The organism is Hydrogenophaga sp. FW305-3-2-15-A-LB1 (genome assembly GCF_058787875.1).
Genome location: NZ_JBYTAE010000054.1, coordinates 1 through 43,509, shown reverse-complemented (window position 1 = coordinate 43,509; position 43,509 = coordinate 1). Strand labels below are relative to the sequence as shown.

The 43,509-nt window shown below is 66.0% G+C and carries 47 protein-coding genes and 1 tRNA gene; 12 read left to right on the top strand and 36 right to left on the bottom strand.

Features of this window, described 5'->3' with window-relative positions; genetic code table 11:
- Both AC3WPZ_RS17235 and AC3WPZ_RS17230 read left to right on the top strand, forming a co-directional pair.
- Positions 1-558, top strand: a 558-nt coding sequence (locus tag AC3WPZ_RS17235; protein ID WP_492440730.1) for a DOMON-like domain-containing protein, incomplete at its 5' end; no start/stop codon positions are given.
- Between the two features lie 11 nt (positions 559-569).
- On the top strand, positions 570-1,772 hold the full coding sequence (locus AC3WPZ_RS17230; RefSeq protein ID WP_444686710.1) for an exo-beta-N-acetylmuramidase NamZ family protein: 1,203 nt from the start codon (positions 570-572) through the stop codon (positions 1,770-1,772).
- 4 nt (positions 1,773-1,776) lie between these two features.
- Here the strand turns inward: AC3WPZ_RS17230 and AC3WPZ_RS17225 are convergent, their stop codons facing one another.
- From AC3WPZ_RS17225 to AC3WPZ_RS17205, 5 genes are all read right to left on the bottom strand, one after another.
- Positions 1,777-2,268, bottom strand: coding sequence for a GNAT family N-acetyltransferase (locus tag AC3WPZ_RS17225; protein ID WP_382325195.1), 492 nt, complete (start codon positions 2,266-2,268; stop codon positions 1,777-1,779).
- Positions 2,265-3,608, bottom strand: coding sequence for a phosphoglucosamine mutase (gene glmM / locus AC3WPZ_RS17220; protein ID WP_382157372.1), 1,344 nt, complete (start codon positions 3,606-3,608; stop codon positions 2,265-2,267). Before glmM ends, AC3WPZ_RS17225 begins: the two co-directional genes overlap by 4 nt.
- Before the next feature lie 66 nt (positions 3,609-3,674).
- Positions 3,675-4,505, bottom strand: a complete 831-nt coding sequence (folP, locus tag AC3WPZ_RS17215) for a dihydropteroate synthase (RefSeq protein WP_444686711.1) — start codon at positions 4,503-4,505, stop codon at positions 3,675-3,677.
- Between the two features lie 71 nt (positions 4,506-4,576).
- Positions 4,577-6,496 (bottom strand): ATP-dependent zinc metalloprotease FtsH, encoded by a 1,920-nt coding sequence (gene ftsH / locus AC3WPZ_RS17210; protein ID WP_382157368.1) that lies wholly within the window; start codon positions 6,494-6,496, stop codon positions 4,577-4,579.
- 144 nt (positions 6,497-6,640) lie between these two features.
- Positions 6,641-7,312, bottom strand: coding sequence for an RlmE family RNA methyltransferase (locus tag AC3WPZ_RS17205; protein ID WP_444686712.1), 672 nt, complete (start codon positions 7,310-7,312; stop codon positions 6,641-6,643).
- Positions 7,313-7,356: 44 nt separating this feature from the next.
- Between AC3WPZ_RS17205 and AC3WPZ_RS17200 the strand changes: the two genes are divergently transcribed.
- The 3 genes from AC3WPZ_RS17200 (at position 7,357) to AC3WPZ_RS17190 (ending at position 10,682) form a co-directional block, all read left to right on the top strand.
- Entirely contained in the window at positions 7,357-7,833 is a 477-nt protein-coding gene (locus tag AC3WPZ_RS17200) for a YhbY family RNA-binding protein (protein WP_291112915.1), read from the top strand.
- A 76-nt stretch (positions 7,834-7,909) separates the two neighbouring features.
- Positions 7,910-9,991, top strand: a complete 2,082-nt coding sequence (locus AC3WPZ_RS17195; RefSeq protein ID WP_444686713.1) for a M3 family metallopeptidase — start codon at positions 7,910-7,912, stop codon at positions 9,989-9,991.
- A gap of 31 nt (positions 9,992-10,022) precedes the next feature.
- Positions 10,023-10,682 (top strand): glutaredoxin family protein, encoded by a 660-nt coding sequence (locus AC3WPZ_RS17190; RefSeq protein WP_444686714.1) that lies wholly within the window; start codon positions 10,023-10,025, stop codon positions 10,680-10,682.
- Positions 10,683-10,715: 33 nt separating this feature from the next.
- Here AC3WPZ_RS17190 and rpiA read toward each other — a convergent pair whose 3' ends face one another.
- Positions 10,716-11,387, bottom strand: a complete 672-nt coding sequence (rpiA, locus tag AC3WPZ_RS17185; protein ID WP_382325207.1) for a ribose-5-phosphate isomerase RpiA — start codon at positions 11,385-11,387, stop codon at positions 10,716-10,718.
- A 38-nt stretch (positions 11,388-11,425) separates the two neighbouring features.
- Between rpiA and AC3WPZ_RS17180 the strand changes: the two genes are divergently transcribed.
- Complete coding sequence (locus AC3WPZ_RS17180) at positions 11,426-12,511, top strand: quinone-dependent dihydroorotate dehydrogenase (protein WP_444686715.1); 1,086 nt, start codon at positions 11,426-11,428, stop codon at positions 12,509-12,511.
- Here AC3WPZ_RS17180 and AC3WPZ_RS17175 read toward each other — a convergent pair whose 3' ends face one another.
- From AC3WPZ_RS17175 to thrS, 15 genes are all read right to left on the bottom strand, one after another.
- On the bottom strand, positions 12,512-13,630 hold the full coding sequence (locus AC3WPZ_RS17175) for an NAD(P)/FAD-dependent oxidoreductase (protein WP_444686716.1): 1,119 nt from the start codon (positions 13,628-13,630) through the stop codon (positions 12,512-12,514).
- A 9-nt stretch (positions 13,631-13,639) separates the two neighbouring features.
- Entirely contained in the window at positions 13,640-14,365 is a 726-nt protein-coding gene (locus AC3WPZ_RS17170; RefSeq protein WP_382157355.1) for a S1C family serine protease, read from the bottom strand.
- Positions 14,366-14,397: 32 nt separating this feature from the next.
- Positions 14,398-15,504 carry a nucleotidyltransferase domain-containing protein gene (locus tag AC3WPZ_RS17165; RefSeq protein WP_444686717.1) on the bottom strand — a complete coding sequence of 369 codons (1,107 nt, stop codon included), beginning with the start codon at positions 15,502-15,504 and terminating at the stop codon, positions 14,398-14,400.
- Positions 15,501-16,433 carry an HprK-related kinase A gene (locus tag AC3WPZ_RS17160; RefSeq protein ID WP_444686718.1) on the bottom strand — a complete coding sequence of 311 codons (933 nt, stop codon included), beginning with the start codon at positions 16,431-16,433 and terminating at the stop codon, positions 15,501-15,503. Before AC3WPZ_RS17160 ends, AC3WPZ_RS17165 begins: the two co-directional genes overlap by 4 nt.
- A complete protein-coding gene (locus AC3WPZ_RS17155) occupies positions 16,418-16,711 on the bottom strand; it encodes an HPr-rel-A system PqqD family peptide chaperone (protein WP_291112898.1) in 294 nt (97 codons plus the stop codon). The genes AC3WPZ_RS17160 and AC3WPZ_RS17155 overlap by 16 nt, the downstream gene beginning before the upstream one ends.
- A complete protein-coding gene (locus AC3WPZ_RS17150) occupies positions 16,708-17,295 on the bottom strand; it encodes a hypothetical protein (RefSeq protein ID WP_291112896.1) in 588 nt (195 codons plus the stop codon). The genes AC3WPZ_RS17155 and AC3WPZ_RS17150 overlap by 4 nt, the downstream gene beginning before the upstream one ends.
- Before the next feature lie 304 nt (positions 17,296-17,599).
- A tRNA-Pro gene (locus tag AC3WPZ_RS17145) sits at positions 17,600-17,676 on the bottom strand.
- Positions 17,677-17,712: 36 nt separating this feature from the next.
- Positions 17,713-18,165 (bottom strand): MerR family transcriptional regulator, encoded by a 453-nt coding sequence (locus AC3WPZ_RS17140; RefSeq protein ID WP_291112894.1) that lies wholly within the window; start codon positions 18,163-18,165, stop codon positions 17,713-17,715.
- A gap of 191 nt (positions 18,166-18,356) precedes the next feature.
- Positions 18,357-18,683 carry an integration host factor subunit alpha gene (locus AC3WPZ_RS17135; protein WP_297402608.1) on the bottom strand — a complete coding sequence of 109 codons (327 nt, stop codon included), beginning with the start codon at positions 18,681-18,683 and terminating at the stop codon, positions 18,357-18,359.
- 25 nt (positions 18,684-18,708) lie between these two features.
- Entirely contained in the window at positions 18,709-21,144 is a 2,436-nt protein-coding gene (gene pheT / locus AC3WPZ_RS17130; protein ID WP_444686719.1) for a phenylalanine--tRNA ligase subunit beta, read from the bottom strand.
- Between the two features lie 9 nt (positions 21,145-21,153).
- Entirely contained in the window at positions 21,154-22,206 is a 1,053-nt protein-coding gene (pheS, locus tag AC3WPZ_RS17125) for a phenylalanine--tRNA ligase subunit alpha (RefSeq protein WP_444686720.1), read from the bottom strand.
- A 121-nt stretch (positions 22,207-22,327) separates the two neighbouring features.
- A complete protein-coding gene (rplT, locus tag AC3WPZ_RS17120; protein ID WP_086120609.1) occupies positions 22,328-22,687 on the bottom strand; it encodes a 50S ribosomal protein L20 in 360 nt (119 codons plus the stop codon).
- A gap of 25 nt (positions 22,688-22,712) precedes the next feature.
- Positions 22,713-22,916, bottom strand: a complete 204-nt coding sequence (rpmI, locus tag AC3WPZ_RS17115) for a 50S ribosomal protein L35 (protein ID WP_159596967.1) — start codon at positions 22,914-22,916, stop codon at positions 22,713-22,715.
- A 185-nt stretch (positions 22,917-23,101) separates the two neighbouring features.
- On the bottom strand, positions 23,102-23,758 hold the full coding sequence (infC, locus tag AC3WPZ_RS17110; protein ID WP_444691250.1) for a translation initiation factor IF-3: 657 nt from the start codon (positions 23,756-23,758) through the stop codon (positions 23,102-23,104).
- A 63-nt stretch (positions 23,759-23,821) separates the two neighbouring features.
- A complete protein-coding gene (thrS, locus tag AC3WPZ_RS17105; protein WP_444686721.1) occupies positions 23,822-25,729 on the bottom strand; it encodes a threonine--tRNA ligase in 1,908 nt (635 codons plus the stop codon).
- 425 nt (positions 25,730-26,154) lie between these two features.
- Here thrS and AC3WPZ_RS17100 point away from each other — a divergent pair, with 425 nt between their 5' ends.
- Positions 26,155-27,255 (top strand): alpha/beta hydrolase family protein, encoded by a 1,101-nt coding sequence (locus tag AC3WPZ_RS17100; RefSeq protein WP_444686722.1) that lies wholly within the window; start codon positions 26,155-26,157, stop codon positions 27,253-27,255.
- Between the two features lie 77 nt (positions 27,256-27,332).
- Here the strand turns inward: AC3WPZ_RS17100 and AC3WPZ_RS17095 are convergent, their stop codons facing one another.
- Positions 27,333-27,605, bottom strand: coding sequence for a hypothetical protein (locus AC3WPZ_RS17095; protein WP_444686723.1), 273 nt, complete (start codon positions 27,603-27,605; stop codon positions 27,333-27,335).
- A gap of 152 nt (positions 27,606-27,757) precedes the next feature.
- Between AC3WPZ_RS17095 and AC3WPZ_RS17090 the strand changes: the two genes are divergently transcribed.
- Together AC3WPZ_RS17090 and AC3WPZ_RS17085 are read left to right on the top strand one after the other, a co-directional pair.
- Positions 27,758-27,997, top strand: coding sequence for a helix-turn-helix domain-containing protein (locus tag AC3WPZ_RS17090; RefSeq protein WP_444686724.1), 240 nt, complete (start codon positions 27,758-27,760; stop codon positions 27,995-27,997).
- Between the two features lie 13 nt (positions 27,998-28,010).
- Positions 28,011-28,181, top strand: a complete 171-nt coding sequence (locus AC3WPZ_RS17085) for a helix-turn-helix domain-containing protein (protein ID WP_444686725.1) — start codon at positions 28,011-28,013, stop codon at positions 28,179-28,181.
- 18 nt (positions 28,182-28,199) lie between these two features.
- On the opposite strand, the gene AC3WPZ_RS17080 is transcribed toward AC3WPZ_RS17085, so the two are convergent.
- The 3 genes from AC3WPZ_RS17080 to aceA all read right to left on the bottom strand — a co-directional run bounded on the left by AC3WPZ_RS17080 (position 28,200) and on the right by aceA (position 30,843).
- Positions 28,200-28,748 carry a GNAT family N-acetyltransferase gene (locus tag AC3WPZ_RS17080; protein WP_444686726.1) on the bottom strand — a complete coding sequence of 183 codons (549 nt, stop codon included), beginning with the start codon at positions 28,746-28,748 and terminating at the stop codon, positions 28,200-28,202.
- Between the two features lie 25 nt (positions 28,749-28,773).
- Positions 28,774-29,373: a helix-turn-helix domain-containing protein gene (locus tag AC3WPZ_RS17075; protein WP_444686727.1), complete on the bottom strand. Its 600-nt coding sequence runs from the start codon at positions 29,371-29,373 to the stop codon at positions 28,774-28,776.
- A gap of 138 nt (positions 29,374-29,511) precedes the next feature.
- On the bottom strand, positions 29,512-30,843 hold the full coding sequence (aceA, locus tag AC3WPZ_RS17070) for an isocitrate lyase (RefSeq protein ID WP_382157324.1): 1,332 nt from the start codon (positions 30,841-30,843) through the stop codon (positions 29,512-29,514).
- Positions 30,844-31,159: 316 nt separating this feature from the next.
- On the opposite strand from aceA, the gene AC3WPZ_RS17065 reads away from it, so the two are divergent.
- Entirely contained in the window at positions 31,160-32,092 is a 933-nt protein-coding gene (locus AC3WPZ_RS17065) for a DMT family transporter (RefSeq protein WP_444686728.1), read from the top strand.
- A 7-nt stretch (positions 32,093-32,099) separates the two neighbouring features.
- Here the strand turns inward: AC3WPZ_RS17065 and AC3WPZ_RS17060 are convergent, their stop codons facing one another.
- Together AC3WPZ_RS17060 and hemN are read right to left on the bottom strand one after the other, a co-directional pair.
- Positions 32,100-32,771, bottom strand: a complete 672-nt coding sequence (locus tag AC3WPZ_RS17060; protein ID WP_444686729.1) for a sulfite exporter TauE/SafE family protein — start codon at positions 32,769-32,771, stop codon at positions 32,100-32,102.
- Between the two features lie 20 nt (positions 32,772-32,791).
- The gene (hemN, locus tag AC3WPZ_RS17055) at positions 32,792-34,171 is read right to left on the bottom strand and encodes an oxygen-independent coproporphyrinogen III oxidase (RefSeq protein WP_444686730.1); all 1,380 of its coding nucleotides are present in this window, start codon (positions 34,169-34,171) and stop codon (positions 32,792-32,794) included.
- Positions 34,172-34,323: 152 nt separating this feature from the next.
- On the opposite strand from hemN, the gene fnr reads away from it, so the two are divergent.
- Positions 34,324-35,043, top strand: coding sequence for a fumarate/nitrate reduction transcriptional regulator Fnr (gene fnr / locus AC3WPZ_RS17050; RefSeq protein WP_492440722.1), 720 nt, complete (start codon positions 34,324-34,326; stop codon positions 35,041-35,043).
- Here fnr and AC3WPZ_RS17045 read toward each other — a convergent pair.
- The 9 genes from AC3WPZ_RS17045 to AC3WPZ_RS17005 all read right to left on the bottom strand — a co-directional run bounded on the left by AC3WPZ_RS17045 (position 35,021) and on the right by AC3WPZ_RS17005 (position 42,850).
- Positions 35,021-35,233, bottom strand: coding sequence for a hypothetical protein (locus AC3WPZ_RS17045; protein ID WP_444687483.1), 213 nt, complete (start codon positions 35,231-35,233; stop codon positions 35,021-35,023). The genes fnr and AC3WPZ_RS17045 overlap by 23 nt on opposite strands.
- Positions 35,234-35,252: 19 nt before the next feature.
- Positions 35,253-35,555 (bottom strand): nitrogen fixation protein FixH, encoded by a 303-nt coding sequence (locus AC3WPZ_RS17040; RefSeq protein ID WP_291118207.1) that lies wholly within the window; start codon positions 35,553-35,555, stop codon positions 35,253-35,255.
- 30 nt (positions 35,556-35,585) lie between these two features.
- On the bottom strand, positions 35,586-36,959 hold the full coding sequence (gene ccoG / locus AC3WPZ_RS17035) for a cytochrome c oxidase accessory protein CcoG (RefSeq protein ID WP_444687484.1): 1,374 nt from the start codon (positions 36,957-36,959) through the stop codon (positions 35,586-35,588).
- 77 nt (positions 36,960-37,036) lie between these two features.
- A complete protein-coding gene (gene ccoP / locus AC3WPZ_RS17030; RefSeq protein WP_444686732.1) occupies positions 37,037-37,963 on the bottom strand; it encodes a cytochrome-c oxidase, cbb3-type subunit III in 927 nt (308 codons plus the stop codon).
- On the bottom strand, positions 37,960-38,127 hold the full coding sequence (locus tag AC3WPZ_RS17025; protein ID WP_444686733.1) for a cbb3-type cytochrome oxidase subunit 3: 168 nt from the start codon (positions 38,125-38,127) through the stop codon (positions 37,960-37,962). The genes ccoP and AC3WPZ_RS17025 overlap by 4 nt, the downstream gene beginning before the upstream one ends.
- A gap of 19 nt (positions 38,128-38,146) precedes the next feature.
- Entirely contained in the window at positions 38,147-38,773 is a 627-nt protein-coding gene (gene ccoO, locus AC3WPZ_RS17020) for a cytochrome-c oxidase, cbb3-type subunit II (protein ID WP_291118216.1), read from the bottom strand.
- A gap of 12 nt (positions 38,774-38,785) precedes the next feature.
- Positions 38,786-40,231 (bottom strand): cytochrome-c oxidase, cbb3-type subunit I, encoded by a 1,446-nt coding sequence (ccoN, locus tag AC3WPZ_RS17015; protein WP_492440720.1) that lies wholly within the window; start codon positions 40,229-40,231, stop codon positions 38,786-38,788.
- A gap of 81 nt (positions 40,232-40,312) precedes the next feature.
- Positions 40,313-40,450 carry a cbb3-type cytochrome oxidase assembly protein CcoS gene (ccoS, locus tag AC3WPZ_RS17010; RefSeq protein WP_204735344.1) on the bottom strand — a complete coding sequence of 46 codons (138 nt, stop codon included), beginning with the start codon at positions 40,448-40,450 and terminating at the stop codon, positions 40,313-40,315.
- A 9-nt stretch (positions 40,451-40,459) separates the two neighbouring features.
- The gene (locus AC3WPZ_RS17005) at positions 40,460-42,850 is read right to left on the bottom strand and encodes a heavy metal translocating P-type ATPase (RefSeq protein WP_492440718.1); all 2,391 of its coding nucleotides are present in this window, start codon (positions 42,848-42,850) and stop codon (positions 40,460-40,462) included.
- A 93-nt stretch (positions 42,851-42,943) separates the two neighbouring features.
- On the opposite strand from AC3WPZ_RS17005, the gene AC3WPZ_RS17000 reads away from it, so the two are divergent.
- On the top strand, positions 42,944-43,387 hold the full coding sequence (locus tag AC3WPZ_RS17000) for a universal stress protein (RefSeq protein ID WP_291118227.1): 444 nt from the start codon (positions 42,944-42,946) through the stop codon (positions 43,385-43,387).
- The last annotated feature ends 122 nt before the right edge of the window (positions 43,388-43,509 follow it).

Genomic DNA, 43,509 nt, shown 5'->3' with positions numbered 1-43,509 from the left:
GCCCCCCTCCGTGCGCAGCTGCGCTGTCACCCCGCCACGCCCAGTGGTGTGGTGCTGACGGTGTCGGTGGAGGTCCGCGTCCACGCCGATGGCTTGCGGCTGCGCTACGCGCTGCGGGGGGACACCACGGCGTTGCGCATCCCGGCACCAGCCGCGCCCGTGCCCACCGACGGCCTGTGGCGGCACACCTGCCTGGAGGCCTTCGTGGCCGCCGACGGCGAGGCCGCCTACCGCGAGTTCAATTTCTCGCCGTCGAGCGAGTGGGCCGCCTACCGGTTTTCATCCGAACGCCAGCGCGATGAGGCGGCCGAAGCCCGCGACCGCGCGTTGCTGCGCCCCCCCCTGGCCCACACCACGCCGCGCGCCCTCACGCTCACCGCGCGCCTGCCGGCCACCGCCCTGCCCCGCAGCCCTTCCGCGCTGTGCCTGGGCCTGTGCGCCGTGATCGAGGAGCGCAATGGCCATCTGAGCTACTGGGCGCTGCACCACCCGAACGAACGCCCCGACTTCCACCACCCCGACGGCCGCGCCCTGCGGCTGGCCGCACCCCTGCCCTGAACCAAGACCCCATGCAATTCGGCATCGAACGTTTCCTGCAAGACCCTGCCCTGCGCGCCCCCTTGAAAGACCGGCGCGTGGCCCTGCTCGCGCACCCGGCCTCGGTCACGCGCGACCTGACGCATTCGCTGGACGCCCTGGCCGCCCTGCCCGACGTCCGGCTCAGCGCCGCCTTCGGCCCGCAACACGGCCTGCGCGGCGACAAGCAGGACAACATGGTCGAGTCGCCCGACTTCAACGACCCCCGGCTGGGCATCCCGGTGTTCAGCCTCTACGGCACGGTGCGGCGGCCAACCGACGCCATGATGGACAACTTCGACGTGCTGCTGGTCGACCTGCAGGACCTCGGCTGCCGCATCTACACCTTCATCACCACGCTGCGCTATGTGCTGGAGGCCGCCGCGCGGCACGGCAAGGCGGTGTGGGTGCTCGACCGCCCCAACCCGGCGGGCCGCCCCATCGAAGGCCTCACGCTGCGCGAAGGCTGGGAAAGCTTCGTGGGCTCCGGTCCCATGCCCATGCGCCATGGCATGACCATGGGCGAGCTGGGCCACTGGTTCATCGCCACGCTCGGCCTGCAGCTGGAGTACCGCGTGATCACCATGGCCGGCTGGCAGCCCGAGGCGGCACCGGGGTTCGGCTGGCCCGAAGGCCGCACCTGGGTCAACCCCAGCCCGAACGCGGCCAACCTGTCGATGGCGCGCGCCTACGCCGGCACCGTGATGCTCGAAGGCACCACGCTCAGCGAGGGCCGGGGCACCACGCGACCCCTGGAGCTCTTCGGTGCGCCCGGCATCGACACCCGCCGCCTGGTCTCCGACATGCAGGGCCTGGCTCCGCAGTGGATCAGGGGCTGCGTCTTGCGCGAGTGTTTCTTCGAGCCCACCTTCCACAAGCACGTGGGCCAGCTGTGCGCGGGCGTGCAGATCCATGTGGAGGACCCGACTCACTACGACCACGCGGCCTTCAAGCCCTGGCGCCTGCAGGCGCTGGCGTTCCGGGCCTTGCGGCTGCAGGCGCCGGACTACCCGCTGTGGCGGGATTTCGCCTACGAGTACGAGCACGACCGGCTGGCGATCGACCTCATCAACGGCGGGCCGCTGTTGCGCGAGTGGGTGGACGATGTATCGGCAGCGCCCGATGTGCTGGACGCCACGGCGGCGGCCGACGAAGCCGCCTGGGCCGACGCGCGCCGGCCCCACCTGCTCTACTGAGCGCTCAGAGCCATTTCTGCAGGAACTGGGCGCTGCCCATGGCCGGGTCGAGCTGGTAACCGGCAAAACCGATGCGCTCGTAGAGCCGCATGGCGGGCTGGTTGCCGGACAGCACCTCCAGCGTGAGCTTCACCGCGCCGCGCTCGCGCGCGATCAACTCGGCCTGGGCCAGCATCTGCTCGGCAATGCCGCGACCCCGGTGGCTGGCCAGCACGGCCACGTCGTGCACGTTCACCAGCGGCTTGCAGGCGAAGGTGGAAAAGCCTTCGATGCAATTCACCAGGCCCACCGCTTGCCCGCCGTCAAAGGCCAGCACGCTGTAGGCCTGCGGCCGCGCCGCCAGGCTGGCCACCAGGTTCGCTTTGGCAAAGGCCGACAACCCCTGCCCACCACCCGCAGGATCGCTGGCGTAGGCATCGAGCAGCAGGACCAGCGCCGCCGCGTGCGCGGGGTTGGCGTAGTCGGCGCGCAGCGTGGTGATGTCGGCCGTGGTCACGCCGGCACCTGTGCCTGCACCGCGGCGGCCAGACGCTCCGCGCAGGCCTGGGCCTGCTTGGCGTCGCGCGCTTCCACCATCACGCGCAGCAGGGGCTCGGTGCCACTGGCGCGGATCAGCACGCGGCCGCTGTCGGCCAGTTCGGCCTCCACCGCGCGCGTCTCTTCGTCCAGGAAGGTGTTGGTCTTCCAGTCCTGACCGGGCTTGAGCCGCACGTTGATCAGGGTCTGCGGGAACAGCGTCACGTCGGCCAGCAACTGGGCCATGGTCTTGCCGCTGTCGACGCAGGCGTGCAGCACCTGCAGGGCCGACACCAGGCCGTCGCCGGTGGTGTGGCGGTCCAGCACCAGCAGGTGGCCGGATCCTTCGCCGCCCAGGATCCAGCCATGGCGCTCGAGTTCTTCCAGCACGTACCGGTCGCCCACCTTGGCGCGCACGAACTTCACGCCGCGCGACTTGAGCGCGACCTCCACCGCCATGTTGGTCATGAGCGTGCCCACCACACCCGGCACGTCTTCGTCGCGCGCGATGCGGTCCGCCACGATCAGGTACAGCAGTTCGTCGCCGTTGTAGAGGCGCCCCTGGGCATCGACCATCTGGATGCGGTCGGCATCGCCATCGAGCGCGATGCCGTAGTCGGCGCCGTGGGCCTTCACGGCCTCCAGCAAGGCCTGCGGGTGGGTGGCACCCACGTGGTGGTTGATGTTCAGGCCATCGGGCGAACAACCGATCTTGATGACCTCGGCACCCAGCTCGTGGAACACGGCGGGCGCGATCTGGTAAGCCGCCCCATTGGCGCCATCCACCACGATCTTCAGGCCCTTGAGCGTGAGGTGGTAGGCGCAGGTGCTCTTGCAGAATTCGATGTAGCGGCCGGCCGCGTCGTCCAGCCGGCGCGCCTTGCCCAGCAAGGCCGATTCCACCCACACGGGTGGCTCTTCCAGCGCGGCCTCGACCGCCAGCTCCCAGTCGTCCGGCAGCTTGGCGCCCTGGGCGCTGAAGAACTTGATGCCGTTGTCGGCAAACGGGTTGTGGCTGGCCGAAATGACCACCCCCAAGCTGGCGCGCTGCGCCCGCGTGAGGTAAGCCACCGCGGGCGTGGGCACCGGGCCGAGCAGCACCACGTCCACCCCCGCCGAGTTGAAACCCGATTCGAGCGCCGACTCCAGCATGTAGCCGGAAATGCGCGTGTCCTTGCCGATCAGCACGGTGGGATGTGCCTCGGTGCGCCGCAACACACGTCCCACGGCATGCGCCAGGCGCAACACAAAATCGGGGGTAATGGGGGCCTGCCCGACGGTGCCTCGGATGCCGTCGGTGCCAAAGTATTTGCGGGCCATGTTGCTCCTGTCCTCTCTCTTGTTGTGGGATTCGGGTCCCCGCATTATCGCGGGCGGCCCTGACGGTCAGCTGATTTGCAATGCCTGCCAGACCTTGAGCGCGTCCACCGTGTCACGCACGTCGTGCACACGCACCACGCGCGCACCGCGCTCCACCGCCAGCAAGGCCGCCGCCACACTGGCTGCCGCGCGGTCGGCGGGCCGCTCGTGGCCGGTGACCGCACCCAGTGTGGACTTGCGTGACCAGCCGGCCAACAGGGCATAGCCCAGGGGCAGCAACTCCGCCTGGCGGGCCAGCAGGCTCAGGTTCTGGGCCACGGTCTTGCCAAAACCGATGCCGGGGTCGAGCACGATGCGCTCGCGCGCCACGCCGTTCGCCATCAGCGCGCCGGCTCGTTCGGCCAGGAAGGCGAGCACGTCGGGCAACACGTCGCCGTCCATGGGGGCCACCTGCATGGTCTGGGGATCGCGGTGCATGTGCATCAGGCAAACGCCGCAGCGCGGGTGCGCCGCCACCGCCTGCAGCGCGTCACCGCGCCGCAGGGCCCAGATGTCGTTGACGATGTCAGCCCCCGCGTCGAGCACCGCCCGCATCACCTCGGGCTTGTAGGTGTCCACCGAGACCGGCACGTCCAGGCGCACCGCCTCCCGGACCACGGGCAGCACGCGCGCCAGTTCCTCCTCCAGCGGCACCGCCGGGCTGCCCGGGCGCGTCGATTCACCGCCGATGTCCAGGATGTGGGCGCCCTCCTTCAGCAACTGCTCGCAATGCCGCAGCGCAGCGGCTGTGCCGGCATGCAGCCCGCCATCGGAAAACGAATCGGGCGTGACGTTGACGATGCCCATGACGCGCGGGCTCGTGAGGTCGATATCGAAACGGGTGGTTTGCCAGCGCATGGGAAAACAAAAGAACGGTAGAAACGACAACGGGGCCGAAGCCCCGTATGTGCATGAAGAATCCGCGCCGCTCAGGCGGCCGAGGGTGTGGGGTCGGTGGTCACCGCCGGGGTGCCTCCGCTGCCACCACCACCACCCACCGAGGGGTTGCGCGGCGTCCAGTCCTTCGGCGGGCGCGGTGGCTTGCCGGCCATGATGTCGTCGATCTGGTCGGCGTCGATGGTTTCCCATTCCAGCAGCGCGGTGGCCATGGCGTGCATCTTGTCGCTGTGCTGCTCGATCAGGTCGCGCGCCAGCTTGTACTGGGCGTCGATGATGCGGCGCACCTCGGCGTCCACCTTCTGCATGGTGGACTCGCTCATGTTGGTGGTCTTGGTCACCGAACGGCCCAGGAACACTTCGCCTTCGTTCTCGGCGTAGACCATCGGGCCCAGCGCGTCGGTCATGCCGTAGCGCATCACCATGTCGCGGGCGATGGTGGTCGCGCGCTCGAAGTCGTTCGAAGCGCCGGTGGTCATCTGGTTCATGAACACTTCTTCGGCGATGCGGCCACCGAACAGCATGCTGATCTGGTTCAGCATGTAGTCCTTGTCGTAGCTGTAGCGGTCCTGCGCGGGCAGGCTCATGGTCACGCCCAGCGCGCGGCCGCGCGGGATGATGGTGACCTTGTGCACCGGGTCGCACTTGGGCAGCAGCTTGCCGATCAGCGCGTGGCCCGACTCGTGGTACGCCGTGTTGCGGCGCTCTTCCTCGGGCATGACCATGCTCTTGCGCTCGGGGCCCATGAAGATCTTGTCCTTGGCCTTCTCGAAGTCCTGCATCTCCACCACGCGCGCGTTGCGGCGCGCGGCCATCAGGGCGGCTTCGTTGCAGAGATTGGCCAGATCGGCACCGCTCATGCCCGGCGTGCCACGCGCGATCACGCTGGCGTTCACGTCGGTGCCCAGCGGCACCTTGCGCATGTGCACGTTCAGGATCTGCTCGCGGCCGCGGATGTCGGGCAGCGTCACATAGACCTGGCGGTCGAAGCGGCCCGGGCGCAGCAAGGCGGCGTCCAGAATGTCCGGGCGGTTGGTCGCGGCGACCACGATCACGCCCAGGTTGGTCTCGAAACCGTCCATCTCCACCAGCATCTGGTTGAGGGTCTGTTCGCGTTCGTCGTTGCCACCGCCCAGGCCCGCGCCACGCTGGCGGCCCACGGCGTCGATTTCATCGATGAAGATGATGCAGGGCGCGTTCTTCTTGGCGTTCTCGAACATGTCGCGCACGCGGGCCGCGCCCACGCCGACGAACATTTCCACGAAGTCGGAACCCGAGATGCTGAAGAACGGCACCTTGGCTTCACCGGCAATGCCCTTGGCCAGCAGCGTCTTGCCGGTGCCCGGCGGGCCGACCAGCAACAGACCACGCGGAATGCGCCCACCCAGCTTCTGGAACTTGGCCGGGTCTTTCAGGAAGTCCACGACTTCCTTGACTTCTTCCTTGGCCTCGTCGCAACCCGCCACGTCGGCGAAGGTCACGGTGTTGTTGTTCTCGTCGAGCATGCGGGCCTTGCTCTTGCCGAAGCTGAACGCCCCGCCCTTGCCGCCGCCCTGCATCTGTCGCATGAAGTAGATCCAGACGCCGATCAGCAGCAGCATCGGTCCCCAGCTGACCAGCAGGGTCATGAGCAGCGAACTCTCTTCGCGCGGACGCACGTCGAACTTGACGTTGTTGTTGATCAGGTCGCCCACCAGGCCGCGGTCGAGGTAGGTGGCGGTGGTGCGCACGCGACGGTCGTCCTGCGTGATGGCCACGATTTCGGTGCCGCCCTGGCCTTCCTGGATGGTGGCGCTCTTGATGCGCTGGGCTTTGACCTCGTCGAGGAACTCGGAATACCCCATGTAACCCGAACCCGCCGCGGAGCGCGTGTCGAACTGCTTGAAGACGGTGAAAAGCACCATGGCGATGACCATCCACACGGCGATTTTCGAAAACCACTGGTTGTTCAAGTGCAGCTCCTGGAGACGATAGTGACTGACAAGCTCATATGTTTCCCATTCTAGGACTTTCAAGCCCCCATGCCCCTGGGGCATGACGTGGCAATGTCAATCAAAGGGTTGGCATTTTTCAATGGCGCCAGGGCGTCAAGCCCCTCAACCGACCTTTTTGAGACCCAGTCCCACCAGGAAGGTTTCCGAGGATTTGTCCCGGGAGGCCTTGGGTTTGACCGCCTTGACCGTGCGAAAGGTCTCGCGAAACAGCGCCACCATGGGGTCATAGGCCCCGCCATGGAACAGTTTGACCACCAGCGCACCGTCGGGTTTGAGGTGATGAACGGCAAAATCCACCGCGAGTTCGACCAGATCGGAGATCCGGGCGGCGTCGGTCATGCCGATGCCCGAGAGGTTGGGCGCCATGTCCGACACCACCAGATCGACCTGCTGCACACCCCGGTCCACCAGGGACTGCTCCAGCTCAGCCAGCACCGCCGCCTCGCGAAAATCGCCCTGGATGAAGTGCACGCCTTCCACCGCCTCCATGGGCAGCATGTCCAGCGCGACGATGGTGCCGTGCAATTCGCCCACGGCCGCCCCGTTCGGGCTGAGCCGGCGGCGCAGGTATTGGCTCCAGGCCCCGGGCGTGGAGCCCAGATCGACAACCGCCTGTCCGGGCCGCACCAGCCCCAGCGTTTCATCGATTTCCTGCAGCTTGTAGGCCGCCCGCGCACGGTAGCCATCCTTCTGCGCCAGGCGCACGTACGGGTCGTTGACGTGCTGGTTGAGCCAGGCCTTGTTGACCTTCTTGCTCTGTGTTTTGACTTTCATGCCCATGAGGGACGCCTGGGGTCTGTGTAAACGATAATTGTCCCATGCCCCAGATCACACTCACCCCCGCCCAGCGCAAAGTCCACCGAGCCGAGGCCCACCACCTCGATCCCGTCGTCCACATCGGGGGTGACGGTCTGAGCGCCTCGGTGAAGAAAGAAGCCGATGCCGCGCTCAAGGCCCACGGCCTGATCAAGATCCGGGTGCTCAACGACGACCGCACCGCCCGCGAAGCCATGCTCCAGACCCTGGCCGACGAGCTGGACGCTGCGCCGATCCAGCACATCGGCAAGCTGCTGGTGCTCTGGCGCCCCATGCCGGAAAAGGAAAAAGTCGTCGACGAGGACCGCAAGCCGGGCCCGCGCGACGTCAAGGTGCTGAAATTCAGCAAGCGCGGCGGCCAGCGCCCCGAGGTCAAGGTGGTGCGCGTGCTGGGCAACCAGCGCCTCACGCCCGGTGGCCAGGTCAAGCGCGCCAAGGTCATGAAAAAGAGCGTGAAGAAGAGCGCGCAATCCCAATAGCCGCGATAGCCTCTGGCTCCCCGTTCGTGCAGGGCCGCGCCTTGAACTTCCCTCATACCGCCACATCTGAGAACGCATGAACGACCGAACCGCCCCAGCCACCCTCAATCCCCTGCTCGACTTCAGCGACCTGCCCCGCTTCGATGCGATCACGCCCGCGGCGGTGGGGCCCGCGATGGACCTGCTGCTGCAGGCGGCGAGCACGGCGCTGGAAGAGGTCACGGCACCCAGTTTTCCCAACGATTGGGCCCGGATTTCCCTCACGCTGGACGTGCCTGCGGAGCGCCTGTCGCGCGCCTGGGGCGCGGTGAGCCACCTCAACAGCGTGGCCGACACCCCCGAGTTGCGAGCCGCCTACAACGAGGCGCTGCCCAAGGTCACCGAGTTCTGGACGCGGTTGGGTGCCGACGAGCGCCTGTACGCCAAGTACAAGGCCATGGACCCCGCCACGCTCAATGCCGAACAGGCCCAGGCCCACCACAACGCCATGCGCGGCTTCGTGCTGGGTGGCGCGGCCCTGGAAGGTGAGGCCAAGGCCCGCTTTGCCTGGCTGCAGGAACGCCAGGCCGAACTGGCCCAGAAGTTCAGCGAAAACGCATTGGACGCCACCGACGCCTTTTCGCTGATCGCCACGGCCGACGAGATGGCCGGCGTGCCCGACGACGTGCTCCAGGCCACCGCCGCGGCGGCCCAGGCCGACGGCAAGACCGGCCACAAGCTCACGCTGAAGATGCCCTGCTACCTGCCGGTGATGCAGTTCGCCCACAGCAGCCCGCTGCGCGAGAAGCTCTACCGCGCCTACGCCACCCGCGCCAGCGATCAGGCCGCTGGCGAGGCGACCAAGTTCGACAACACCGCGATCATGGGCGAGCTGCTCGCCTTGCGCCACGAAGAGGCCCGCCTGCTGGGCTACCGCCATTACGCCGACGTGTCGCTGGTGCCCAAGATGGCCGAATCGCCCGAGCAGGTGATCGCCTTCCTGCGCGACCTCGCCGCTAAGGCCCGGCCCCACGCCGAGAAAGACCTGGCCGACCTGCGCGAATTCGCGGCCACCGAACTCGGCCTGAACGATCCCCAGGCCTGGGACTGGCCCTACATCGGCGAGAAGCTCAAGGAAGCGCGCTACGCCTTCAGCGAGCAGGAAGTCAAACCCTATTTCACCGCCCCCAAGGTGCTGGCCGGTCTGTTCCAGATCGTCGAGACCCTGTTCGAGGTGGCGATCCGCCCCGACCAGGCACCCGTGTGGAACCCGGGCGTGGCGTTCTACCGCATCGAGCGCTCGGGGCCTCAGGGCACCGAGCTGGTCGGGCAGTTCTACCTGGACCCGGCCGCCCGCACCGGCAAGCGGGGCGGCGCCTGGATGGACGATGTGCGCGCGCGCTGGCTGCGACCCGACACGGGCGTGCTGCAAACGCCGGTGGCGCACCTGGTCTGCAACTTCGCCGAGGGGGTGAACGGCAAGCCCGCGCTGCTCACGCACGACGACGTCATCACCCTGTTCCACGAGTTCGGCCACGGCCTGCACCACATGCTCACGAAAGTGAACGAGCGCGATGTCTCCGGCATCAGCGGCGTGGAGTGGGACGCGGTCGAACTGCCCAGCCAGTTCATGGAGAACTTCTGCTGGGAGTGGGATGTGCTCAAGCACATGACGGCCCACGTGGACACCGGCGAGCCGCTGCCGCGCGCGCTGTTCGACAAGATGCTGGCCGCCAAGAACTACCAGAGCGGCCTGCAGACGCTGCGCCAAGTAGAGTTCTCACTGTTCGACATGCTGCTGCACAGCCTGCCCGAGCCCGCCGCCAGTGGTGCGGCCATTCTGGCGCTGCAGCAACAGGTGCGCGACGAAGTGGCCGTGCTGCAACCGCCGGCCTACAGCCGCACGCCGCACACCTTCAGCCACATCTTCGCCGGCGGTTATTCCGCAGGCTACTACAGCTACAAATGGGCCGAAGTGCTGTCGGCCGATGCCTACGCCGCCTTCGAGGAAGCGGCGCTGCAAAATGGCCACAGCACGCTGGACGTCGCCACGGGGCGCCGCTATCGTCAGGCGATCCTGGAAGCCGGCGGCAGCCGCCCGGCCATGGAATCGTTCAAGGCCTTCCGGGGCCGCGAGCCGAGCATCGACGCCCTGCTGCGCCACCAGGGCATGGCTTGATTTGTCCCGTGGCCTGCCGATAGGAACCGCCATGAACGCCCATTGCCCCGCGCCCCGACTGCTTGCCCTGGCCGTGCTGGCCAGCCTGCTCGCCGCACCCGTGCTCGCGCAAGGCGTCTACCGGATCGTGGGGCCGGACGGCAAGGTCACCTACTCCGACCAACCACCGCCGGCGACCACCCCGGCACGGCCCGTGGGCGGCACGGCGGCGGGCGTCTCCGCCGGCGCAAGCGCCCAATTGCCCTTTGAACTGCGCCAGACCAGCAGCCGCTACCCGGTCACGCTCTACACCGGTCGCGACTGCGCACCGTGCAACAGCGGGCGCAACCTGCTCAATGCGCGTGGCATTCCCTACAGCGAGAAGACGGTCGAGACGCCACAGGATGCTGAAGCGCTCAAGCGCCTCAGCGGCGAGGCCTCTCTGCCCTTCCTGACCATCGGCAGCCAGCAGATCAAGGGCTATTCGGACACCGAGTGGTCGCAGTTCCTGGACGCCGCCGGTTACCCCAAGCAATCCGCCCTGCCCTCCAGCTACCGCCGCCCGGCCGCCACGCCTCTGGTGGCAACGGCGCGACCCGCTGAAGCGGCAGGTGCGTCTTCTGCCGCGCGCGAGCAACCCGCAGCGCCCTCCGCACCGGCCGAAGTGCCCGTGACGCCACCCCCGCAGAACCCCGCCGGCATCCGTTTCTGATCACCGGGCCGCCTTCGGTGGCGGCCCACTCTCTCAGAACGTCAGCGTCTTCACGCCATCCGGCGTGCCCAGCAGGCACACGCCAGCCTTCTGGTGGGCGAACACCCCCACCGTCACCACGCCCGGCCATTGGTTGACCTGGCTCTCGAACGCCAGCGGGTCGGTGATCTGCAGGCCGGTCACATCCAGGATGTGCTGGCCGTTGTCGGTGACCAGGGGAGCGCCATCCTTCATCCGCACCTGGGCGGTACCGCTCATCTGCGCGAACTGGCGCACCACCCGGGCCGTCGCCATGGGGATCACCTCCACCGGCAAGGGGAAGCGGCCCAGCACCTTCACCAGCTTGGAGTCGTCGGCGATGCAGACGAAGCGGCGCGATTGCGCGGCCACGATCTTCTCCCGCGTGAGCGCGGCGCCGCCGCCTTTGACCATGTGGCCCTGGCCGTCGATCTCGTCCGCGCCGTCGATGTAGACCGAGAGTTCGCCCACGGCATTGGCCTCGAAGACCGGGATGCCCAGCGCCTTCAGGCGCGCGGTGGACGCCTCCGAGCTCGACACGGCGCCCGGGATCTGGTCCTTCATGCCGGCCAGCGCGTCGATGAACTTGTTGACGGTCGAGCCGGTGCCGACCCCCACGATGTCGCCCGGGGTCACGTATTGCAGGGCGGCCTGGCCCACCAGGGCTTTGAGTTCGTCTTGGGTCATTTGAGACAATCGGTTGGAACAACAAGTCGGATTATCCAATGTCGCTTCTTCCCTACGCTGTCGCACGCCCCTTTCTGTTCGGTCTGGACCCCGAAGCCGCCCACGAACTCACCCTGGGCTCCATCGCCCGGCTGCAGCATTCGCCGCTGACCTGCCTGTATGGCGAACCTCGGGTGCACGACCCGTACACGCTGGCAGGTCTGCAGTTCCCGAACCGCGTGGGACTGGCCGCCGGGCTGGACAAGAACGCGCGCTGCATCGACGGCCTGGCCGCCATGGGTTTCGGCTTCGTGGAGGTGGGCACCGTCACGCCCAAGGCCCAGGCCGGCAACCCCAAGCCCCGCATGTTCCGCCTGCCCAAGGCCCAGGCGCTGATCAACCGCCTGGGTTTCAACAACGAAGGCTTGGACGCGTTCATCGCCAACGTGAAACAGGCGCGCTTTCGCCAACAGAAGGGCGTGAGCCCCATGCTGCTGGGCCTGAACATCGGCAAGAACGCCAGCACGCCGATCGAGCGCGCGATCGACGACTACCTGATCTGCCTCGACGGGGTCTACCCCCACGCCGACTACGTCACCGTCAACATCTCCAGCCCCAACACGCAGAACCTGCGCAGCCTGCAGAGCGATGAGGCCCTGGACGCCCTGCTCGGCGCCGTCGCGGAGCGGCGCGAGCTGCTGGCACAGCGCCATGGACGCCGCATCCCGGTGTTCGTGAAGATCGCGCCGGACCTGGACGAAACGCAGGTCGAGATCATCGCCACCACGCTGATGCGCTACGGCGCCGACAGCGATGGCGTGGCCACCAGCGCCTTCGGCGTGATCGCGACCAACACCACATTGAGCCGCGAAGCGGTCGCGGGCCAGCCGCACGCCCAGGAAACCGGGGGCCTGTCGGGCGCCCCCGTGCTGCAGGCCAGCAACCGCGTGATCCGCCAGCTGCGCGCCTGCCTGGGCAAGAGCTTTCCCATCGTGGGCGTGGGCGGCGTGATGAGCGCGGACGATGCGGTGAGCAAGATCCAGTCGGGTGCCAACATCGTGCAGATCTACACCGGCCTGATCTACCAGGGCCCCTCCCTGGTCTGGGAATCGGCGCGGGCGATCCAGGCCCTGGCCGACAGCTGATCAGGCCAACGCAACCACCTGGTCCGCGATGGCCAGGCAACTGGTCAGGCCCGGGGACTCGATGCCGAACAGGTTGACCAGCCCCGGCACCCCATGCACCGCCGGCCCCTGGATCACGAAGTCGGCCGCCGGCTCATGCGGACCGCTGATCTTGGGCCGCATGCCCGCATAGCCCGGCTGCAAGGCACCATCGGGCAGGCCGGGCCAGTAGCGGCGGACCTCCGCATAGAACGCCTCACCCCGGGCCGGGTCCACCTGCAGGTCGTCGGCCCGATCGACCCACTGCACGTCCGGCCCGAACTTGGCCTGTCCACCCAGGTCCAGCGTGAGGTGCACGCCCAGACCGGCCAGGTGCTTGTCCGGCTCGGGCGCGGGGTAGATCAAATGCTCAAAAGGGGATCGGCCCGACAAGGTGAAGTAGTTGCCCTTGGCGAACCAGGCCCTGGGCACGTGGTCGGCCGCCAGTCCGCGGATGCGCAAGGCCAGATCGCAGGCGCCAAGACCGGCGGCATTGATCACCGTGCGCGCGCGCAGGCGCGTGCCGTCGACGGTCTGCACGTCGATGCCAGCATCGGTTGCCGCGAGGTGATCCACCTGCGCGTGGCACACCACCATGCCGCCCGCGTGCTCCAGATCGCCTTGCAGCGAGAGCATGAGGCCATGGCTGTCCACGATGCCTGTGGAGGGTGAATGCACCGCGCCCAGGCACTCCAGTTCTGGTTCGAGTTCACGCGCCTGCTCGCGGTTGAGCAGCCGCAGGTCGTGCACCCCGTTCGCGCGGGCCTTCTCGATGATCGATGGCAACGCCGCCAGCTGCGAAGCCGTGTTGGCCACGATGAGCTTTCCGCAACGCCGGTGGGCAATGCCCCGCTCCGCGCAATAGGCGTACAGGGCGTGCTTGCCCTGAACGCAGAGCTGCGCCTTGAGCGAGCCCGCCGGGTAGTAGATGCCGGCGTGAATGACCTCGCTGTTGCGCGAACTCGTGCCCGTGCCGATGTCGGCCTCGCGCTCGAGCACCATCACCTCGCGCCCCGCCAGCGCCAGGGCACGCGCCACGGCGAGCCCCACCACACCGGCGCCCACCACCAGGGCATCGACCTGTTCGATCGCAGCGCTCATGGGAAGGCCTCAGCGGTGGCGATCCACCAGTTCCTGCACATAGCGCGCGGGAATGGCATACGAGATGCCGGAGGGCTGGCTCAGCGCCGACTCGCGCGTGTTCTTGATGAGCACCATGTTCATCACCCCCATCACCTCGCCCGTGTCCGGATCGAACAAGGGCCCGCCGCTGTTGCCCGGGTAGGCCGTGGCGTCGAGCTGGAAGATGTCGAAAGTGCCATTGCGCAGGCTGCGGATGGCCTGCTCGCGCAGCCGCTCTGCCGACGGGCTGGGCAACGCCGCCGAGGTGATGGTGGACACGGTCGCGCGGTGCGTGACGTGCGAGAACCCCAATGAGCCTCCAATCGGAAAACCCATGAAGGCCAGGTCATCGCCCTCTCTCACGCGCCGGGAATCGCCGATCTTGAGCGCGGGCCCGGGCGCGCCCGACACGCGCAGCAGCGTCAGATCGCGCGCCACATCGGTCTCCAGCACCGTGGCCGTGCGCATCTGCCAATCGCCCTGCCCCACGCGCACCTGAACCACCAGCGACGCCTCGTCGGCCTCCGACGGCAGCACATGGGCATTGGTCACCACCAGATCACCGCGCGCGACCAGAAAGCCCGCGCCCCGCAGTTGAAACCGCGGGTTGTCCGTGGTCCTGAACGTGCCGACCAGCACCACCGACGGCTTCACGCGCACCACCGTGTCGGCCAACCCCGCCCAGGCGCCGGCCCCGCCCAGGAGAGCGATCATCCCGAGGCCCAAAGCATGGAAAAGGCGTCGTTTCATTTCGCGTCCACGGGCTCGGCCCGCATCGATTTGACCAGCTTGCGCAACAGATGCCATATCAACATGACCGGCGGCATGCGCAGCCAATGACCGCGCAGGTACAGGACGAACCGGGCGGTGGGCGTCCATGCATCCGATGCGGACGCATGGGCGGGGCGCAAGGCGCGCAGGAAGAGCGCATCCATCATGCGCTGGCGCCAGGGCGCCATGCGCACAGCGGGGCTGGCGCGCAGCGCCTCGGTCACCGCCGGGGGGATGGGCGCATCGAGCAGCAGGCCGACATAGCGCAAGGCCTGGTGCAGCGGCCATTCCAGTTGCAAGGCGCGAGCCCGCGCAAGCAATTCGGGCCAGAAGTCCGGATTCGCGGCGAACTCACGCAGCAATGCCTCCAGATCGACCAGCCCCCGAAGACCCAGCTCCAGATCGCCCTCGTGGAACAGGTGCGCCGCGCTGTGCAGCACCATGTCGGCCGGGCACAGCACCTGGATCCGCGGATCGTCACCCACCGGCCGGGCACTGGCCAGCAGCAGGCCGGAGTCGGGCTTGAGCCGAGCCGTCAGCGGCATGATGGCGTGGTGGACATCGAGCACCGTGCCACGCTTCATGTGCTTGAGCGGCGGCAGCTCGTGCATCCAGGTGCGGTAGTAGCGCTGGTCGTAGGCGTCGCGGTTCATGGACACCCAGCCACCCATCATCAGCGCCGACTCCACCTCCGCCAGGCGCTGCCTGGGCACCAGGATGTCCACGTCCGACACCATGCGGCCCCGCGAGGCATCCAGCCCGGCCATGGTGTAGGCCGCGCCCTTGAGCAGCACCGCCGGCAAACCCATGGGCTCCAGCGCGCGCGCAATCTCGACCACCTCGTAGCGCAGCTCGGTGTGCTGTCGGGCCGCCAGCGCCATGGCCGAGCCAAGATGCCGTCGGGGCGCCGCCGGCAAATCATCCCAGTCGCCCGAGGCCTGAGCACCGCTGCCGATGCGGGCGAGCACGTCGGCCTGACGGGCCTGACGAATGAGCAGATCCCAGGCGCCTGGGCCCAAGGCGCCCAGGCTGTCCGGCCGTTTCAGGGCCGCCACGAGGGTATCGATGCGGGGCAGCGTCATGCGGGTGTGGCGGCAAGGGCCTCGAACCAGGCAATGGCCTCGTCGAGGTGGCCGTATTGCAAGTCATGGCAGCCGCACTCGTCCACCAGCGCCGCCAAGGCTTGAAAGCCAGCACGCCCATGCACGTGGTGGTTGAAACTGTTGGACGCGAGCTCCACCAGCGCGCTGGGCTTGGGACGCGCTTCCACGGTCAGCGGGGCCTCTCGCTTGAACTGGGGGAAGATCACCCAGGCCGGCCGGGCCGGCTGGTCTGCGCGCGCGAGGCTGTCCGGCGAAATGCGCATGTGGGCCACCGTGCCCTTCATCGTGTCCCGGGCCACGGGGCCGAAGTTCGCATTGGGCGCCCGTTTCCGGATGACCTCGATCGACTCGTTCTTCAGGCTCACCGGGCGCGGCGACGGAGTCACCAGGCCCGACACCGGATCGAGCAAGGCCATTTCGTCGGACAACAGACGCCAGCCACTCAGCATGAGGGCCGCGCACAGCGTGCTCTTGCCCGAGCCCGGTGGCGCTGGCAGGACGAGCACCCGCCCGCCCCGCTCCAGCACCGCCGAATGGATCGTGATCCAGGTGTGGCAATAGCTGGTCACGCACCAGTTCATGCCCCACTCCAGAAACGCGAACGCCTCGCCGTACGCCAGGGGCGTGAACGGCTGGAAGCCGTCCATCTCGAACACACAGACCGTCTTGAGCAGGTGGCGCTTGGGCTTCACCTTCACGTGGAAGTCGGCAAAAACGTCTTCCCCCGTCAACACCTCATGGTCGGGATAGAGCGCCTGCAAGCCCTGCGCGACCACCGGAATGGGGCTGCGGATGTGCATGACAAAGGGGGGGACGCGCAGAAAGAGACCGTCGGAACACAGGCGGTGCGCCAGTTCCGCTGGAGGGAGTGCGGCCAGCGCCTGCGTGGACCTTACCCCTGCGTGCACTCGACCAGACCCATGGACTCGAATTGCACAAGCAAGGACTGCAGCATGTCCAGTTCCTCGGCCGCGGGCTCGACAAGGCCCATGGCTTGGGCGAGGCTTTGGGCATCGCGGGCCTGCCCAGCCTGGATCAGGCCAAACGCCTCGCCAGCGATGGGCGTCAGCGCGTGGAGACTGCCGCTGGCGTCGTCGTACACGACCACACCATCCGGCCAATGCTGAATCGCGAAATGATCGGCCCGGGCACAACCGAAGTTGACCTGAGCCTGAGCCAGGGTCACAGGAAGGCTGGACCGTAGATCATGTCAAAGTAGGCCATCGTCTGCGACAGCGTCCAGGTCGTCCCCGCAAAGGGCGACCACACACCTTGACCATTCCAGATCGCGCGGCACTGGCTCTTGGTCAAGAGCACGCGCGTCGAGTCGTTGTTGAACGCGGTGGCCGTCAGGAAAGCGGCCGCCACATGGCGCGCCAATGCCGCGTTGTTGCGGTTGCCGCCCTGGTCGAGCACTTCCTGGATCGTCATCTTGCCGTAGACGTTGCCGGGATCGCGCGTGAAGCCCGTGGTCGTGGACAGGAACTTAGTTTCCTTGAACTTCGTAGCCAGGCCCGCTTCGCTGTTCTTCCAGTAGCCATGCGACTTGCATTCGTAGTCGGTCTTGATCGCACGCCCCTGGCTGACCTTCATGTGCGCGGCGGCCAGCGACGAGAACGACGACGGGCGGATGCAGGTATGGTCACCAGCCAGCACGCTGTTGCTCTTCAAGGCGGCCATCACAGGGGCAGCCGACAGACCTGCGCGCACCAGACGGCGACGCGACACGCCAGAAGCGGGTTGCTGAGACGGAGTGGAAGAATCGATCATCTTGTTTACCTCTCTTGCAAGACAGGCCCAGGTGCGGATGGAAGCCCAATGGGTGCTTGAGCCTTTGGTAGCGTAAGTATAGACCACGCGCAACAAAAAGTAAGCAAATACGGGTCAAAAGCGGACATATTGCCGGTTTGGCGCTCCCTCAAAATGGGGAGAATTCTGTCAGACCCGTGTGACGATTTGATAGCACTTTCTCAACAAGTGCGCAAAGCGTTTTGATTTTCTTGGGATTCGGTTTTTCCGCAGGAACAAAAAACAGAAAAGCCCGGAATCTTTCGATTCCGGGCTTTCGTAAAAATGGTCGGCGTGGCGGGATTCGAACTCGCGACCCCTTGCACCCCATGCAAGTGCGCTACCAGGCTGCGCTACACGCCGACAAGCCTCAAATTATAGCGTCCAAATGAGGGCAAATCAGGCAGAGTGCCTCAGAAGCTCACGAATTTCAAGCAGTTCACGCCGAACGTCGTGCAGGAGGCCGCCTGAACCGGTGTGCACGGGGTACTCGGCTTCGATCAAGGGGATCACCACGTCACCATGAACGACTTCATCGAGGTCGATCACATCGATGGCCTCATCTTCCTCGTTGCGGCGCTTGTCGCGCTCGGCCTGAACGATTTCCTGCAGCTTGTTGCGTGCACCGCTGATGGTGAACCCCTGGTCGTACAGAAGCTCGCGGATGCGGCGGATCATCAACACCTCATGGTGCTGGTAATAACGGCGATTGCCGCGCCGCTTCATGGGTCTGAGCTGCGTGAACTCCTGCTCCCAGTACCGCAGCACGTGCGGCTTGACGCCACACAGCTCGCCCACTTCACCAATGGTGAAGTAGCGTTTGGCGGGAATGGGTGGAAGCGTTTTTTCCATGAAAATCAAGGCGGTACGGACCGAACCTTGAAATCTACTCTAACTGGTGCGTGTGTGCACGGCATGGTGAACATTTCCGTGTGAAATGTTGCAACGGCCCCGCCCGCCAACAAAAACGCCCCAAATCGGGGCGTTTTGTGTTGTGAAGACCGCAGTGGCGGCCGCTCGGCCGTTGCCGTCCCAGGGTGCGCTCAACCCCCAATGATGGCGGTCTGCACCTGTTCCTTGAGCTTGGGACTGGCGTGAAAGGTCACCACGCGGCGCGCTTCGATGGCCACGGGCTCACCCGTTCTCGGGTTGCGCCCGGGCCTGGGCGCCTTGGTGCGGATCTGGAAATTGCCGAAACCCGAAATCTTCACATCGGTGCCGTTCACCAGGCTGTCGGTGATCAGATCGAAGAAGGCATCGATCATGTCCTTGGATTCGCGCTTGTTCAGGCCAATCTGGTCGAACAGCAGCTCCGCGAGCTGTGCCTTGGTCAGGGCGGGCGTTTCCAGGCTTTCCACAGCGAGTTCCATGCGGGCATTCTCCATTTTGTTCGTATCAGGCGCGCAACCGGCCAGCCACTCGCTTGGCCACCGCCTCAACAGCGGCGTTGACGGTCGCGTCGATGTCCTCTTCGGTCAGTGTAGCGTCGTCGCGGTTGAGCACCAGCCGCACCGCCAGGCTTTTTTCATCCGCGGCAAGCGACCCCGCGGGCGTGCTCTCGGTCGACGTTTGCTTCTTGGGCCGGTACACGTCGAACAGCACGACGTCGCGCAACCAGGGGCTCGCCGGCGCGCGGATCGCCTCCAGCACGGCGGCGTGGGTCACCGACTCCTTGACCACGATGGCCAGATCGCGCTCCACCGCCTGGTAGCGGCTCACCGCCTGGTAGGCCGGCACGGGGCGGTCCAGCACGGCATCGAGCTCCAGCTCGAACAGCACCGGAGCCTGCGCCACCTCGTAGCCCTGGCGCCAGCGGGGGTGCAGTTCACCGACATGGCCGATGCAGCGGTCGTCCAGCCAGACGCTGGCGCAGCGCCCCGGGTGCATCGCCGGGTGTTCGGCCACCTTGAACTCAGGCCGGCGCGGGGCCAGCAAGGCCTGCACATCGCCCTTCACGTCGAAGAAGTCCACGGCGCGTTCGGCGGTGCCCCATTGAAGCGTGTCGGTGGCACCGTAGGCCAGGCCAGCCACGCGCATGGGCTGGCGGAAGCCGGCCACGGTCGTGTCGCTCTCGACGATGGAGGCGTCCTTGAAGAACACACGCCCAACTTCGAACAGGCGCACGCGATCGGTCCGCCGATCCAGGTTGAATTTGAGGACCGACAGCAAGCTGCCGAGCAAAGACGAGCGCATCACGCTCATCTGGCTGGCGATCGGGTTCAGCAGGCGGATCGGATCGGCATTGCCGGCCAGTTCGCGCTCCCAACGCTCTTCCACGAAGCTGAAATTGATGGTTTCCTGATAGCCCAGCTGCGCCAGGCTGCGGCGAACCGCAAACGGACCGCGGCGCGCCTCGGTGCGGATCTTGGCCGTGATGGGCGCCAGCGGCGGCGTGTCGGGCAACTTCTCGTAGCCGACGATGCGGGCGACCTCTTCGATCAGGTCTTCTTCGATCTGCAGGTCGAAACGGTAGGCGGGCGGCATGACCGTGAGCACGCCATCGCCCTCTTCCACTGGCAAGCCCAGGCGGCGCAGGGCACCCGCGCACTGGGCCTGGTCGACCGGCATGCCGATGACCTTGGCCGCGCGCGCCACCCGCAGGCTCACGGGTTGCGGCGTGGGCAGTTGCACCACGTGGTCGTCCAGCACGGCGGCCTGACCACCGCAGATGTCCAGCACCAGCTGCGTGATGCGCTCCACGTGCTCGCGCGTGGTGGACGGGTCCACACCCCGCTCGAACCGGTGACCGGCGTCGGTGGAGAAGTTGTAGCGGCGTGACCGGCCCGCAATGGACTTGGGCCACCAGAAGGCGGCTTCGATGTAGATGTTCTGCGTGTCGTCCGACACCGCCGTGGAGTCGCCGCCCATGATGCCGGCCAGCGATTCAACGCTTTGATCGTCCGCGATCACACCAACCTGCGCGTCCACCGCGACCGTGTTGCCATTGAGCAGCTTGAGCGATTCGCCTTCCCGACCCCAACGCACCTGCAGCCCACCATGGATCTTGTCGAGATCGAAGATGTGGGACGGGCGGCCCAGTTCGAACATCACGTAGTTGGAGATGTCCACCAGCGGCGAGACGCTGCGCTGGCCGCAACGCGCCAGCCGCTCGACCATCCAGGCCGGCGTGGTGGCTCGGGTGTTCACGCCACGCACGATGCGCCCGGTGAAACGGCCACACAGGTCGGGGGCTTCCACGCGCACCGGCAGGCGATCCTGCAGCGGTGCCGCCACCGCCGGAAACGCCGGCTCGATCAGAGGCGAGCCGGTGAGCGCCGACACCTCGCGGGCAATGCCGTACACGCTCAGGCAATGCGCGAGGTTGGGCGTGAGCTTGAGCGTGAACAGCATGTCGTCCAGCGAGAGCTGTTCGCGGATGTCACGCCCCACGGGCGCGTCGGCCGGCAGCTCCAGCAGACCGCCATGGTCTTCGGACAGCTTGAGCTCGCGCGCCGAGCACAGCATGCCCTGGCTCTCCACGCCGCGCAGCTTGCCCAGCTTGATCTGGAACGGCTTGCCGTCTTCACCGGGTGGCAGCTCGGCCCCCACCAGCGCGCAGGGCACCTTGATGCCCACGCGGGCATTGGGTGCACCACAGACGATGTTGAGCAGACTGCCCTGCCCCACGTCCACCTGGCACACGCGCAGGCGATCGGCATTGGGGTGTTGCACGGCGTCCTTGATCTCGCCCACCACCACCTTGGTGAACGGTGGCGCCACCGGCTCCAGCTCTTCGACCTCCAGACCCGCCATGGTCAGGGTGTCGGCCAGTTGCTGGCTGGTCAGGGGTGGATTGCAGAAGGCACGCAGCCAGGATTCGGGAAATTGCATGTCGTGGTCTCAGCGGAACTGGGCGAGAAAACGGACGTCACCGTCGAAGAACAGACGCAGGTCGTTGACCCCGTAGCGCAGCATGGTCAGGCGGTCCGGCCCCATGCCGAAAGCGAAGCCGATGTAGCGCTCGGGATCCAGGCCCATGTTGCGCACCACGTTCGGGTGCACCTGGCCGGAGCCCGCCACCTCCAGCCAGCGCCCCGCCAGGGGACCGTGCTGGAATTGGATGTCGATCTCGGCGCTGGGCTCGGTGAACGGAAAGAAGCTGGGGCGGAAGCGCAGCACGAGATCGTCGGACTCGAAGAAGGTGCGGCAGAAATCCGTGAAGACGTACTTCAGGTCCTTGAAGCTGACGTTCTCACCGACCCACAGGCCTTCGCACTGGTGGAACATCGGCGAGTGCGTCGCATCGCTGTCCACCCGGTAGGTGCGGCCGGGCGCGATCACGCGGATCTCGGGCATGGAACGCCCCGCATCCAGGTCGGCGCGGTGGCGCTTGACGTGCTGCACCGCGTGGCGGATCTGCATCGGGCTGGTGTGCGTGCGCAGGAGGTTGGGCGCCTTCTCGCTGCCCCCCTCCACGTAGAACGTGTCGTGCATCGAACGCGCGGGATGGTCTTCCGGCGTGTTCAGGGCGGTGAAGTTGAACCAGTCGGATTCGATCTCGGGGCCATCGGCCACCTCGAAGCCCATCGAGCCGAAGATCGCTTCGATGCGCTCCAGCGTCAGGCTCACCGGGTGAAGACCACCCTGGCCGCGCTGGCGACCGGGCAAGGTGATGTCGAGCGCCTCGGCCTTGAGTTGCGCCTGCAACTCGGCATCGGCCAGGGCCTGGCGCCGCTCGGTCAGCGCGCCTTCGATCGCCTGCTTGGCCTGGTTGATGGCCGCGCCACGGGTCTTCTTCTCTTCCACGGAGAGCGCGCCCAGGCCCTTCATCAGCTCGGTGATGCGGCCCGACTTGCCCAGGTACTGGGCCTTGGCGTTTTCCAGATCGGCCGGCGTGGCGGCTTGAACAAACCCGGCACGGGCGCTCTCGACCAATGCGTCCAACTCGTTCATGTGTGTGCTTGAATCGTTGGGAAATAAAAAAGGGGTTGAAGCCAGCGAGGGAATCCCTCAAGCCTCAACCCCTTTGAGCGACGGGGCACACCGCCGTGAGGCGGCGCGCTCCTGCCGTGAATCAAGCGGCCAGCTTGGCTTTGACTTGCTCCACGATGCTGCCAAAGGCAGCCGGATCGTTCACCGCCAGATCGGCCAGCACCTTGCGGTCGATTTCGATCTGGGCCTTCTTCAGGCCGTTGGCGAATTGGCTGTACGTCAGGCCGCAAGCACGGGCACCCGCGTTGATACGGGCGATCCACAGTTGACGGAAGACGCGCTTTTTCGTGCGGCGATCGCGGTAGGCATATTGCCCAGCCTTCATCACCGCCTGTTTGGCGATGCGGAAGACGTTGCCGCGGCGGCCGCGGAAACCTTTGGCCAGAGCCAGAACCTTTTTGTGTCGGGCGCGAGCCGTTACACCACGTTTGACGCGAGGCATGTGTGTTCTCCTTGTTCGTCGTTGATCAAATGCCCGTGCCGGGCAGCATCTGTGCCATGTGACCCATGTTGGTCTCATGCACGGTGACTGCTCCACGCAGGTGGCGCTTGTTCTTGGTGGTCTTCTTGGTCAGGATGTGACGCTTGAAGGCTTGACCGCGCTTGACGGTGCCACCGGGACGAACGCGAAAACGCTTTTTCGCGCTGCTCTTGGTCTTCATTTTGGGCATCTTCATGCTCCTTTTCATTTGTGCTCGTGAGGCGCCGCGAACCTTCCGCGGACTTGTTGGCCCCGAGCCACTTTTATGGGCAGCCTTTCGGCTCCCCGATTCGGCGTCCGGCTTTTCAGCCAGCGCCTCGGACCGACAGGAGACTACCCTGCCCGTCCAATGCTGTTCTTGGCCGCCAACCGCCCTCAGGCGGCCGACTGGCTTGCCGCAGGCGCTGCAGCGGCCTCGGCGGGTTTGGCCGCTCCACCGGCCTTCTTGCGGCCGGGCGCGATCATCATGATCATCTGGCGCCCTTCGAGCTTGGGAAACTGCTCCACCACGATCGAATCGGCCAACTCATCGCGAATGCGGTTCAGCAGGGCCAGCCCCAGATCCTGGTGGGTGATCTCACGGCCGCGGAACCGCAGCGTGATCTTGCACTTGTCACCATCGTCCAGAAAGCGCCGGATGTTGCGCATCTTGATGTTGTAGTCGCCGTCGTCGGTACCGGGCCGGAACTTGATTTCCTTGATCTCGATGACCGTCTGCTTGGCCTTGGCTTCCGCCGCCTTCTTCTGCTCCTGGTACTTGAACTTGCCGTAGTCCATCAGGCGACACACCGGAGGGACGGCAGTGGCCGCGATTTCGACCAGGTCCACATCCAGCTCACCGGCCATGCGCAGCGCTTCCTGCAAACTGACGATGCCCAAGGGCTCGTTCTCGGGGCCGTTGAGGCGAACCTCAGGGGCCATGATTTCCCGGTTCAGTCTGTGTGCGCGCTCTTCACGTTGGCGGCGGTCGCGAAAGTTGGTAGCTATGGTGAGTTCCTTTGTGTGGGCCGGTTCAGGCGAATTGGCGGCCACCCGGCCGCCTCACGCACACGAAGTGCGCCATGGCAGCAGGGGCATCCAGCCAGATGTTTGAAATCAAACTTTGGATGAAACGTCAGCCGCGATCAATTTGGAAAAGGCTTCCAGCGGCATGACACCGAGGTCTTTGTTCCCTCGCGCCCGCACAGCCACGGCACCAGCTTCTTTCTCTTTGTCGCCCACGACAAGGATAAAAGGCAGCTTTTGCAACGCGTGCTCCCGTATTTTATACGTAATTTTCTCGTTGCGCAGGTCCGTCGTCACCCTAAGCCCTTGATTCTGCAGAGTTTTCGCGATTTCCAGACAGTATTCGGCCTGGGAATCGGTGATGTTGAGCACCGCCACCTGCACCGGCGCCAGCCAGGTGGGCAACGCGCCGGCGTGCTGCTCGATCAGGATGCCGATGAAACGCTCCAGGCTGCCGACGATGGCGCGGTGCAGCATGATGGGGCGGTGGCGCGCGCCGTCCTCCCCGACGAATTCGGCGTCCAGGCGCTCGGGCAGGTTCGGATCGACCTGCATCGTTCCGCACTGCCAGGGGCGGCCCAGCGCGTCCTTGAGGGTGTATTCGATCTTCGGACCGTAGAAGGCGCCCTCGCCCGGCAGGTACTCGAAGTCACAGCCCGAGGTGCGCAGGCCTTCGGCCAGCGCTTTTTCCGCGCGATCCCAGCTCTCTTCCGTGCCAATGCGCTTTTCCGGACGCGTGGAGAGCTTGTAGATGATGTCGGTGAAGCCGAAGTCCTTGTAGACCTTCTGCAGCAGCGTGGTGAAGGCCACCACCTCCGCCTGGATCTGGTCTTCCGTGCAGAAGATGTGGCCGTCGTCCTGGGTGAAGGCGCGCACGCGCATGATGCCGTGCAGGCCACCCGAGGGCTCGTTGCGGTGGCACTGGCCGAATTCACCAAAGCGCAGCGGCAGGTCGCGGTAGCTCTTGATGCCCTGCTTGAAGATCAGGATGTGGCCCGGGCAGTTCATCGGCTTGAGCGCGTAGTCGCGCTTTTCCGACTCCGTGACGAACATGTTCTCGCGGTACTTGTCCCAGTGGCCGGTCTTCTCCCACAGGCCCTTGTCCAGGATCTGCGGCCCCTTCACCTCCTGGTAGCCGTTCTCGCGGTACACACGGCGCATGTACTGCTCCACCTCCTGCCACACCGTCCAGCCCTTGGGGTGCCAGAACACCGTGCCCGGTGAGTGCTCGTCGATGTGGAACAGGTCCAGCTCGCGGCCCAGCTTGCGGTGGTCGCGCTTCTCGGCCTCTTCCAGCATGGTCAGGTACTGCTGCAGCTCGTCCTTGGTCGCCCAGGCCGTGCCGTAGATGCGCTGCAGCATCTCGTTGCGGTGGTCACCGCGCCAGTAGGCGCCGGCCACCTTCATGAGTTTGAAGTGCTTGAGCTTGCCGGTGCTGGGCACGTGCGGGCCACGGCACAGGTCTTCAAAAGCGCCTTCGCGGTACAGCGACACGTCCTCGTTGCTGGGAATGCTGGCAATGATTTCCGCCTTGTAGAACTCGCCCAGACCCTTGAAATACGCCACGGCCTCGTCGCGCGGCAGCACGCGGCGCACCACGGGCTCGTCCTTGGCGGCCAGCTCGGCCATGCGCTTTTCGATCGCCACCAAGTCTTCGGGCGTGAAGGGGCGCTTGTACGAGAAGTCGTAGAAGAAGCCGTGCTCGATCACCGGGCCGATGGTCACCTGCGCATCGGGAAACAACTCCTTGACGGCGTAGGCCAGCAAGTGCGCCGTCGAGTGGCGGATCACCTCCAGACCATCTGCGTCCTTCGCCGTGACGATGGACAGCGGGCTGTCCTGCGTGATGAGGTAGCTGGTGTCCACCACCTTGTCGCCGATCTTGCCGGCCAGGGCGGCCTTGGCCAAGCCGGTGCCGATCGAGGCCGCCACGTCGGCGACCGTGACCGGGCCGGAGTATTCGCGTTGGGAGCCGTCGGGGAGCGTGATGTGCAACATGGGGAGGTCCAGAAAACAAAAAAGCGCGGCAGGGGCCGCGCTGGTGTGGGGTGAAAAGGAAATCAATCGGGCAGGCGCGAACTGCAGGCCTCAGAGGGCCGTGGAGGTGGTCTCCATAGTTCGCGGTGTCATAACCAGATTGCCTTTCTCGCTCTTGCTGATTCAGAAGAACAAACATTTTCCCACAAAACCAGAACATACCGTCGCCCTGCCCGCCTCAGCGCCGCCGCATGCGCCAACGCGTCGTTTCTTCCTTGGAATTTCGGCACCGGGAAATTCCCATGGAGCCATTGGCTGACCATCAGTACCATTTGTTTGATTCTTATGTGAATCACAGTTTTATACATAAAACAATCGTTTCATTCCCGAAGGAGCACCCATCCATGCTTTCCCAGCTTCTCCGCCTCCCGCTTCTTGTCGGCAGCTTGTCCGTCCTCGCCGCGTGCGGCAGCACGCCCGGTGCTCGCAACGCCATGCCCGGCCCGGGCCAGGTGGTCAACGTCCAGCCCCAGACCCGGTCCCTGCTCACGGAATCCTCGCAACGCTGGATGGTGTCCTACATCACCACCTCGCATTCGGGGCAGAGCACCGTGGTCCAGGGCCTCATCGATCTGCCCAAAACGCCACCGCCGGCTGGCGGCTACCCGGTCGTGAGTTGGGGCACCGGCACCACCGGCGTGGCGCCGCAATGCGCCCCCTCTCTGGCGGCCTCGCCTTCCCGGCTCGAATACCAGAACCTGCTGCTGAAACAGGGGTACGCCGTACTGCGCACCGACTACGAGGGCTGGGGCGCCTTCGCAGGCCGGCCTGACCTCGAAGGCCGCAGCAACGCCTACGCCATGGCCGACCTCGTCACCGCCGCCCATGCCCTGCCCATCCAGCTCAGCAAGGAATGGATCGCCGCCGGGCACAGCCAAGGCGGGGGTGCAGTCATCTGGGTGGCATCGATGAAAGAGCGCACGCCGGCCTACCCGCTGAAGGCCGCCGTGGCGCTGGCACCCACCGGACCCGGCGTGCTGAAGTTCCTGAACGACGTGGTGGACGGCCAACCCGTCTCGGCCGGCGCTCAGCCCTTCGTCGCCATCACGGCCTTGGCGACGAAAGTGGCGGACCCGAGCCTCGATCTGGACAAGCTCACGCACCCCGCCATGAAGCCTCAGATCGAGGCGGCGAAGACCACCTGCATCGGCGGCTTGTTCGGCATGCCTGTGCTGGCGCCGGGCCAGTACCTGAAGAAGGGGCCGGAGTTCGACAAGATGGTGAAATTCTTTGCCGCGCAGGACCCTACCCAGCTCAAGCTGCAAGTGCCGGTGTTCATCGCCCAGGGCGAGAAGGACCAGACCACCGTCACGCCGCCCACGACGCGGCAGATGATGGGCGCTCTGTGTGGCAAGGGCGCGCGCATCCAGTACAAGGAGTACGCGGGCGAAGATCACGGCTCGGTGATCATGGCGTCGAGCGCGGATTCGCTGCGCTTCATCTCTTCCGTGCTGTCGAACCAGACGCCGGCCAACGACTGCCGCTGACAGGCCCTCGCGCTCCTTCCCCAAAGAACGCCACCCAGCCGGGTGGCGTTTCTGTTTTCTCGACCCGGCTTGCCGATTCAGCGCTTGGCCCGTTGGGCCGAGACAGCTTGCAGCTCACCGAGCTTGTTGCAGAGCGCCTCGAACCGCAGGTCCAGCTCGGTAAAAAGCATCTTCGGGTTCTCCAGCTTGGGCGCGAGCCCCTTCTCTCGATCCGTGTAGCGCTCCAGCGTGGCGGCCAGCTGATCGAGCTGGAGGGAAGCGTCAGAGGCGAGGACGGACACGCGAGCAGTGAAGTCGTTTCGGTTGCGCAGGTGTGTGAGCGCGTTGCGAACGAAGAGTTTGATTGACATGTTTCGTTGTGCCTTTTCTTACGGGTGGTGAATGCGGAGCCGTTGTGTCAACAAATCGACAGCAGTGACGCCGTGCCATTATTCTGAGGGATATATACAACAGAATCAAACGGTCCCTGAACCACCCTTGCCCATCTCAGAGGGCAAGCACCGTGGAACCAGATCAGGCACTTGGGCAGGCATTGCGCAGCCTGCGAACACGTCGCAAGTGGAGCCAGACGGAGCTCGCGCTTCGTGCCGACGTGGATCGGAGCTACCTCTCGCTGATCGAACTTGGGAAAAACAGTCCAAGCGTGCGGCTCATGTTCAAGCTTTGCGACGCACTTGACGTCACTCCTTCGGACCTCATGAAGGACGTCGAAAAGCGCATGCGCGCTCAGCGTGCCCGTTAACACCTGGCACGGTATGAACGTCGAGCCAGGCGGCCAAAAATCCGACTTCCCCATCCCCAACCTCGTCGGCGAGCGCATTCGCTCGCGACGGGAAGAGCTGGTGTGGCCTCAGGAAAAACTGGGTGCGGCCATCGACATCGACGAGTCGTCTGCCAAGAAAACGATGCGGCTGATTTGCTGCTGAGTGGTCTGACCATCGCCCCTAGCCGTCAACCGGGTCGTTCGGCGTCTCCAACGTGAGCTGATAAAAGGCCGCATCCAGCCATCGACCGAACTTGAAGGCAATCTGGGGCATGGTGCCGGTGTGCACGAAACCCAGTCGCTTATGCAGTTGAATGCTGCCCTCGTTAGAGGCGTCGATGCAGCCGACCATCGCGTGCATGCCAGCCGCTTTCGCTCGCTCCACCAACGTCCGCATGAGCAGTGGGCCAAGCTTGCGACCACGATGGTCCTTGTGGACGTAGACACTGTGCTCGACCGAGTACTTGTATGCGGGAAACGTCCTGAAGAAGCCCCACGAGGCAAAACCCAGCAAGGTTCCGTCCTCATCAAATGCGCCGATCACCGGAAATCCGTTGGCTCGCTTGGTCGCAAACCATGCAACCATGGCTGATGCTGGCCGCGGGACATAGTCATACAACGCGGTCGAAGTCACGATCGCATCGTTGAGGATGTCGAGAATGGCGCCGGCATGCTCTTCTTCCGTGCAGTCGTGAAGGCGAATTCCTGAGAGCGGCTCGATGGCTGTCATGGCGGGCTCCAATGTCCTGAATGAGCTAGTGCTTGTAGGGTGCGGCAAAGTCGCACAAGGCGACCAAGTAGTGAGCTTCTCGCTCGGTAGGGTTTGAGAACACGAGAGGTTGATCCAGTCTCACGGCCAGGCAGTCCCCCTTTTGAAGAACATGCCGCCGCTCGCCCTGAGCAACGTCGATGCGCCCCTTGAGAACCCAGACTTGCTGATGCAGAGAGCCATCGTGTCGGCCGCTCTCGTACGCGACACGGGCTCCCGCCGGAAACCTCACCTCGGCCAGTTGCAACGGCGACCTCCCAGTGGGTGAGGTGAGAAGCCTGCGTGTGTAGCCGGACTGAGGATCCTTCCACTCGGTCTGGGCAGCCCTTCTCAGCAGCGGATCGTCGGAGGCGCCTCTCTCCGATGCCGAGCCGAACAGTGCGGCCATGGAGATACCCAGGGCGGACGCCAGACGGTCCAGAACGACGGCGGTCGGGCTTGCCTCGCCGCGCTCGATCAGTGAAATCATCGAACGGCTCACGCCAGATCGTGAGGCCAGGGTCTCCAGGCTTTCTTTCCGCGAAGTGCGCAACTCGTGCACACGACGGCCAATCGCGGTGTTGATGGAATCTGCGTCCTCCGTCATTCACTTCCATTACATTAGATAAAAATCCATAATAGTGGAGTCAAAACTGTAAGTCAACCAGGTGAAAGACATCCTTCACCAACAAAAAAAGGCCACCCCGAAGGGTGGCCTTGCTGCTCTACGTGTTGAGAGCGCGAATCAGTGGAACTGCTCTTCCTCGGTCGAACCCGTCAGCGCCTTCACGCTGGAAGAACCGCCCTGGATCACCGTCGTCACGTCGTCGAAGTAACCCGCGCCCACTTCCTGCTGGTGCGACACGAAGGTGTAGCCCTTGTCGCGTGCGGCGAACTCGGGTTCCTGCACCATCTCGGTGTAGTGCTTCATGCCTTCGCCGCGCGCATACGCATGGGCGAACTGGAAGGTGTTGAACCAGTTGATGTGGATGCCGGCCAGCGTGATGAACTGGTACTTGTAGCCCAGCGCGGCCAGGTCTTCCTGGAACGAGGCGATCTGCTTGTCGTTGAGGTTCTTCTTCCAGTTGAACGAGGGCGAGCAGTTGTACGACAGCAGCTTGCCCGGGCAGGCGGCTTGCACGGCTTGCGCGAATTCGCGGGCGAAGCCGATGTCGGGCACGCCGGTTTCGCACCACACGAGGTCGGCGTACGGGGCGTAGGCCACGCCACGGCTGATGGCTTGCTCCAGGCCGTTCTTGACGCGGTAGAAGCCTTCTTGCGTGCGCTCGCCGGTCAGGAAGGGCTTGTCGTTGGCGTCGTGGTCGCTGGTGATCAGGTTGGCGGCTTCGGCGTCGGTGCGGGCCAGCACGATGGTGGAGACACCCATCACGTCGGCGGCGAAGCGCGCGGCGATCAGCTTCTCGCAAGCCTCTTGCGTGGGCACGAGCACCTTGCCACCCATGTGGCCGCATTTCTTCACGGCGGCCAGCTGGTCTTCGAAGTGCACGCCAGCGGCACCGGCGGCGATCATGTTCTTCATGAGTTCGAAGGCGTTGAGCACGCCGCCGAAGCCGGCTTCCGCATCGGCCACGATGGGCAGGAAGTAGTCGATGAATTCAGCGCTGCCCGGCTCGATGCCACGGCCCCACTGGATTTCGTCGGCGCGCTTGAAGGTGTTGTTGATGCGGCGAACCATGGTGGGCACCGAGTCGTAGGCGTAGAGCGACTGGTCGGGGTACATGGTCTCGGAGGTGTTGCCGTCGGCGGCGACTTGCCAGCCCGAGAGGTACACGGCTTCCAGGCCGGCCTTGGCCTGCTGCATGGCCTGGCCGGCGGAGATGGCGCCGAAGGCGTTGACGTAGCCCTTCTTGGCGCCGCCGTTGACCTTGTCCCACAGTTTCTCGGCACCGCGCTTGGCCAGCGTGTGCTCCACCTGCATGCTGCCGCGCAGGCGCACGACGTCGGCGGCGCTGTAGCCGCGCTTCACACCTTTCCAGCGCGGGTTGGTCGCCCAGTCTTTTTCCAGGGCTTCGATCTGTTGGGCGCGGCTCAGTTGCTCGGTCAGGGATTGCGGCATTTGAATACTCCGTGAGGTTGATGGATCGGGGCGGCTGGCTTGCATGCAAACGCGGTGCCGTTGAGAAGACTTTAAGTCTTATAGAAGAGTTTTGGAAGCTCTTATGTCTTATATAAGATAAAAAATTTCTTGTTGTTTTTCAACGAACTATTTCTCAAATTTCTCAATGTAGAAATCCGTTTCTTGCATTGAGAAATTTTCTTGCGCCGCAACATTTTATGTTTTCATATTGCAAAACAAACATCTCTCATCCCGGAATACCCTGAAACGCTTCAGGCATGATGCGACCCACTTTCGTGCACACCCGTCAAAAACCGTGACTTCCCCGAACCGTTGGTGGGCCTATGCGTGCCTGGCCTTGAGCATGGCGCTGGTGGGCAGCTATGTGGCCCTCTCCAAGCCCCTGGTGCTGGTGTTCCCTGTGTTCCTGCTGGCCTGGCTGCGCTTTGGCATCGGCGGCCTGGCGATGTGGAACTGGTTGAAGAGGCCGGCCGACGAACCGCCGATGTCGCCACGCACGCGCGGCCTGCTGTTCCTCGAATCGTTCCTGGGCAACTTCCTGTTCTCCATCTGCATGCTGTTCGGCGTGAGCCTGACCACCGCTGTGGCCGCGGGCGTGGTGATGTCGTCCATCCCGGCCGTGGTGGCCTTGCTGAGCTGGCTGTTCCTGCGCGAGCGCATCGGCTGGCGCAGCGCGGCCGGCATTGCCTGCGCGGCGCTGGGCATCGGCCTGTTCTCGCTGCAGAAGGTGGACGCCGGCGCGGTGGTGGCCGACACCAGCGGCCCGTTCGGCATCAGCAAGGCGCTGCTGGGCAACCTGCTGGTGTTCGCCGCCGTGGTGTGCGAGGCCTCTTATGTGGTGATCGGCAAGCACCTCACCGAGGGCCTGGGGCCCAAGCGCATCTCGGCCATCATCAACCTCTGGGGTTTCGCGCTGGTCACGCCGTTCGGCCTGTGGGCGGCGTGGACGTTCGACTTCTCCACCGTCGCCCTGCCCGTCTGGGGCCTGCTGGTGTTCTACGCACTGGCCGCGAGCGTATGGACGGTGTGGCTGTGGATGACCGGGCTCAAGACGGTGCCCGCTTCGCAGGCCGGTGTGTTCACCGTGATGCTGCCGATCAGCGCGGCCGCCATCGGCGTGTTGTTCATGGGCGAGCGGCTGTCGCTCTTGCAGGGCGTGGCGTTCGGCATCGCCATGCTCGGCCTGGTGCTGGCCACCCTGCCCGGCCGCGCCGCGCCCAAGGCCTGAGCGTTTTTCAGAGGCACCAGAGGCCGGTGGGCTGGGTGATGCCCATCCACAGCGCCCAGCCCGAAGTGACGGCCAGGGCCAGCCCGGCCAGGCGGATGCCCCAACCACCCGAACGCGCGCCGCGCAGGCGCAGCAGCAGCCACGGCCCGGCGGTGAGCGAGACCGAGGTGCCGATGGAGAACAGGGCCATGATGGCCGCGCCTTCCAGCGCGTTGGCCGAGAGCGAGGCCACCAGCAATGCCGAATACAGCAGGCCGCAGGGCATGAGCGCCCAGGCCACGCCCAGCACCACCGGCGCGCGCGGCCCCAATGTCACCATGGCGGGCCGAGCGCGGCGCCACACCTGCTGCCCGAGGTTCTCGATCCAGGCCGGTTGGCGCGCGCGCCAGAGCAGCGCCGCGCCCAGGAGCAGCGCGGCCACATGGAACATGGTCCACACCGGCCGCAGCACCGCGGTGTTCGTGCCCAACCAGGCCAGGCCCTGCACCGAGCCGGCCGCGAAGGCGCCGAACAGCGCGTAGCCCAGCATGCGGCTCGCCTGAAAACCCAGCAGCGCCTGCGTGCTGCGCGCGCCGGCCGCGCGGCCGATGCCGGCGCAGGCCGCGCCGCACATGGCCACGCAGTGCGGGCCGCCCACCACGCCCATGAAGAGCGCCGTGATCGCCATGGAGGTTTGCATGGTGGGCGCCCGCGCCGGCCTCAGATGATGCGCGAGAAGCGCGCGCGGTCGAGGTCGACCTGCAGGTTCTTGTCGAACACCATGGCGATGGCGCGCACCAGGAACCAGCCGGCCTCGGTGACCTGGATGCCGGTCGGGCTCAGGCGCACCAGGCCCTCGGCGGCCAGGCCTTCGAGCACCTCGAGTTCGCGCGCGAAGTGGCTCTTGAAGCTGATCAGGTGGCCGAGTTCGATCGACTCGAACTGCACCTCGCCCTGGCACATGAGCGCCATGATCACGGCCCGGCGCAAGAGGTCGTCGCGCGTGAGCGCGAGCCCGCGCACGATGGGCAGCCGGCCCTGGTCGAGCAGGTCGCGGTATTCCTCCAGCGTCTTCGCGTTCTGGCTGTAGGTGGCACCGATGCGCCCGATGGCGGACACGCCGAGCGCGATCAGGTCGCAGTCGGGCTGCGTGCTGTAGCCCTGGAAGTTGCGGTGCAGGCGCCCCTGGCGCTTGGCGACCGCGAGCGCGTCGTTGGGCAGCGCGAAGTGGTCCATGCCCACGTAGACATAGCCGGCGTCGATCAGCGCATCGAGCGACATCGACAACATGCCCAGCTTGTCGCCCGCGCTGGGCAACTCGGCCGCCGAGATGCGCCGCTGCGGCTTGAAGCGCGATGGGAGGTGGGCGTAGGCGTAGAGCGCGATGCGGTCGGGCCGCAGCTCGTTCACCTGCGCCAGCGTGCGCGCGAAGGACGCGGGGGTCTGCAGCGGCAGGCCGTAGATCAGGTCCACGTTGACCGACTCGAAGCCGATGCGGCGCGCCGCGGCCACCAGCGCGAACACCTGTTCGGCGGGCTGCACGCGGTGCACGGCCTTCTGCACCGCGGGGTCGAAGTCCTGCACGCCAAAGCTCAGGCGGTTGAAGCCCAGGCGGGCCAGGGACTTCAGGCGGTCCTCGGTCACGGTGCGCGGGTCCACCTCCACCGAGTATTCGCCGCCGGGCGCCAGCGTGAAGTGGCGCCGCAGCATGGCCATGAGTTCTTCGAGCTCGGCATCGGAGAGGAAGGTGGGTGTGCCGCCGCCCAGGTGCAGTTGCGACACGCTGTGGCCCTGGCCCAGGTGCGCCACCTGCAGCTCCACCTCGCGCGCCAGATAGCGCAGGTACTCGGCCGCGCGCGAATGGTGTTTGGTGATGACCTTGTTGCAGGCGCAGTAGTAGCAGACCGATTCGCAGAACGGGATGTGCACGTACAGGGACAGCGGCAGGGCCATCGAGCCCGCGCGGCGCTGTTGCAGCGCCTGGATGTAGTCGTTTTCGGTGAACGCCTCCACGAACCGGTCGGCGGTGGGGTAAGAGGTGTAGCGCGGCCCAGGTACGTCAAAACGCCTCAGCAGCTCCTCGGATATGGCGTGGCTCAAGATCGAATCTCCATCAAGGCCCTCACTGTGCGGCAGAGTGGCCGCATTTCCCTTGATCCTGGTCAAAAGGTGGTGAACTGATCCGCTGCCGGGGCGCGGATTCGACACCACGGGGGGTATGCTGTAACCTTTTGCGAATCCGGACTTTTCTAATGGACGCTCAAAGCATCAAAGTCGCCTGCTCGAGCTGCAACCTGCGCGAGCTGTGCTTGCCCATGGGCTTGAACCCCGACGAGATGGACAAGCTGGACAAGGTGATCTCCAAGCGCCGGCGCATCAAGCGCGGCACGTCGCTGTTCAGCGTGGGTGACAAGTTCACGTCGCTGTACGCCGTGCGTTCGGGCTTTTTCAAGACCTGCGTGACCACGGCCGACGGCCGCGACCAGGTGACGGGCTTCCAGATGACGGGCGAGATCATCGGCCTGGACGGCATCGTGAGCGACCACCATTCCTGCAACGCGGTGGCGCTGGAAGATGCCGAGGTCTGCGTGATGCCGTTCGACCAGGTCGAGGAGCTGTCGCGCGAGTTCACCACCCTGCAGCACCACGTGCACAAGATCATGAGCCGCGAGATCGTGCGGGACCACGGCGTGATGCTGCTGCTGGGCAGCATGCGCGCGGAAGAACGCCTGGCGGCCTTTTTGCTCAACCTGGTGCAACGCCTGCACGCGCGCGGCTTCTCGCAGTCCGAGCTGGTGCTGCGCATGACGCGCGAGGAGATCGGCAGCTACCTGGGCATGAAGCTCGAGACGGTGAGCCGCACGTTCTCCAAGTTCGTGGAGGACGGCATCATCGATGTGAAGCAGCGCTACGTGCACATCAAGAACACCGACGGCCTGCGCAAGATCGTCAATCCTCAGTCTTGCGGATGACCAGCAGCGCGGTCAGCGCGCTCGACGCCGCCGTCACCCCCCAGAACACGAAGAAGGCCACGGTGTAGACCGCCTGGCGCGACCACGCCAGCGGCTGGCCGAACCAGTGCAGGTCGCCCGGGTCCACCATCGCGAAGACCAGCATCTCCAGCACCGCTGCCAGCAGGAAAGCCGGCCAGGCGATGCCCATCCAGTGGCGCGCCTGCACTTCAGCGCTCCGGTTGCGGCACCACCGGCGAGGCCGCGTGGTTGCGCGCCTGGTGCGCGGGCTGCAGCTTGATCAGCGCCTCGGCCTTGGCCTGCCCTTCCAGCGCCAGCGCGGCTTCGCGGTCGCGTTCGAACACGGCCTTGTCGAGCACCGGGTCGGCGTTGTGGACGGCGATGAAGGCGGTGATGAGGCTGGCCACCACCACCACCAGCGGGCCGCCCACCACCAGCCACATGTGTGGCACGCGCCACCAGGACACCGGCGGCACGGGGGCCGCCACGGCGGGAGAGCTGGATGGGTTCATGAGAGAGCTCCTTCGGGAAGATGGATCGGATCAGCGCGGCACGAGGAAGGCCGCCTTTTCGGAGACGTGGATCGATTCGTCGCCGATGGCGCGGATGTCGAAATGGATCGGGTGCGAACCCGGGCTCGCGGCATCGGGCGGGATCTGCACCCGCACCGCCACCGCGCGCACCTCGGTGGAGAGCACCTCCACCTCGGCGCTGGAGTCCAGCGCGATGCCCGGCAGGCCGGAGACACCGATGGCGTAGCGCTGCGGCGACTCGGTGGCGTTCATGATCTGCAGGCGGAACACGTTCTCGATGCGGCCCTGCTCCACCATGCGGGCCAGGGCGCCGCGGTCGCGGATCACGTCCACCTTGAGTGGCGTGCGCATGTAAAGACTCAGTCCCACGGCCAGGGTGATGGCCCCGAGGATCGCGGTGTAGATCAGCACGCGCGGGCGCAAGGCGCGCCGCAGCATCTGCCGCGTGGTCCAGCCGTTGTCCAGGCCGTTCTCGGTGGAGAAGCGGATCAGCCCACGCGGGTAGCCCACCTTGTCCATCACGTCGTCGCACACGTCGATGCAGGCCGCGCAACCGATGCAGTCGGACTGCAGGCCGTTGCGGATGTCGATGCCGGTGGGGCACACCTGCACGCACAGCGTGCAGTCCACGCACGAGCCCAGCCCCAGGGCCTTGGGGTCGGCCTTCTTCGAGCGCGGGCCGCGCGGTTCACCGCGCCGTGTGTCGTAGGTGACGATCATGGTGTCCCGGTCGAACATCGCGCTCTGGAAGCGCGCGTAGGGGCACATGTACTTGCAGACCTGCTCGCGCAGGAAGCCGGCGTTGCCGTAGGTGGCGAAGCCGTAGAAGAAGATCCAGAACAGTTGCCAGGGCCCGAGCGCGGCGGCCACCGAGAGCGCGCCCAGTTCGCGGATGGGCGTGAAGTAGCCGACGAAGGTGAAGCCGGTCCAGAGCGAGAAAGCGATCCACAGCGCGTGCTTGAGCGAGCGCTTGCCCAGCTTGCTGGCGGACAGGGCGGACTGGTCCAGCCGCAGGCGGGCCGAGCGGTCGCCCTCCACCTTCTTCTCGATCCACAGGAAGATTTCGGTGTAGACCGTCTGCGGGCAGGCGAAGCCGCACCACAGGCGGCCGGCCACGGCGGTGAACAGGAACAGCGCGAAGGCGCAGATGACCAGCAGGCCGGTGAGGTAGATGAAGTCCTGCGGGTAGAGCACCAGCCCGAAGATGTAGAAGCGGCGCGCCTCCAGGTCGAACAGCACGGCCTGGCGCGCGTTCCACTCCAGCCAGGGCAGCCCGTAGAACACGAGCTGCGTGATCCAGACCATGACCCAGCGCCAGTTGGCAAACAGGCCCTGGACCGATCTCGGCTGGATCTTCTCGCGCGCGGCGTACAGGGACACCATCGTCTCGTCATCGACGGGGACGATGGGAATGGGGGCTCTGGGCTTGCTGGACGGACTGGTCACGTGGTGCAGATCGATCAGTTGCCGGCCGCTGCCGCCGCGCCGCCCTTGTTGGACAGGCCCCAGACGTAGGCGCTCAGCACATGGATCTGGTCCGCGTTGAGCTTGCCGGCCTGTGCCGGCATCTGGTTGTTGAAGCCCTTGGTGATGGCGCGCACCACGGCGTCTTCGCCCCAGCCGTGCAGCCAGGTGTTGTCGCTGAGGTTGGGCGCGCCCATGGCGGTGTTGCCTTTGCCGTCCGCACCGTGGCAGGCGGCACAGGCCGCAAAGCCGGCGCGGCCCAGCGCGGCGCGCACCGAGTCGTGCGGGCTGCCCGAGAGGCTGAGCACGAAGTGGGCGACGTTGCGCACGTCGTCCGGCGTGCCCACGGCGGCGGCCATGGGCGGCATGACGCCGTTGCGGCCCTGGGTGATGGTGGCCTTGATCGCCTCGGGCTCACCGCCCCAGAGCCAGTCGCGGTCGGTCAGGTTGGGGAAGCTGCGCGCGCCGCGCGCGTCCGAGCCGTGGCACTGGGCGCAGTTGTTCATGAACAGGCGCTCGCCGATGGCCATGGCCGAGGCATCGCCCGCGAGCTGTTGCGGCGTCATGCCGTTGAACTGCGCGTAGATCGGTGCGATGGCCTTCTCGACCTTGGCCACCTCGGCCTTGTGCTGGCCGTCGGACGACCAGCCCAGCAGGCCCTGGTACTTGCCGAAGGTCGGGTACAGCAGGCCGTAGGCGATCGAGAACACGCAGGTGATGATGAAGAGGTAGACCCACCACTTGGGCAAGGGGTTGTTCATCTCGCGCAGGTCGCCGTCCCACACGTGGCCGGTGGTGTTGTCGGCCGTGGCCTTGACCTTGGTGGTGCCGCTGATCCAGAGCAGGACCAGGCACGCGATGATGCTGACCACGGTCAGCACGGCCACGTACCAGTTCCAGAATTCGCTGGTGAAGTCGCTCATGACGGTTCTTTCGTGCTGTCGGTGGTGGCTTCGTCCTGGAACGGCAGCATCGCTGCCGCGTCGAAGCGGGACTGGTTGCGCCGGGCCCAGGCCCAGGCCACGATGCCCAGGAAGGTCATCAGGCTGATCACGGTGACGGCGCTGCGCAGGTCATTGATGTCCATGTGATGTTCTCCTTGGCACTCACTTGATGGCGGTGCCCAGCACCTGCAGGTAGGCGATGAGGGCTTCCATCTCGGTCTTGCCCTTCACGTCGGCCTGGGATGCGGCGATCTCTTCGTCGGTGTAGGGCGCGCCCAGGGTGCGCAGCACTTCCATGCGCTTGGGCAGGCCGGCCTCGTTCACGGTCTTCTTCTCCAGCCAGGGGTAAGCCGGCATGTTGGACTCGGGCACGAGGTCACGCGGGTTGTTCAGGTGGATGCGGTGCCATTCGTCGCTGTAGCGCCCGCCCACGCGCGCCAGGTCGGGGCCGGTGCGCTTGCTGCCCCACTGGAAGGGCCGGTCGTAGACGAATTCGCCGGCCACCGAGTAGTGGCCGTAGCGCAGCGTCTCGGCCTGGAAGGGGCGGATCATCTGCGAGTGGCAGTTGTAGCAACCCTCGCGCACGTACACGTCGCGCCCGGCGATCTGCAGCGCGCTGTAGGGCTTGAGGCCCTCCACCGGCTGGGTGGTGGACTTCTGGAAGAACAGCGGAACGATCTCGACCAGACCACCGACCGCGATCACCAGCACGATGAGCACGATCATCAGGAAGTTGTTGGTCTCGATCCGCTCGTGGGTGAAACCCTGGGGCTTGTTGTTGTCGGCCATGTTTGTGGCTCCTCAGGCGTGGGCGGGGTTGAGAGCGGGTATGCGGACGTCTTCCACGCGGCCGTTGCGCGCGGTCATCACCGTGTTCCACAGCATCACGCCCATGCCGGCCAGGTAGAGCACGCCACCGAGCAGGCGGATGACGTAGAACGGGAAGGTGGCCTTGACCGATTCGACGAAGGTGTAGGTCAGGCTGCCGTCGGGGTTGACGGCGCGCCACATCAGGCCCTGCATCACACCGGCGATCCACATCGCGGCGATGTAGAGCACGATGCCCAGGGTGGCGATCCAGAAGTGCAGCTCGATGGCGGGCACCGAGTACATCTTCTTCTGGCCGTACAGGCGCGGAATCAGGTAGTACATGGAACCCATGGTCACCAGGCCCACCCAGCCGAGCGCGCCGGAGTGCACGTGGCCCACGGTCCAGTCGGTGTAGTGCGAGAGCGCGTTGACCGTCTTGATCGACATCATCGGACCCTCGAAGGTCGACATGCCGTAGAACGAGAGCGAGACGATCAGGAAACGCAGGATGGGGTCGTCGCGCAGTTTGTGCCAGGCGCCCGAGAGCGTCATGATGCCGTTGATCATGCCGCCCCAGCTGGGCGCGAGCAGGATGAGCGAGAACACCATGCCCACCGATTGCGTCCAGTCCGGCAGCGCGGTGTAGTGCAGGTGGTGCGGGCCGGCCCACATGTAGGTGAAGATCAGCGCCCAGAAGTGCACGATGGACAGGCGGTACGAGTACACCGGGCGCTCGGCCTGCTTGGGGATGAAGTAATACATCATCCCGAGGAAGCCGGCGGTGAGGAAGAAGCCCACGGCGTTGTGACCGTACCACCACTGCACCATCGCGTCCTGCACGCCGGCGTAGGCCGAGTAGCTCTTGAAGATGTCCACCGGCAGCGCGGCGCTGTTGACGATGTGCAGCACCGCCACGGCCAGGATGAAGGCGCCGAAGAACCAGTTGGCCACGTAGATGTGGCGCACCTTGCGCAGGCCGATGGTGCCGAAGAACACGATGGCGTAGGCCACCCACACGAGGGTGATGAGCACGTCGATCGGCCACTCCAGCTCGGCGTATTCCTTGCCCGAGGTCATGCCCATGGGCAGCGAAACCACGGCCAGCAGGATCACGGCCTGCCAGCCCCAGAAGGTGAAGGCGGCGAGCTGCCCGCCGAACAGCCGCACCTGGCAGGTGCGCTGCACCACGTAGTAGCTGGCGGCGAACAGGCCGCAACCGCCGAAGGCGAAGATCACCGCGTTGGTGTGCAGCGGCCGCAGGCGGCCGTAGGACAACCACTCGACGCCCAGGTTGAGCGCCGGCCAGGTCAGCTGCGCGGCGATGATCACGCCCACCAGCATCCCCACCACGCCCCAGACCACCGTCATGATGGCGAACTGCCGAACGACTTTGTCGTTGTAGACCGCCGACTGGCTGGCCCTGTTGGTCACGGACATACACATACTCCTTGCCAATGTCACTGCCGACAGTGTGCGCAGGGAGTTCCTGTTTGGCCTTGACCTAGGTCAAGCGCGCCCTCAATCGCCCTTGAGGATGCGCTCGCCTTCGCGTTCGATGTTGTCGAACTGCCCCGCCTGGAGCGCCCACCAGAACACGCCGATGATGCCGAACACGAGCAGCACGGACAGTGGGATCAGGAGATAGAGGATGTCCATCGAATGCCTTCAGTGCCGCGCCAGGCGCAGGGCGTTGCCGATCACCAGCAGCGAACTCGCCGCCATGCCCAGGCCGGCCAGCCAGGGCGGCATGTAGCCGGCCAGCGCGAGCGGCACGCTGACCACGTTGTAGGCCGCGGCCCAGGCCAGGTTCTGCCGCACGGTGCGCAGCGTGGCGCGCGCCTGCGTGAGGGTGTCGACCACGTCCATGACCTGGCCCCCCTGCACGATGAAGTCCGACTGCGACTGCGCCAGCGGTGCCGCGTGGCCGAGCGCGAAGGAGGTGTCGGCGCGCGCGAGCACGGGCCCGTCGTTGAGGCCGTCGCCCACCATCGCCACTTTCAGGCCACGCGCCTGCAGCGCCGCGATCTCGGCCAGTTTCTGCTCGGGCGAGGCGCCCGCGATCACGTGGTCCACGCCCACCACCTGGGCCACCTGCCGCGCGGCGGTCTCGCGGTCGCCCGACAGCAGCCAGGTGCGCACACCGAGCGCGCGCAGCGCGGCCACGGCGGCCACTGCGTCGTCGCGCAAACTTTCCTGCAGAACAAAGCTCGCGATCCAGCCGCGGGCGTCGCTCAGGTGAACGGCAGGCAGGTGCTCACCGGCCACCGAGGGCGGGAGGCCGCAGTACCCGGCCGAGCCCAGGCGCACCCAGCTTCCGTCGGGCCGCAAGGCCTGCATGCCCTGCCCTGCCCGCTCGGTATGCCCTGCCAGTGGAGCCAGGTCGGGCTGGCACGCCATGGCCTCGCGCGCGATCATCCGGGACACGGGGTGCAGCGAGCCTTCGGCGAGGGCGCCCGCCAGCGCCCACGCGTCCGAGAGGCTTGCACCTTCCCGGAGGGTGACCTTCTGCAGCGCCAGGCGGTCGTGCGTGAGCGTGCCGGTCTTGTCGAACACCACCGCGTCGATGCCCGCCAGCGCCTCGAAGGCCTGCAGCCGGCGCACCAGCACGCCGCGCCGCGCCAGCGCGCCGGCCGAGGCCAGCATGGCCGTCGGCGTGGCCAGCGACAGCGCGCAGGGGCAGGTGACGATGAGCACGGCCACCGCCACCGCGAGGGCCTGCGTGTGGTCGATCTGCCACCAGTAGAAGCCGGCCACGGTGGCCGCGAGCAGCACGAAGACGAGGAAAGGCGCCGCGACGCGGTCGGCCAGCACGGCCAGGCGGGGCTTCTCGGTCGAGGCCCGTTCCATCAGCTGGACGATCTGCGCGAAGCGCGTGTCGGCGCCGAGGCGGTCGATGCGCACCCGCACCGGGCCGCCGAGGTTGAAGCTGCCGGCCACCACGCCCTGCCCTGCCTGGAGCGACAACGGGTGCGACTCGCCGGTCAGCAGGGCTTCGTCCACCATGGCCAGGCCATCGAGCAATTCACCGTCGGCCGGGAAGGCCTGGCCGGCCTGCACGCGCACGGTGTCGCCCACGCGCAGGCGGCGCAGCGAGACGGACTCATAGCCGCCGTCGGGCTTCTGCCGCTCGCAGACCTCGGGCAGCCGGTTCATGAGGCCGTCGAGCGCGCCGGCCGTGCGGTCGCGCGCCTTGTGCTCCAGGTAGCGCCCGCCCAGCAGGAAGAACACGAACATGGTCAGCGAGTCGAACCAGACCTCGGCGCCCCAGGGGCCGGTGGGGTCGAAGGTGGCGGCCGAGCTGACGAGGAAGGTCACGAGGATGCCGATGGACACCGGCGTGTCCATTCCCACGCGGCCGTGCTTCAGGTCGCGCCAGGCGCTGGCGAAGAAGGGGCCGCTGGCGAAGAACACCACGGGCAGGCTGATCACCCAGCTGGCCCAGCGCAGCAGCTGGTTGATGTCGGGCGGGATCTCGCCGGGCGCGGTCACGTAGGCGGGCCACGCGTACATCATCACCTGCATCATGCAGAAGCCGGCCACGAAGAGGCGCCACAGCGCCTGGCGGGTTTCGCGCAGGCGTTCGCTGACCGAGAGCGCGTGCTGCATGGGCAGCAGGCGGTAGCCGGTGTCGCCCAGCGCGCGGGCCAGGCTGGAGAGGCGCGTGCGCGTCGGGTCCCAGCGCAGCGTGAGGCGCCGCGTGGCGGCGTGCACCTGGGCGCGTTGCACGCCGGGCAGGTGCTGCAGCACCGACTCGACCGTGTCGGCGCAGGCGGCGCAGTACATGCCCTGCACCACCAGCACGGATTCGGCACCGGCGCCCTCGCCATCGGGCGCGAGGGCGCGCGTGAAGGTCTCCTGTTCGACGGGGTCGTCCAGGACGGCGAAGTCGTCGGTGACCGTGAGGGAGCCGCGGTGGGTGCCCAGCCAGTCGGCGCGCGGTGGCCATGGCGTGGCCTCGCCTGCCGCAGGGGGCGGGACGGCGGGCGCGGGAGGGGCAGGCACGTGGCTTGCCACGAGCGCGGAGGCGGCCGGGTTCATGGTGGGAGCGTATTCCACGCCGTGCTTCGGGCCATTGACATAGGTCAACACCTGAGGCCCCTGCTTTGTTACCCTGAGGGTTCCGAGTTCAACCACACAAGGAGATCAACAATGTACAAGCGAATTCTCGTGGCGACCGATGGTTCGAAGCTGTCGCAGAAGGCGGTGGAGCATGGTCTGAATCTGGCCGATCTGACGGGTGCCGAGGTGGTGGCGCTCAAGGTGATTCCGCGTTACCCGCAAACCTATTTCGAGGGTGGTGTGGCGTTGGCGGCGGCCGAGGTGGCCCGCATCGAGAAACAATGGCAGGAAGAGGCGCTGGTGGCGGTGAATGCGGTGAAGTCGGCCGGGCAGTTGCGTGAGGTGAAGGTGAAGCCGGTGACGGTGAAGTCCGATCTGGTGGCCGAGGCGATCATCGCGGCGGCCAAGCGCAACAAGTGCGATCTGATCGTGATGGCTTCGCATGGGCGTCGGGGCATCAAGCGTCTTTTGCTGGGCAGTGAGACGCAGCAGGTGCTGACGCATTCGCACATTCCTGTGCTTGTTCTGCGCTGACGTTTTTTTTGGGGTGATACCTCGCGGGAGTCAGGGGCAGCGGGCTCTGCTCCGCGGGTGTCCCCCGGCGGCTGGTGCCGCCTCCTCCTTTACCCCGCTGCGCAGAGCCCACTGCCCCTGAC

Bases quoted from the DNA above. Each gene is read 5' to 3' on its own strand.
- AC3WPZ_RS17080 (WP_444686726.1), bottom strand. From the start codon at position 28,748: ATGACAGCCATCGAGCCGCTCTCAGGAATTCGCCTTCACGACTGCACG.
- AC3WPZ_RS17140 (WP_291112894.1), bottom strand. From the start codon at position 18,165: ATGGAAAAAACGCTTCCACCCATTCCCGCCAAACGCTACTTCACCATT.
- AC3WPZ_RS17085 (WP_444686725.1), top strand. From the start codon at position 28,011: ATGAACGTCGAGCCAGGCGGCCAAAAATCCGACTTCCCCATCCCCAAC.
- ccoG (WP_444687484.1), bottom strand. From the start codon at position 36,959: ATGGTGTCCCTGTACGCCGCGCGCGAGAAGATCCAGCCGAGATCGGTC.
- glmM (WP_382157372.1), bottom strand. From the start codon at position 3,608: ATGGCCCGCAAATACTTTGGCACCGACGGCATCCGAGGCACCGTCGGG.
- pheS (WP_444686720.1), bottom strand. From the start codon at position 22,206: ATGAACGAGTTGGACGCATTGGTCGAGAGCGCCCGTGCCGGGTTTGTT.
- ccoS (WP_204735344.1), bottom strand. From the start codon at position 40,450: ATGGACATCCTCTATCTCCTGATCCCACTGTCCGTGCTGCTCGTGTTC.
- AC3WPZ_RS17025 (WP_444686733.1), bottom strand. From the start codon at position 38,127: ATGGACATCAATGACCTGCGCAGCGCCGTCACCGTGATCAGCCTGATG.
- AC3WPZ_RS17200 (WP_291112915.1), top strand. From the start codon at position 7,357: ATGCCCCAGATCACACTCACCCCCGCCCAGCGCAAAGTCCACCGAGCC.
- folP (WP_444686711.1), bottom strand. From the start codon at position 4,505: ATGCGCTGGCAAACCACCCGTTTCGATATCGACCTCACGAGCCCGCGC.
- AC3WPZ_RS17195 (WP_444686713.1), top strand. From the start codon at position 7,910: ATGAACGACCGAACCGCCCCAGCCACCCTCAATCCCCTGCTCGACTTC.
- aceA (WP_382157324.1), bottom strand. From the start codon at position 30,843: ATGCCGCAATCCCTGACCGAGCAACTGAGCCGCGCCCAACAGATCGAA.
- rplT (WP_086120609.1), bottom strand. From the start codon at position 22,687: ATGCCTCGCGTCAAACGTGGTGTAACGGCTCGCGCCCGACACAAAAAG.
- rpiA (WP_382325207.1), bottom strand. From the start codon at position 11,387: ATGACCCAAGACGAACTCAAAGCCCTGGTGGGCCAGGCCGCCCTGCAA.
- AC3WPZ_RS17180 (WP_444686715.1), top strand. From the start codon at position 11,426: ATGTCGCTTCTTCCCTACGCTGTCGCACGCCCCTTTCTGTTCGGTCTG.
- AC3WPZ_RS17045 (WP_444687483.1), bottom strand. From the start codon at position 35,233: ATGGGCATCGCCTGGCCGGCTTTCCTGCTGGCAGCGGTGCTGGAGATG.
- AC3WPZ_RS17230 (WP_444686710.1), top strand. From the start codon at position 570: ATGCAATTCGGCATCGAACGTTTCCTGCAAGACCCTGCCCTGCGCGCC.
- AC3WPZ_RS17060 (WP_444686729.1), bottom strand. From the start codon at position 32,771: ATGCAAACCTCCATGGCGATCACGGCGCTCTTCATGGGCGTGGTGGGC.
- fnr (WP_492440722.1), top strand. From the start codon at position 34,324: ATGGACGCTCAAAGCATCAAAGTCGCCTGCTCGAGCTGCAACCTGCGC.
- AC3WPZ_RS17205 (WP_444686712.1), bottom strand. From the start codon at position 7,312: ATGAAAGTCAAAACACAGAGCAAGAAGGTCAACAAGGCCTGGCTCAAC.
- AC3WPZ_RS17040 (WP_291118207.1), bottom strand. From the start codon at position 35,555: ATGAACCCATCCAGCTCTCCCGCCGTGGCGGCCCCCGTGCCGCCGGTG.
- AC3WPZ_RS17170 (WP_382157355.1), bottom strand. From the start codon at position 14,365: ATGATCGCTCTCCTGGGCGGGGCCGGCGCCTGGGCGGGGTTGGCCGAC.
- ccoN (WP_492440720.1), bottom strand. From the start codon at position 40,231: ATGTCCGTGACCAACAGGGCCAGCCAGTCGGCGGTCTACAACGACAAA.
- AC3WPZ_RS17095 (WP_444686723.1), bottom strand. From the start codon at position 27,605: ATGTCAATCAAACTCTTCGTTCGCAACGCGCTCACACACCTGCGCAAC.
- AC3WPZ_RS17075 (WP_444686727.1), bottom strand. From the start codon at position 29,373: ATGACGGAGGACGCAGATTCCATCAACACCGCGATTGGCCGTCGTGTG.
- AC3WPZ_RS17190 (WP_444686714.1), top strand. From the start codon at position 10,023: ATGAACGCCCATTGCCCCGCGCCCCGACTGCTTGCCCTGGCCGTGCTG.
- ccoP (WP_444686732.1), bottom strand. From the start codon at position 37,963: ATGAGCGACTTCACCAGCGAATTCTGGAACTGGTACGTGGCCGTGCTG.
- rpmI (WP_159596967.1), bottom strand. From the start codon at position 22,916: ATGCCCAAAATGAAGACCAAGAGCAGCGCGAAAAAGCGTTTTCGCGTT.
- AC3WPZ_RS17165 (WP_444686717.1), bottom strand. From the start codon at position 15,504: ATGACGCTGCCCCGCATCGATACCCTCGTGGCGGCCCTGAAACGGCCG.
- thrS (WP_444686721.1), bottom strand. From the start codon at position 25,729: ATGTTGCACATCACGCTCCCCGACGGCTCCCAACGCGAATACTCCGGC.
- pheT (WP_444686719.1), bottom strand. From the start codon at position 21,144: ATGCAATTTCCCGAATCCTGGCTGCGTGCCTTCTGCAATCCACCCCTG.
- AC3WPZ_RS17175 (WP_444686716.1), bottom strand. From the start codon at position 13,630: ATGAGCGCTGCGATCGAACAGGTCGATGCCCTGGTGGTGGGCGCCGGT.
- AC3WPZ_RS17150 (WP_291112896.1), bottom strand. From the start codon at position 17,295: ATGATCGATTCTTCCACTCCGTCTCAGCAACCCGCTTCTGGCGTGTCG.
- AC3WPZ_RS17135 (WP_297402608.1), bottom strand. From the start codon at position 18,683: ATGGAACTCGCTGTGGAAAGCCTGGAAACGCCCGCCCTGACCAAGGCA.
- AC3WPZ_RS17000 (WP_291118227.1), top strand. From the start codon at position 42,944: ATGTACAAGCGAATTCTCGTGGCGACCGATGGTTCGAAGCTGTCGCAG.
- ccoO (WP_291118216.1), bottom strand. From the start codon at position 38,773: ATGGCCGACAACAACAAGCCCCAGGGTTTCACCCACGAGCGGATCGAG.